The sequence below is a fragment of the Streptomyces longisporoflavus genome, assembly GCF_014649775.1.
GTDB classification, from domain to species: domain Bacteria; phylum Actinomycetota; class Actinomycetes; order Streptomycetales; family Streptomycetaceae; genus Streptomyces; species Streptomyces longisporoflavus.
Window position 1 is genome coordinate 1 of record NZ_BMTR01000038.1, and the last position, 48,828, is coordinate 48,828.

Sequence of the window (48,828 nt, forward strand, 5' to 3'; positions counted from 1 at the left end):
GAGGAGAGCACCGCCGGGCCGGCGGCTGCGGTTGACGGCAGTGAGCGTTGCGCTCCGATTCTTACTCTTTGCAGGCCCTGAGGCTGTTGATGGGGGTCCAGCCGTACTCGCCGCTGCTGGCGGGCGGGGAGGGGGCGGTGTGGGTGTAAGTGCCGTTGCCGTTGTCGCCGGCGTAGAAGGTGCCGTAGGCGCCGCCGGTCTGCTTGTTCAGCCAGAAGCCGCCGCCCTCCCAGTTGTAGATCTTGTAGATCACGTTGCAGGCGGAGAGCTGGTACACCTTCCAGTACTTGTCCGCGCCCTTGGTGGGGTCCTTCACGGAGAGGCAGAGCTGGCCCGACGAGCAGGGGGTCTGGGCGTACCGGCTGACCCATGTGATCCCGACGGGGACGTCGGCATCGACAGAGAGCGTGGGCTCGACGGCGTTGACGGATGCCTGCGTACCGGCGGCGGCCTGGGCGGGTAGGGCGGAGGTGAGCGCGGTGCCCGCGAGCACCACGGCGGCGGCCAGCAGGCCGGCGGTCTTCTTGCGCAGGTTCATGGTCGGTTTCCTTCCGGGTCAGAAGATCGTGACGAGGCAGTGCGGTTGTGCCGAGCCCGAGCAGACGGCCCGGTCGGCATCCGTGATCTTGGTCCAGACGCCCTTGCCCACCTCTACCCGCAGGTAGGAGAGGTCGGGCATCTGCAGGGACACCACGTAGGGCCGGTCCTCGAACGTGAAGCCGTCGACGTCGTAGCGTCCGACGACCTCCCGGCTCGCAGGCAGTGCCGTCTGTTTGCACGCGAGATTCTCGGAGTCGGCCCAGCGTGCGGTGAGGGTGTCGTTCCAGACCTGGCAGCGGTGCACCCGGCCGGTTCCGCTGAACGATGCGTACTCCATCTCGGTGCTGCTGCGGTTTTCCAGGTCGCCGCCCTCCGCCGCCGAGGCCGGCGTCGGTGTCAGCGTGATCGCGGTCGCCGCCAGGATCACCGGCAGCGTGATCCGCGCGATGGTCGCACGGCGCATGGCCGTGTTGCGGACAGGCATGTGTCTCTCCCCCGTCTTGGTGGTGATGGCCGCAGGGGCCTTCCCCTCGGCCCGGCGGTGACGACTGTGCCGCTCTGATCCGACCGATCGCCACAAGGCCGGCGTCCCGTCCCGGCGCGGGACGTGCACTACGCCGATGACCAGGAATGATCTGGACGGGGCGGGACGCCCCCGGGACCCTGGGGGCGCCAGGAAAGAGCCCGTGACGGGGGTGGGGTGCTTGACGGGGCTCGAGGGGGAACGGGATCTGGCCGCCGCGCTGCTCGGTCTCAAGGAGCGCAGCGGGCTCAGCTACCAGCAGCTGGGGTGCAGGGTCTTCATCAGCAGTTCGACGCTCCACCGGTACTGCAGCGGCAAGGGGGTGCCGGGCGACTTCGGCCTCGTCCTGCGGATCGCCAGGGAGTGCGGTGCCGATCCCGCGGAGCTGAACGAGCTGCTGCGGCGCTGGGAGGCCGTGACGGGGGAGGGGCGAGGGGAGCTCGGCTCGCTCACCGCACCCGCGCCCGCTGCCGGGTCTCCCGAGCCGGCCCCCGCCCGCGGCGTCCCGCATCCGGTGCGATCACGCCGTGCCTCGCGGTTCCGCCGCCTGGCCCGCACCCTTGGCATGGCCCTGCTGGTCCTCGGTACGGCCATCGCAAGCACACCGCACGGCACCGGCCGGGATCTGCTGCCGAAGCCGGCCGGGACCTCTCCCGTCCCGGCACCGGCCGCGGCAGCCAGCTGGGCACGGCCGCCCGCCCCGGTCGACCCGGAACTCTTCGGCGTGACGATGAACAGCTACAGCGGTGCCATGCCGTCCTTCCGGGTCGGCGCCCTTCGGCTGTGGGACAGCGAGACCCGCTGGTCCCAGCTGGAGCCCCGGCGCGGAGAGTTCGACTGGACCACCCTGGACCGGCTGCTCGACGGGGCCGGGCGCCAGGGGCTGCCCTCGCTGTTCGTCTTCGGCGGCACCCCTGCCTGGGCCGCCCCTGACGCGCGCAAGGCCGCCTACCCCGAGGGCGCGCGGGCGGCTCCTCCGGACGGCCTGGCCGACTGGGACGCCTTCGTGCGGGCGCTCGTAGGGCACGCGGGCGCCCGTATCGACGCCTACGAACTGTGGGTCATGGCCAACCACGAGCACCACTACAACGGCAGCGTGAAGACGCTCGTCGAGATGACCCGCAGAGCAAGCCGCATCATCGAGGAGCTGGACCCCGACGCGACGGTGGTCTGCCCCTCGGTCACAAAACTGTGGACGGCGCGGGCGCACAGGTTCCTGACGCAGTTCGCCGAGCTGGGCGGCTACCAGTACTGCGACGCGGCGGGCGTCAAGCTCTACCAGCGCCGGGTAACCGACCCGCCGGAGACCATCTTGGACGCGGTACGAAAGGTCGAGCAGACCTTCCACAAAGCCGGCTACCACCTCCCGCTGTGGAACACCGGCACCACCCAGACCCTGCCGCTGAACGATCCACTGGAGCCGGAACAGGCAGCCGACCACGCCGTCCGCTTCTACCTCGCGGGTCTGTACGCCCGCAACTGGGGCCTTGAACGCATGTACTTCTACGCCTGGGGCAACGGGAAGATTCCGATCGTGCTCCAGGCCGAGAGGCAACCGCCGACGAAGGCGGGCCTGTTCGTGGGGGTGCTGCAGCAGTGGCTCGCACACGCACGCGTCACCTCCTGCGGGCACGGCCCGCAAGTCTCGCTCCCGGACAACGTCTGGGAGTGCCGGTTCACCGCTGCGGACGCACGAGGCGCGCCGCGTACGACCCGCATCGTGTGGGCGTACTCCGGTACGGCGACCGTCCGCGCCGGCAACGGGGCAGCGATCGTCCGCCGGCTCGACGGCACCGCGTCGGCCCTGGACGCCGAGGACTCCGTGCAGATCACCGAACGCCCGGTACTCATCGAACACACCGACGCGCCGCCGGCATGACAAGCGTTACGGACAGCGGGGGCCGTGTCCGGCTCGGTCCGTGGCGGCCCTGGCCGCGCATCCTCTGCCGGGGCCCCGCGCGAGGCCTCACGTCCAGGGCCCGGGGCGTGCGGGGCCGGCGGCGCAGGGACGCGAACCAGCCGCCGGGGCGGGCTACAGCTTGGAGCGTCCGGCCCCCGGTGAGGCGTCGGCGCGGCGTCCGCGGGCGATACGGCCGGGCCTGCCGCGCCGTACGGGGCCTCCCACTCCCGCCGCCCGCCGCGCCCACTTCGCCACCGACTCCGCCGGCACCGGGATGAACTCCATCGACGCGCTGGCCACGCTCCTGCAGGCGGCGTTGGCGCAGTGCACGGGGGAGGCGTCCAAGCCGGAGCCGGAGTAGGTCATGGAGGCGGGCGGCAGGTACTGCGCTGCCCGCCCCAGGCATACGTAGACCCGGTGGCGGGGTTCGTCTCTGTCGCGCATTGCTTGGCGCGGCCGGCCTCCGGCCGACCCGTGGCCTCCGTTGCGCTCCAGCCACCAAAAGCGCACCAGCTGCCTGCGGGCCGGAAGTTCCACGCTCCGCACTGTCCACCCACGGGCCGAACGGCCCGGCCGTCCGGCGCAGGGTCCGTCGATCATCCGGCGGTGGTTGTGCCACCGACCGCAACGGCTGTCGCTGACCGGCAGGAAAGGCCGCGCACAGCCGCTCCCGGGCCGCCCGGGCGACCGCCGCGTGATTTCGGCGGTGGTGACGGCGCCGGGGCCCGGCCGGTGGGTGAGGGCCGCGGCGCTCTCGCAGCTGCCGGTGCCGCAGTCGAAGACGCTCATGCCGCCGGTCGGCTACGCATACGGCAACACCATCGAGCACGGCGACCGCTACTGGCAGCGCACCAGCCCGCCGCCGGTCGCGCAGTACACCGAGCGCCCGGCGGTGGCGCTCGAGGAGATCGGGGTGAGTCCCGCATGGCGGGGCACCGGTACCGCGCGGCGTATCCACGACGTCCTGCTCGTCGGCCGCAGCGAGCCGTACGTGACGCTCATGGTCAACAAAGCGGCCGGCGGCGGCAAGGTCCACGCGCTGTACCGGGCGTGGGGCTATGAGGACATCGGGCAGAGCCGGCCCTCGGCAGCCTCGCCCGTGCTCACAGTGAGACTGGATGGGATGTCAACGATTGTGCTGGTGCTGATGTCGTGGGGGAGAGTAATCGTGGATGGGGTGGGCTACCGTCTCGCGCTGCGGTCGCGTCAAGGGGGCCTCGTCACTCCATAGGCCATGGCAGCTTCAGGCGAAGTCCGCTGCGGTGATGCCGCCGGGATGTCCGCACGGCCACTGCACCAACTCGATCCGGTAGCCGTCGGGGTCCGTGAGCCACGACGTCTTCGGGCCGTCAGGGCTGCCCGGGTGCTGAAGGGGTCCGGGCCCCGGGCCGGCTCCGGTCGGCGTCTGCAGGGTCGTGGCGAGCTTTTCCACCTGGCTTGCGAGGTGGTCGAATCCGCTGCCCGCGTCGACCGGCCCGTCGCCGGGGCGGTGAACCAGTTCGAGCGAGGCGGCCGGTTCGCCGGCGAACCGAAGGAGTACGAGGCGAGCCCCGTCGCCCGCCTCGGCCCTGTCGGGTTCGGCGTAGCCCGAGGCGGTGTGGAAACCGGGCGAGCGGTCCAGGCCGGTGACGCGGCAGGAGACGAAGAGAGTCTTCACGCGGACTCCTCGGCTCGGCGTACCTGGTAGCGCAGGTGCGTGACGTCCCGGTCCTCGAGCCGTCGGACGAGGTCGAGTTCGATGTGGTCACCGCCCAGGTGGTCGAACAGCCGCCGGCCGTCTCCGAGGAGGACCGGAACGAGGTGGATCTCCATCTCGTCGATCTGCCCGGCTCGCAGGAGTGCCTGGGCCGCCCCCGCCCCGTGGACCATGACCGGACGGTCTCCCGCGGCTGAACGGGCCTGCCGGGCGCAGTCCTCGACATCGGTGACGAAACGCGCGTGGCCCGGGGGCACGTCCCCCTCGTCCGCTCGGTGGGTGAGGACGTAGATCGGCACGCCGTCGTGGTGGTCACCCTGCCAGCGCCCCGCGAGTTCGAAGGTCCGGCGGCCGGAAATCACCGCGCCGGTCGCCAGCGCTTCGCGGTAGACCTGGCCGCTCGGGCCGTCGGATTCCCGGTCGTCGAGCCAATTGAAGAGCCGTCCGCCGTCGCGTCCGAGCTCCTGCCCCGGCCGGTCGTCCGGGCCGGCGATAAAGCCGTCGAGCGACATCGACATGTACAGCCGGATCGTACTGTCCATCGTGGTCTCCCTCTCCCCTTCATGGCGCCGGGATCTGGCGTTTCCTGATCCGTCGGCGGGTGTGTCACGAGGAAGACGTCCGGAAACCGGCAAACTCATCGGCCTGACTCGATGGCCCTGCTGCCGGGCCTCCTGAGGGGGCCCGGCAGCACCAGCGACACCACCCGGACCCTCGTGGTCGACGTCCTCCCGCAGTGCCTCCCGTCCCGCCGTGTCGATATCTGCTGCTAAGGACGGCAAAAAGTACGTTCTTGTCCATCGCTGTCGCGCCTGCCCGGAGATCGCAGATCGGTGCTCTCTTCCACCGCCACCACGCCCCGGCCAACGAAACCGGCCAGCTCAGGCACCCTGGCGCCCCTGTCGCACCGGCCCGGCCGGCGTCCGGCCGCCTCCGCAGCGGGTTTGACGTCGCATCAGCGCAGCGTCGTCCACGCCTGGCTGCCGCCCCCTGCCCCCGGTGCAGGGACGTCGGGGGGCGTGGCCGTGTCAGCTCTCCGGGCCGCCGGGGCCCCGGTTCGCCGGCCCGGTGCCTGGCGGTGGCCGGCGGCTGGTTTTCCGGACAGCTTGGTTACGGTGGTGATGCAGGCGGCGCCGATGCGGAGGTCGTCGCATACTTCGCCGGGGTCGCGGACCTCGACGCGACAGATCCGGTCGACCACGAGTTGCAGGATGGAGTCCGTCTCGCTTACGGCGCGCGGCTGGAGCAGTTCGCGCGGGCGGGCTCGGGGGGACGCGTTCTGTTTCGTCGGCGAAGGCGGGGAGGAACGCCCAATGGTGTACGTCGGCCTCGATGGCGAAGCCGGTCCGCTGGCTGTGGGGCTGCCGGAGTTGGTCAGGTTGTGTCTGGTGGCACCGTGGTGGCGCGATGCCCCTGGGCGGACGGCCCGGTGCGGCGCGGCAGGCCCGGCCGCATCGCCCGCGGACGCCGCGCCCAAGCCTCGCCCGGCGGCGGACGCTCCAAGCTGCTGTAGGGCGTACACCGCCCGTTCACCGTTTGCGGCCTGGCCGGGGCCGGCGCCGACAGCGTCCTGCGCCTCGCGGCGGTGGCGGTGCCTGAGGCGGGTTCCGGCGTCGTCGGGGGCGGGGTGGATCGGCGTGCTCGCGGCTCGGATCTCGCCGGTGGGTTGCGCAGCCGTGCCGGAGCGGGGGCTGGGTCTCGGTGGACGAAGGGGCGGCGGTCCGCCGTCATCGTGTGTGCAGCCGGTCCAGTGCCGACTGGCTTTCGTCGTCGGCGGCGCGGTAGATCACCAACAGTTGGTCGGGGTCCTGGAGCGGTGTCAGTGTTTCGAAGTGGACTGTGATCTCACCGGCGTCGGGATGCCGCAGCGTCTTGCGTCCGCGGCCGCTGGCCTTGACGTCCCGCTCGGCCCACAAGCGTGCGAACTCCTGGTCGTGGGCGAGGCATTGGGCGATGAGGCCGGTCAGCGCCTGGTCTTGTGGGTGTGCGGCCCACGCAGTGCGCAGGTGGGCGATTCCCTCTCGCACGACACGTTCGCGGTCGACGTAGAAGTCCCGTGCCCGGGGATGCATCAGGCACAGCCACATCGCGTTGCGCTGCTGCGGGGGCAGGGTGTCGAGGTGCGGTAGCAGCTTCGCCATTTCGCTGTTCCGGGCCAGGATGTCGTAGCGGTGGTTCATCAGCATCGCCGGCAGCGGCGACAGATCGGCGACCAGTTGGGCCAGCAGCGGCTCTGCGGCGGTGGCCAGCTTGTCGGCACTGCGGGGCCGCTGGCGGGCCAGGGCGAAGAGGTGGGCGCGTTCGTCGGGGGTCAGGCGCAGTGCCCCGGCCAGCGCCTCCACCACCTGCGCTGAGGGCCGCAGCCCGCGGGCCTGTTCCAGCCGCACGATGTAGTCGGTGCTGATCCCGGCCAGTTCTGCGACTTCTTCGCGGCGCAGTCCCGGCGTCCGGCGGGCCTGCCGGCGCGCCGGCAGGCCGAAATCTTGTGGGTCCAGGCGTTCGCGCCGGGTCCGCAGGAAGCCGGCCAGTTCGGTTGTCACGTCCACGGTGGCGGGGATCATGGCTGGTCCAACCGTCGGGGTAGGACTGGTGTTCCCGGGAACTTGCTTCCCTTACCCCTGGCCCTGGGTGGTCGCAGGCTGTGCTGGACGACGTTGACGAGCACAGGAGGACATGATGCCGCTCTCCCTCGACACCTACCGGCTGCTGGGCCGCTCCGGGCTGCGGGTCTCACCGCTGGCCCTGGGCACGGCGACCTTCGGCACCGAGTGGGGCTGGGGCGCCGGGCAGGACGATGCACGCAAGCTGTTCGACCTTTACGTCGAGCGCGGCGGCAACTTCATCGATACCGCCGCCACCTACACCGACGGCAGCTCCGAACGCATGCTGGGCGAATTCACCCGCCACAACCGCGACAGCCTGGTGCTGGCAACGAAATACACGACGCAGCGCCGGCCCGGTGACCCCAACTCCGGGGGCGCGCACCGCAAGAGCCTGCTCGCGTCTGTGGAGGCCAGCCTGCGGCGGCTGCATACGGACTACATCGATCTGCTCTTCCTGCATGTGTGGGACTTCGCCACACCGGTCGAGGAGATCCTGCGGGGCATGGACGATCTGGTCCGGCAGGGCAAGGTCTTGTACGTGGCGATGTCCAACGCTCCGGCCTGGGAGATCTCCCGTATGCAGGCGATCGCCGACCTGCGCGGCTGGTCACCGCTTATCGCGCTGCAGATCGAATACAGCCTCATCAACCGGGGCGCAGAACGTGACCTGATCCCGATGGCACGGGCGATGGGGCTGGGGGTGACCCCGTACTCGCCGCTGGGCGGCGGGGTGCTTTCGGGCAAGTACAGCCGCGCCGATCTGACCGCGACGGGCGCCGGCGCCGGTGAAAGCAACCGCAAGAGCTTCAACGCCGGCTTGGGCATGGTCACCGAACGCACCCTGGCCATCGCCGATGTCGTGCGCCAGGTAGCCGCGGAGGTGGAACGCACACCCGCTCAGGTCGCCCTGGCCTGGACCCTGCACAACCCGGCCGTGACGGCACCCGTCATCGGCGCTCGCACCCCCGGGCAGCTGTCGGGAAATCTGGGTGCCCTGGAGGTCGGCTTCGCCGCCGATCAGCTGGCCCGTCTCGGCAAGGCCAGCGCGATCGACCTCGGCTACCCGCACGACCTGCTCGCCAGCGACCACATCCGCACCGTGACCGCGGGCGACCTGAAGATCGAAACCCGCCGCTGAAACCCGTCCCGGCGCCGAGGGCGGGCGCGGGGGCGAAACGGCCGGGATCGAACGCTGAGCGCTTGGGGTGCGGCCCGTCCGGAGCAGCCCCGCCGGGCCCCTGCACGAGCCCGAAGGCCCTGCACGAGAGGCAGACGACTGCCCGTATGTCCGGCCGGCGCACACCCGGCGGGAGGGTACAGCCGAGACCCGGCGACTACCCGTGCTTGATCCACGGCCACTTCACTGCCACGGCGATCAAGGGAGCAAAGAGCACGGCGAGCAGCCACAACCCGACGCTGGCCGGTGAATACACGTAGTACTGCCATGCGGAAGGCAGGGCAGAGGGTGCGAGGAACGACACAATCAGGGTGGTCCACGTCACCGCCACGACAAAGAACAAACGCGCGATCATCACACCGGTAGTCTGGCAGGGGCGCTGCGCCCGGGTGCGTGAGGGGACCCGGCAGCCCACCCCGGAGACATCGGCAACGCCCCGGACCGGGAAAGGTCCGGCCTGCGCATCGCGAGTCGTCACGACAAGACCACCGAGTCCTGCCAGGCAGCTGTCACCCTCGCCTCGCTCCTGATGCGGGAGTGACAATTGAAGACAACTCCTAGCGGGTGCCCGCTGCGGGGCGTTGGTTGTAGAAGGACTGCTCCAGGTAGGCGGTTTCGTGGGGTTGGTAGGGCTCTTGGAGGTAGGCGGCTTCGTCTGCGTCGAGTTCGACGTCTACCGCGGCGATGGCGTCGGCGAGCTGGGCGGGTTTGGTGATTCCGACGACGGGTGAGGTCACTGCCGGGTGGCGCATGACCCAGGCCAGGGCGATGCGGGCCGGAAACAGGCCCCGCTTGCCTGCGATCTCGTGGACGCGGTCGGCGACTGCCTGGTCCCCGTCGCGGTAGAGGATCTTGCCGCCCGGGTCGGTTGCGGCGCGCGCGGTGGCGGTGTCCCGGGCCCGTGTCAGTCTGCCCCGTGCCAGCGGGCTCCAGGGGATCACGCCGGTGCCCTGGTCGGTGCAGAGGGGGAGCATTTCCCGTTCTGTTTCGCGGTGGATGAGGTTGTAGTGGTCCTGCATCGACACGAACCGGGTCCAGCCGTTGAGGTCGGCGAGGTAGAGGGCCTTGGCGAACTGCCAGGCGTGCATGGAAGAGGCGCCGATGTAGCGGACCTTCCCGGTCTTGACCGTATCGTGCAGCGCCTCGAGGGTTTCCTCGATCGGGGTGTCGTAGTCCCAGCGGTGGATCTGGTAGAGGTCGATGTAGTCGGTTCCCAGCTGCTTCAGGGAGGCGTCGAGCTCGGCGAAGATCGCCTTGCGGGACAGTCCGGCGCCGTTGGGGCCGGGGGCGCATTCGCATCCAGACTTTGGTGGCCAGAACGCCCTCCTCGCGCCGGGTGAAGTCCTTGACGGCCCGGCCGACGATCTCCTCGCTGCTTCCGGCGCTGTACCCGTTGGCCGTGTCGAGGAAGTTGACGCCGCCTCCAGGGCCTGCTTGATGATGTCCCGGCTGGCGTCCGCGCCCAGCGACCAGGGCTCGCCGCCCCGGTGCGGTTCGCCGAAGCTCATGCAGCCCAGGGCGATGGCGGAGACGTCCAGCCCGCTCGTTCCGAGTTTGGTGTAACGCATGTCTCGGAACCTAGGAGTTGGAGTGCGCTCCAGCGTAAATGCGTCAGTGCGAGCAGGATTTGCGCCTGCACCGCCGCACCGGCAACGCCGGACATGCCCCTTGCGGGGCGCGCCGCATTCCTCGTCACCCCGGGGGCGCCCTGGGGTGCGGCTCTGTACGGGAGTCGGGGGAGCGTGATCTGGGCTGGTGAGTCGGCCGTCGACGGCTGTTGGCGGTCGGCTGCGGTCGTGGTGGGTGTCGTGCTTCGTTGCTGTGCAGCGGTCACGGGATCAGGGGAAGCCACCCGGCCTGGTGAAGCGCGTCGAACGCCAGCGCGTCGACGGCGGAGACTCGGTCGCGGTCGGCGTAGCGGAACCATGCCTTCTCGGCGATTTCCCTCGACGGGGTCAGCTCACCGCGGTGATGGGCGGTGTAACAGATCATCCGGAAAGGGCCGTGATCCGGATGGCCCTCACCGATCTCGAAAGTGCCGAAGTGCACCATGGAACCGGGGTCGATCGTCGTCTGCAGTTCCTCGTCGATCTCCCGCACCAGGGTCTCGCCGTCGGACTCGCCCGGCTCACGATGACCGCCCGGGAAGTAGAAGCGATCTCTGCCGTGAGTACGCGTTACCAACACCCGGTCGTCCCGGACCAGGATCCACGCCACCTTCTCCGGCACGCCGTTGCCGTTCGCCATGGCCAGGACCGTATCGGAGGGCATCGTCTGCGTCAGCACTCTCCAGCCTCGGCCGGGCTGCCGGCGGTGTCCGTATGAGACAGCCGTGCCGGGCAGGTCCCGCTTTGTGCGTACGTGTCTGCGGCTGCCCGGGCAGTGCGAGCCCGCGCCGGGGCGGGCTCGTGCCTGTGCCGGTGTGGTTCTGGATGGCTGGGGTGTGTGCGAGGCCGTCCGGGCGGTTCTGCAGTTGGTGAGTGAGCTGGCTGCCAACGCGGTGACCTGATGTGCAGTTCCGGGATCACGTTCGGGGTCGTCCTCACCGATGGCGGCGCGGCCGTCGGCGTCGGCGACCATGGCCCTCATCGCCGGCTTTGCGCGTAGCAGGCCGCGCCTGGTGCCGGGTCTGGTCGCGGCCTGCTGATCGTCGGATGCCCGGCCGGCAGGTGGGGGCAGGGCAGGGATGACGCCGGGGGCACGATCGGGCAGGCGGTCATCGCGCCCCGGCCGCTGCCCGCGCCGCCATACAGCCCGCTGGCACGCAGCCTGCCGGTGAGCCGGAGTCTTCAACGGGGGCCGCGGATCGCATGGTTGCCGAGGCGGTGGCCCGCCGGGTGCTGGCCGGGTGCGCCGGCTGCGGCCATTCCTCCCGCGCCGGGGGCCGGGGCCTGCCTGCCCCTGCCTGCCTGGCCCTGCCTGCCTCGACCGGCCGGCGTGCACGGGCCCTGCGCCCCGCCGCGCTGATCTTGCCGGGGACGGCCGTTGCACCCCCTGCGCCGCCCCGGCCGCTGCCCGTACCTCCGGCGGCCGTCGCCCTGCCTCCGCGTCACCGCCCTGCGGATCGAGGAACCCGTGACTGCCCGGCCCGCCCCTAACCGGATACCGCAAGCCGGGGGAGATGAACGTCGCGCAGCACTGCGCGCTGTGCGCTGCGCGGCGGTAGGTGTTGCGAGGGGGCCGGGTGGCGGCTGTCAGCCCTTGCCGAAGTGCACGGCGGGGAAGGCGCCTGCTGCTTTGAGGGCGGTGGAGAAAGCTCCGGCCAGTTCGGTGAGGCGTGCGGTGGCGGCCGGGCCGAGGTGGTCGTAGGGGGCGGCATCCAGGCGGTCGGTGAGTGTCTCGGTCTCGCCGCGCAGGGTCGTGCCTGCCGGTGTGAGGTTGCCTGCCTTGTCCAGCAGGCCGCGTTCGCGCAGTTGGTGGCGGGCGGTGTCCCACTGCTGGGGGGTCCATCCGCGGGTCCGCATGAACAGGGCCGAAGTCGGTGCGGTGCCGGTGGCGTTGTGCAGGACCAGCGCCTGGAGGCCGGACAGGCCGGCGATTGCCAGGGCGGCGAGGTGGCCATCCCCGCGGTGTTCGCGCAGCAGGGTCGCGGCGTGCCACAGGGCCAGGTGCGGTTGTTCGGGTACAGGGAGGTCGGCGTTGGCAGCGTACAGCGGCCGTGCCTCCCGGCGGCAGGCTTGGGTGGCGTGCAGTGCCAGTTCGGCCGCCTCGGTCATTTCCGTGGACGTGAGGGCTTCCTTGCCGAGCAGCCGCTGCAGGGTCCGGTCCGCGCCGCGCAGCCGTGCGGTGAGCACCTTCTGCGGTGGGGTGATGGTCCAGACGGCGGGGATGTAGCGCCGTATGTGCGCGTGGTCGAAGTTGTAGAACGTCGCGGTGACGGTGCCCGCGTCGACAGCTCCGAGCGGCGCGGCGCGGCTGGCGAGGTAGACCATGGGGCCGTGCTCAAGGCCCAGTGCCGTGAGTTCTTCCTCCGGCTCCGGCGCGAAGTATATAGCCGTGTGCAGGGGGCTGACGGCGTGGTGGCAGCGGCGGCCCGGGCTTGCTTCGAAGAGGGTCATGCGGTGGCTCCGGTTTGTGGTGGTCGGGTGGGGCGGGGTGGTCGGGCGGGCAGGGCGCGTCAGGCTTCGTCGGCGGGTTCGCGCTGGGGGTGCTCGGTCAGGCCGGTCGCGGTCTGGGTGAGGTGCTGGGTCAGGACCCGGGCTGCGGTGTCGGCGTCGCGGGCGAGGGCGGCTTCCTCCAGCCGGCGGTGTTCCAGGGCGCCGTCCCGGTGGGGGTTGCGGTGCGCCGACCAGCGGCGGGCCAGCTCGCTTGCGGTCCACATCCGGTCGAAGGTCTCCAGCAGGACCAGGTTGCCGCACCCCTCCAGCAGGGTGCGGTGGAAGAGGCGGTGGGCTTCGGCCCAGGCGCTGGTGTAGTGCTCGCCTTCCTGCGGTTGGTAGGCGGGGGTGCGGGCCAGGCGGTGGTGGGCGGCGCGTACGCGGGCTTCCCAGTCCACGTCGCCGCGTTCAATGGCCATGCGCAGCATGACCGGTTCGATCGTCCGGCGGGCTTCTGCGATCTCCTGCCAGCGCCGGTCGGAGTAGGCGGGGACGGCGAAGCCGCGGTTGGGCAGCCGGTCGGCGAGGCCCTCGCCGACCACCCGCACGAGCGCCTCGCGTACGACGGCCAGGCTCACGCCCTGCTCTTTGGCGAGGTCTTGGGGTTTGAGGGGATCACCGGGGGCGTGGTCCCCGCGCATGATCGCCTCCCGCAGGTGTGTGTAGACCTGCTCGGAGAGCATCTGTTTTCCCGTCGGGGGCGGGGTGTGGGTCGTCTGGTTCATGCCTCCACAATAGACGATCCGATCAATAATCGATTATCGGTGTTATGGTCGATCCAGATGGCGGGGGGCGGGAGCGTGACTACGCCGCCTCCCGGCGCCACTGCGGCGGGACCTCCGCCGAGGGCATCAGCACCACCTGTGCAGCACACGTGAGAGGCACGACACCATGAGCTCCAACGACCCCTTTGCCCGGCTGCCCGAGGCGGCCTCGTTCACCGTGGTCAGCACCACCGTCACCGACGGCGCCGCCTGGCCCATCGAGCAGTACTCCGGCCTTTCCGGCGTCCCCGGCGGGAAGGACGTCTCACCGCAGCTTTCCTGGAGCGGCGCCCCCGAAGGCACCAGGAGCTACGCGGTCACGGTCTACGACCCCGACGCCCCCACCGGGTCCGGGTTCTGGCACTGGGCGGTAGCCGACATCCCCGCCACCGTCACCGAGCTGCCCGAAGGCGCCGGCGATGACAGCGGCCAGGGCCTGCCCGGGGGCGCGTTCCAGCTGCCCAACGACGCCCGCGCTGCCCGTTTCATCGGCGCCGCCCCGCCGGCCGGACACGGCCCGCACCGCTACTTCACCGTGGTGCATGCCCTGGACGTCGACACCATCGGCGTCCCCGCCGACGCCACCCCTGCCGCCCTCGGCTTCACCATGGCCGGCCACATCCTGGGCCGCGCGGTCCTGGCGACCACCGCCGAGACTCCCGCCTGAGGAGGCCGGCTCCGGCGTGCCGTCCCGCCGCGGCGCCGGGACAGCCGGGCGGCGCGGCGGGGCGGGTCGGGTGTCCGGCGGGTCCGGCGAAGGGCCGGGCATCTGCGGCCGGCCGGGACCGGGGCGTCGGCGGTCGCCTGCCTGCCCGCGCCGGAGCGCACCGCGGCCGCGGCGGGCAACGGCCGCTGCCGGCCGCGCCAATGCCGCCGCGCCTGCCTGGAGTGCCGTTGGCAGAGGCCGTCCCGCAAGGCAATCAAGGGGAAGCCCGGCAGGCTGCCGAAGGCTCCACAGACGCTACGAACGCAAAGGCGAGCACTTCCTCGCCTTCGTCGGCATATCAGCAGCCCTCCTCGGCTACCGTCACCTCATGCAGTGTGATGACGCGTAATGCACCTATGGTCTCTGCATGTTCGAGACGATCCGGTGGCGTTGCCACGTCCGCGTCAGTGACCGTCGCGGGGCCGAGCGCGTAGTCGGCCAGCTTGTGGCTCGACTGGACAGGACCATGCAGATCGAGAGCTACGAGCGGTACTGGAAGTACCCCGAGCTTGCCGAACTGCGCCTGACTTCACCACTTGAGTCGGCCAGCCCAGATGCCGCGCTCCTCACCGTCCTTCAAAGGGCGTGGCGGATCGCGACGCCCTGGGGCCTTGGAGCCCCAGGGTCGGATAATGAGTTCGACGGAGTCGCCTCGGTGGACATCGGCTCACGCTTCGCCGTCCCGGGAGTCGAGTGGATGGAGTTCTACGTCACCGACCGACGGTGACCCATCACGCATCAGCTCTACTGAGCGCATCCGTCGAGCTCACCAACAGAAACGCACATTCGGCGCGGCCCAGTCCGTTCAGGAGGGGCGCAAGAGTCTCCCGTTCCCCGGGACGACGGGAAAGGTACGTTTCGACGGTCTTGCGGATGTTCGTGTGGCTGATCGGCACTTCGTTCTCACCTTCGGTGGGGTCCCGTGGTGCATGGGGGCTTGCGGCCGGCGCTGGTCTGCAGCGGCTACTGGCGCGAGGAGGGCGCGCTCCGGCGAGGAGGGGGCACTCAGTCATCGGCGGGACCGGGCGCACCGCCGGTGCGCTGCTCCAGTTCCCACAGGGTCCGAAAGAGCCCGGGGTCGCGGGTGAGCTGCGCGTACGTCCCCTCCTGGACCAGGCGGCCCTGGTCGAGAACGACGATCCGGTCAGCCACAGCGACGTTGGCGAGGCGGTGTGTGATCAGAAGGATGGCTCTGTCCTTGGCCAGATCCCGCAGGCCGGCGAAGACATGGTGCTCGGCTCGGGCGTCGAGGGCGGCCGTGGGCTCATCCATCACCAGCAGGCTGGCCTTCCGGTGAAAAGCCCTGGTCAGGATGACGCGTTGCCACTGCCCGCCGGACAGCTGGTGGCCGCCGAACCATTCGCTGGTCAAAAGGGTGTCGAGGCCGGAACGGAGGGCGGGCAGCATGTCTGCGGCTCCGGAGGCCTCGCAGGCCGCCATGAGCGCGGCGTCACTGGTGTCGCCCTGCCCGAGGGTGACGTTGTCGCGGAGGGTCAGCGGCAGGTAGGTGAAGCGCTGAGGTGCCACCGCTACGTGCTTCCACGCCTCCCACGGCTCCAGCCGCGCGGTTGTCTTGTGGTCCCAGGCCACTTCCCCGGAGGTCGGCAGCAGCAGCCCGCAGAGCAGCCGGGACAGTGTCGTCTTCCCCGACCCGTTCTCCCCGACCAGCGCCACGATCTCCCCGCGTCGTACCTTCAGCGACAGCCCGGCCAGGCTGTCTTTCTCCGCACCGTCGTACCGGTAGGTGACGTCGCGGACCTCGAACCGCTGCGGCGGCGCCGACAGCACCTCGGAGCCACGCGAGGTCACCATGGCCTGTCCGTGCGCGTTGTCGAGGAAATTCTGCCAGTCCTGCACGTACCAGCCGGTGCGCACGAGCCGGGCACCGCCGTTGATGATGCCCCGCAGCGAGCCGGTCGCCGTCTGCAAGGCGAAGACCGCGCCGCCGCCCGCGGCCAGGTCCATCCGGCCGGAGACCAGCAGCCACAGCAGGGTCGCCCAGACCGCCGCCGAGGCGACTCCGCCAGCCGCCGCCCCGGCCAGGCCCATCCAGGCCCCGGTGTTCGCGGCCTCGCGCTCGGAGACGTTGACGGAGGCGGCCAGGCGCCGGTAACGGCCAAGGAGGAACGGGCCGGCCAGGCAGGCCCGCATCTCCTCGCTGGACTCCATGTAGGACATGTGCCAGCGCAGCTTGTGCAGCATGCGGCGACGCCCTGACGTCTCCAGGCCCGCGAGGTACACGACACGGGCCGCGCGCACGTACGCGGCGGCCTGCGGCAGGCACGCCAGGAGAAGCAGAGGCAAGAGAATCGGGTGGATCACGGTGAGGACTGTGGCACCGGCGGCGAGGGTCGCCGTGGCGGCCAGAACGTCCTGAGCCCCCTCCACGAGGTCGGGAGTGACCTGGGCGCCGCGGTCGGCGATGTCGTACTGGTCGTTGTACCCCGGCTTGTTGTTCGCCGCGGCCTCGGCGCCGAGAGCCGCCTCGACCATGCTGACTTCCGCGGCCCGGGCGAGAACCGGCCGCAACCGCCCGGTCAGCCAGGTCACCGTGACCCCAAGAAGGGCGCGCAGCCCGGCGGCCACCGCGATGACAGCCAGCTGCGGAGCCGCCTCCCGCAGCCGCTCGGTGATGTCGCCCGAGGAGATCAGCGCGGTGAGGGTCCCGGTCACGGCGAACAAGCCCAGCGCGGCCAGCACGCCGGTGCCGACCTGACACGCGATCAGTCCGGCCGTCGCGCCCCGGTCCACCTGCCACGCCATCCGCAGCGATCGTCGCACCAGAACGGGCAGGCGCCGTGCCATGGTGGTCGTCGTCATCTGCGCGCCGGCTTGGAGCCGGGACTCGTCCCGGTACTGGAACTCTTCCTCCTGCGCCGCGCCCCCGCTGTCCGGTGGGGCCCCCTGCGCTTCGTCCGTGCTCGGTTGTGCGGCTGTGCTGCCCGAGGTCAAGTCGATCCCCCTGTCGGTCGTCACGGCTGGTTCGCGCGGCTCAACGACACAGCCCGGATGTCGAACACACGTTTTTCGGTCGGTCCTGAAGTGCCGGATAGAGCGTTCGAAGAACGATGGAGACTGCACCGACCCAGCTCCCGCAACGGCACTGCCACAAAGTGCAGTTGACCGAATCGCCGAGGTTCCCGAGCGCCGTACGCCAACGGGCGCGTTGGTGCCTACGGGGCCCGGCGGACTTGTGGGGCTGACTGTGCACGTGGCTTGGTGGCCGCCCTCGAACGGTCCTCTCGGCGGGACCTCTCCACGGGCCGAACACAGGGCGCGATAACTTGTGGCGATCACTGATTCCGGCATCGCAGGAGTGCTCACCGCCTACCTTGAGCGCTACCCGCAGGAGGCCGGACAACTGGCGGAGCCGCTGCGGCCCCTGGCCGAAGGCCGGGGGTTCGCCTCGCGGCGAACTTCCGATGCACGTCACCGCCGGCGCGCTGCTGGTCAGGGACGGGACCGAGGCCCTTCTGATCAAGCACCTCGTGTACCGGATCACTTTGCAGCCGGGTGGGCATCTTGAGCCGACTGATAGGACGCTGGTCGGCGCGGCGTTGCGGGAGCTGTCCAGGGAGACCGGCATCGACCCGGGCCAGGTGGTCCCGTCTCGGCGCACCCTGTCTATGTCGAGTTCGGACGGGCGCCGGCCAGGCCAGCGAAGAGCGAGTCGGACCACTGCCACCTGGATTTCGGCTATCTCTTCACGACGGCCGATGCCGAAGTCGGGCGTATCCAGGAGTCCGAGGTGGCCGGCGCCGCCTGGTGCCCGCTGGATCTGGCGGAGCGCCTCGTCGGGGGCGGATCGCGCGGGCGGTCACCGCCTCGGCCGGAATCAGGTAACCCTCCACCACCGAAAGCTCTCGTGGCGCGGGCAGGGAAAATGCTGTCCTAGGCGACACCGGGGCAAGGACGTTCGGCGTCATTCCTTCTTCGGGCGGCGATGATCACGAGCCAGCTCGTCACCGTGATGTCGTCTGGCTTGGTCTGGGCGGTGGCCTCGGCGAGGATCGCCATCTTCTGCTCGTAGGAGAGGGCGCGCTCGGGGTGGGTGAAGACGGGGATGGACAGCCAGGCTGGCCTCTCGCGGTGGAGGTGTGGGAAACGGCGACGAGGGGCCCTCGACGGTGGCAGCAGCTTTACATCGCCGTTGGGACGGCAGGTGTTTTCGCGGCGTCGTGGTGATCACAGTTGCCTGTAGTCGGCCCATGCCCGGGCGGCTGTTTCCATCGCGGCGAGCCATGTCTGGTCGGGGTGTCGTTCAGCTCGTTTCTGGTACGTCCTGAGGTTGGCCCAGGCGAACGCATCGATGGCCGCAGGGTCGGACTTCGACCACGCGGCGCATCCAGATACCCAGGATTCCGCGCTCTGCGGGCTGTGGCCGGCCGCGATGAGCTGCAGGACGAGCAGCGAGGGATCGATGAGCGCGCTTCCTCTGGTGGGCCAGGCCCAGTCGACGACCCACGAACCGGTGTCCCCGACCAGGAGGTTGCCGGGGTTGATGTCCCCGTGGATGAGGCTGTCTCCTTTGAAGAGTGCGGCCTGGCCCGGGTCGGCGGCGAAGCGATCCCATCGGGTCTCTGGCCAGCGGTCTGCTACTGCCGGCAGCGCAATCTGCCCGATCCTGTCCACGAGCTCAACGATGAGGGGAAGGTCTTCGGAGTCGGGTGCGAAGTTGCTCGGCCGCCCGTGGACCCGCTCGAATCCCAGAGCGATCCACTGATCGTTTTGTGTGTGCCAGCGCAGGCGGGGGGAGAGCGGGTGCACGGAGGGGTTGACCGCCTGCTCCCGGATCAGGGAGTCCCGTCGCCCCCCCGCCCGGTTCTCGATGCCCTTGACGAAGAAACGTCCCCGGTCGCCGTCGATCAGCAGCAGGACGTCGGAGGTGAACCCCCGCGCCGTGGGCTGCGCGTCGAAGACGTCTCCTGTATAGGGGCGGATGAGATCGAGGAAATTGGCAGGGGGGAGGCGACGGTGCATTCCGGCTTCCTTCTAGTTCCGGGGAGTGCACTCACTTCCCGGGAACCCGGGCGAGCACTCGTCTTCGTTGTCGTCATCGTCGTCTTCATCCCCGCCGTTACCGCCCCGGCGGATGACGGAGGAGCTGATGAGGGCTTTCGCGGCGGCCATGGCGTCGCCGATGAGGATGTCCTCCAGCGATCCCTCACGGATGCTTCCGGCCTTCAACCACGTCGAAAAGACGCACGGCGTCACCATGCCGTCGGGCCCCACTGACGCGCGGCCGTCGCCGCAACGGCCGCAGAGCCCCGCCGTGTCCGGTTCCCGCCCGCACGCAGCCCGGCCGAAGGGACGGGCAGTATCAGCCCTGATCCTTTCCACGCCCATGGCGGTCAGTTCGCGTCGTGCGTGCTTGACGCGCTGGCCTGTGCCGCAGTCGATGATCCCGACCCGGATCGGGACGTGGAGCGTGACGGCCCGGCTGATGTTGGCCCTGGTCCGGGCGTGGCTGTTCCGCCGCGTGATCGCGTTGTGCTCCGCGGGACTATCCGAGTAGTACGACGTGGCCAGACTTGCGCCTACGCGCCGCAGGACGTCCCACCAGAGATCCGGGACGTGGACGAGGTTGCTGTAGACCTCCACCGCCATCCCCCGGTGCAGGGCGTGTTCGGCGAGTTCAAGGGAGTGGGGATGCAGGAGCGGCTCCCCGCCGAACAGTTGTACCGCCCGCACGCCGCTCGATGCGCCCTGGTCGATGACCCGGAGCCAGTCCGCACGCGTCATTACGCCGTGCCGGCCTCCGGGGCCCGAATCGTTGAGGCAGTGCACACACCTCAGCTGACACTTGCGTGTCAGATCCAGCCACAGGAAGCCCGCTGCCTCTGGGCGCGCAGGTATCGGCTGCTGCTCATCTACTGGTGCTGTCACGACTACTCCTTGAATGGAGCCTCTCCCCGTTGGCCGACGGCCGGAGGAGACCGTTTGATTGCACTGCGCGCAAGGGGTGTTCTTTGGTGGCCGCCCCGGCCAGTCGTCGCGTCCGGGTGGCGCGGGTCCGTCCCTCCTCGGTCGCCCGCCGCGCCCAAACCCGGAGGATTGCGCCCGGACCGGTCAGTCGTCGTCAGCGGCGCAAGTGGAGAGGGGGAACCTGTCCCCTCTCCGCCAAGGACCCTCTGCCGTTACGCACCGTGGGTACGTCTGACGCGAAGGGGTTCCGGTGGGCATCAGGGTCGGGAGCCGCGCCGTCGGTGCCGGGCAGCGTGGGGCTCTCGGATCGGCGGTCCCCTCCCTTTCTCTGTCTTCGGATGTACGAAGGCAAGATGGGCGGTGCGCTGCGGGCCGTCGCACGAGAGCTGCGGGGCCGCGAAACCCCGTAGCGACTGAAGAGCCCCGCGGCCCGCCGCACACTGGGGCGGTTTCTCTGCTGCCGTCATGCCGATCACGCCTGCCGCCCGCCACTCCGGGCGTTGGCAGCCGCTACCCGCGCACCCAGCAGCTGACGTAGATCGATGTGGCGGACGTGTTGTGGCTTGGCGTCCCACTCGCGTCCTCCTGGAGGAGGACGAAGCTGATACAGCCCGCCTTCTTTGCCCATCATGACGCCCACGCGGTTCCTGCTCGAGTCCAGTTTCACGCAGGGCAGGCGTGTACGGGGCGTCCGTGTCTCTTCCTTCTGGTCTTGGCCCTTCCCTCTCCATGCACACGACGCTATGGGGCCTGTGCCGGGGAACCCAGGCACGGAGCGGCGCAGTTTGCTGGCAGGCCATCAGGAAATGCTATGCGCGGTGGTACTTAGCCCGCCACGCCCAGGTGGGCGGCCATACGGCGCATATCCTGGGTGAGCGTGCGTTTGCGGTGGGCGAGGATGTCCTGCATGACGTGACGAGCCATCGTCTGATGCTTCAACCATCCGGGGGCGGTGCGCAGGATGGTGTTCAGTTCCTCCATCGAGTCCTGGTGCGATCCCAGCCGCGCGTGAGCGTAGGCGACGTCCAGGCGGTGCCGGTCCCAGTTGTTCGCGCTAGGCCGCCCGAACCTTTTTACTGCCTTGCGCCCGACCGGCCCCTCATCAGCCCTGCGCAGCACCCCGCGGGCGTCACCGATGAGGGCGAGATCTTCAATGGCCTTCGCCTCGGCCGTTACAGGCCCGAAGGTGGACCAGTGCTCGCGGAAGTTGACGTGCTCTTCGCCCAGCGCGCTTGCGGCCGTGGCGGCCATCCGGCGAGCTTCCCTGGCCACATCCGGGCGGTTGTTGCGCATCGCGGCAGCAGCGACGCGTTGGAGAAGTTCTCCCCATACGGCCAACTGGCCGGGAGAGGCAATGGAGATGCGCGGTTCGACTTCGGCGGCTGTGGCGGCGGCTAATTGCTCCGCCTCGTCGAATCGGTCCTGCCGCAGGAGCAGCCACCCCATTCCCACCACCCCGGATGCCGCAACCTGTACGTGTCCCGTCTCGCGAGCGTCCCGAATCCCCTGCGAGAGCGCGTGGTAGGCCATGTCGTACCGCCGGACCTGGGTCAAGAATTTCCCGGCGAGAAGAAAAGCACTGGCCCTGGTAACGACGGCGCTTTGGCGCGCCTCGCCCTCCTCGCTGAGGACGACGGCTGTCTCGGCCGCTCGCAGGATTCCGGGTAGCTTCTTTGCCACCGAGTCGTATCGGTCAGCGTGGTAAAGGCTGTGGGAATCGTCGATGTCGCGACGAATCAAATGGAGTTCGGTCATCTGTGCCGGCTCAGTAAGCACCTCATCCAGTCCGATCGGCGGCATAAGAGCCCGCCTGAGCTCCATCAGCTTGGGACCATCCCCTGCGCTTGCGTGCACAGGGTCGGGAGATTGCGTCGCGAAGAGACTTGAAGTTGTCGTGCCGAGTGCCCGGGCAAGCGTATGAAGGGTCTCGACCCTCGCGTCTCCGCCCTGCTCCACCTTACGGACCGTGCCCACCGACAGGCCCGCGGCGTGGGCCAGTTCTTCCTGGCTCCAGCCCATTCGACGACGAAGAGTACGGACGTTCTCTTTCAGCGATGACATCGAATCACCTCCCATCCAGGCTACGCCCGTCCGGCAAGCGGAGGGATCCCTCCGCGGTCAGCCAGGCTGTTCTCATCATCGAAGTGCCGAAGACGATCGCGGAAAGGCCGTTGACGTACGCCGGAACACCCCACGCCTGCGGGGGTGGCCCCCACCGAACACGATCTCGTGTACTTCGTGAACTGCTCCCCGTGCCCGCGGGGATGAGCCTGGCTGGGATTCATGTCCGCGCTTTCCCGGCGGGCGCGGGCAGCCCGGTCGGCCGGCGAGGACTGCACGGCTCCCGTACCGTTCGACGACTGCATTCGGCGCGTATGGGGGTTTGCTGATCTCGTCGGCCTCGTCGGTGCCTCTACAGCGGCAGAAAAACGCGCCGTCGGGGAAGACACGGCCTGGGGTGATGCACCCGAGGTCCCTCACTTCTGCCATTCATCGCGGAGCCGACGAACGGCCGCGATGGCGCGCACCGCCTTGTCGGACAGCGCAGGGATCTGGTCGAGGACGTAGCCGAGGATCAGGAAGAAGCCACCAAGGGCAGCTACTACGGCGGTAGCCCAACCAACGGTCTCCAAGAACCCGATCACCTTTCACACGTGGTGATCGGACCGAAGACAGGCAGCCTCGGCCCGACCACATGACTAGTGGTCGATGCCGAGACCGCCTGCCGCGTATTCCCGCACTACGCCAGGTCTCGAACTGCGCCCAACCACGGACGCAGCGCGCGTATCCAGGCAAGGCCACAAGCCAGGGCAAAGCTCCCTGACCTCTGGTCCTGCCTGCGGCTCCGCAGATGGTTGGACGTCTTGGCAGCAGCAGCCATTGGTAATCGTGAAGCGGAGCGTCTTGCCAGCCTGACACTGACGAGCCGCGCGCCAGACAGAAGCGCTTGCGACGTTACCTGCTTGTGACCTGACGTGAGTGCTCCTGGCATGCCTGCAAACCGTGGTTGTCACTCGCCCGGGTCGACTGCACGGCGCGCGCCGCTCGACAAGCTAGGCGGCGCCTGCCTTGGCTCCGCCTAGCACACGACCGGGTACACATCTTGGGAACGGTCGTTGCAATCCCTGAGAGACCCACGGAACGAAAGAGTGGATGCAGTTTTCGTCAGTAGTTCTCAAGGTTCGCCTTGGCGGTCATTTCGAATTCGTGCAACCGCCCGTCGATAAGGTTGGCTTGAGCGGAGAGATCGCGCGGAAAATCGGTCAAGGGCTGCATGAATTGCCGGGGAATCCCGGTGATCGATATGGCCGTGTCGGTAACCTCTGGGTTCCAGTATTCCTGTGTGCGCCATGCCCAGTGGCGCAGCGCATCATGAGTTCGGGCGGCAGCGTCGACGACTGCCCGTGCACCTTCGAGGCGGAGCAGTGAGTATGCGTCCGACTCTGTGCTTCGGGCGGTCCGCATTTCAGCAGATGCTTCAAAGTGCTCGTACTCATCGGGCTCCGGCCCGGAGTCGGCCAAGCGGCCTACGATCACGGCGATGATTGCTTCGGCGAACTCGTTGGCGGCGCCGAGGTAGTTGGCGTAGGCGTCACGGCGCATCTCCCGGCGCCATTGCTGATGCTGCCCGCGCAGTTGCACCCTGCCGCCGGCCAGAGCGGCCAGGATCGCCCCGGCTGCCCCGATGATCGTCCCCAGTAACGCGGCTACCGCACCGAGGGCCGCGACTTGTCCCGTGTTCACGAGCAGAGTGCGAGCGGCCGCAGGTGAACGTGCCAGCCCTCCTGGGCGCGACGCAGTGCTTCGCTGTCCGGCCTGGTCCGGGGGCGCCTTCGAAAGTGCGGTGTGTGGCCAGATCACCTGAGCGGAAGAAGATTCCGGAGTGGTCGGCGATGGGCCACGACGGCGCCGGGCAGCGGGACCTCATCGTGGCCGCCGAACTTCCCCGCAACGCGGGCGGCACGGTGGTCGAGCCCGGGCTGCGCCCCGGGGAGGCGGCTCGCGGCCCTCACACGTTCTTGGCGCCGGCCGGGACATAGCGGACCCCTTGACGCCCCGCACCGCGGCAAGGCCGGCCCTGAAGGCGGACGCGCAGCGGGGGCCCAGCGCATTGGGCTCGATCTGCGTCAGCGCAGACAGACGGCGAGCACGGCGCCGCAACGCCCCGGCCTCTCGGGGATGCCGCTCATCCTGCGCTTCCCGGAGCGGGGCATCATGCTCGTGGTCTGCGGCTGAGCCGGTAAATGCCGTAGGTAACGCCAAGGATGATGTCCACGGCCGCCCAGAGGCCGATGATGAGGCCGACACCAATAGCGGTTCCTACGTCTCCTGCATCCTGGCAGAGCTTGAGCGCATCGCCGGCAAGGCCGTCACAGGACGGGTCGTCGCTGGCGTTGTTCACGCCGATGATGATCCATATCAGGAACAGGGCCTGCACTACGAGGAAGATCCACAGGAAGATCTTGCGTGGTTTCTTGCTCTTGCCGCCGTCGGGGGCGGGCTCTGGGGCGGCGCCGTCAGGGCGTGGGCCCCATTGCGGGGACGGTGTGTCAGTCATCAGCCCGACCTCCTCGATGAGGCGAGGCAGTTCTCACCGTCGGTACATGGTCAACACTACGCGCGATGGAGACATACAGCACATCACGGGCTGACGTTGCTGATGACGGCGCTTGTTGCGCGAGTGCCCAAGAGCGGCCGCGACACCGCCGCTCGGGCTGTTTCGGTCCGGCCGTGTTTCTTCAGGCGCAAGAGCCGGGTGGCCACAAGGGCGAGCTGTCCGGCGGCGTCGGCCACCGGGATCGCGGGGAGGTCGGCGGGCTCTCGCCCGTGGTCGAGCAGGCGGTCGACGAAGGCGGCGTACGGCGTTCACAAGGGGGCGCCAGAGGCCCGGCGCCGGGCCCGCGGGGGAGGCGGCCCGGCGCCGGCGCGTGGAGGCCGCTCGGTGAGCAGGCCGGCTGACATCCGGCTCACCGAGCGGCTGTCTCGGGGCCGCCCGGAGAGGCGGCCGGTGGGATGTCGTCCAGGTCGACGATGCGGAACGAGCGGAGGGTGCGTACGAGTTGGGAGGCCAGGAACCAGCGCAGGCGGGCGTCCCCGTAGGGCACGGGGACGTCGTCGGCGGCCAGGACTTTGACACCGTTGGCTCCGTACGCGTGCGGTGTTCCGATGACGCCGTACAGGGGTGCGCTCTGCGCCAGCAGCGCGAGATGCCCGTGGGCTGCGAGATAGGGGCATCGCTGCGCGGCCAGGCGGGCGTGGCGTCGGCAGAGCGGGGGCTGGGCGGTGCGGATGGTGGTGCTGGAGGTGGGGATGCCGTCCTTCTTGCTTTCCAGGAACAGGATTCCCTCGGGCGTGCGGGCGTCATTGACGCATACCTGGCAGCGGAGCGTGAGCATGCATTCGCGCTGCCGGGCCGGGTGGACCAGACGCCACTTCGGTACGCCGGCCGGCAGCCGGTCCGCTCCGATGGACTGCGAGACCCGCGCCCAGAGCACGCCGCGCACGTCGCGGTCCTCGCACATCTCGTCCCAGTAGGCCAGGCGCGAGTGGCCCGCGTTGTCGAAGGCGGCGCGCAGGGCCAGGAAGCTGTCGGCCTCTTCTCCCTCGCGCGCGGTGATGTAGGGGACCACACCGTGCTTCGTCGTGTTCACGGGGCGGCTCCCGCTGTGGCGAGGGGGCGGCAGGGGGCCACGATGCTGTTGTCGGGGAGGAGATCACCGGTGTCGTCGAAGCGGATGACGCCGTTGCAGAGTCTGGTCCAGCCGGTGACGTCGTCCCGTGCGAGTGGTATGGCCGCGTCGCGGTCCGGCTGATCAGCCGCGGGGCACGGTGGCCTGTGCTGGCACATGCGCGTCGCTCTTCCTGTCGATCGTGCGGTTGGGGAAGGTGGTGCCCTCGTCGGGGGCCCTACGGAGCCGCGGGGGAGCGGGGCGGGGAGGCCGGTGAGGGCGGCTGCGGGGTGCGCGGGGTGCTGGCGGCGCGATTCACGAGGCGGGCGATCGCCTGTTCGCTGTAGCCGTAGAAGCGCCCCAGGGTGATGTCGTCGGCGGGGCCCCGGTACGCCGGTGGTCTTGCTCCCCATTCGACGATGTGGCAGGTGTCCGGGTAGGGCGACCACCGCAGGCGCGGGTCGGGGAAGCCGGGCCGGGTATGAATGAGGTCCCGCACCAGGAGGCCGAGGTCGAGGTAGGGCACGGAGAAGTACCCGCCCTGCCGCGAGCCTCCGACGGGGACAAGGAGGAAGGGCATGCGCAGGGGTCGCACGGCGATGCTCTGCTCCAGCAGCCAGGGGCCCGCGAGTCGGGCCGCGAAGAGTTCGTAGTCGTACGCCTCTTGCGGCGGTGTCACCGTGAGGGGCGCCGTCGGGGAGCCCTGCGAGTCGCGCATCACTCGCCGTCCTTGATGCAGCCGGTTTCGATCAGCACCTCGGCCAGATCTGCGACCACGAAGGCCAGACGCCGGGTGAGACCGACGGTCTCCTGGTGGCCGGTCGGCAAAGTTTGGTCCCGCAGTAAGCGCGCTTGCTCGATGAGGCGGCCCTTCTTCTTGGCGGGCGGGTGGTTCGGATCAGCGACAGCGATGTCACCGAGCCTCTTCAGGTGGACGCGAAGCCGCTCCGCCAGTGCCGCAGTTGTGGCTGCGGGCGGGGGCCGGTCGCCGATCGCCGTGTCGAGGTCGTCAAAGATCATTGCGACGTCGAGGGGCGTCCAGGCGGTGATCTTGTCCAGTACGAACCGCAGCTCGTCGCTTCGCAGCGGCGGGGTCCACCGCGGAACGTCGTGGGAGCCCGTCGGGGCGGGCATGGCGGTATTCACCACTCACGCACCGCGCCCGTGCTGAGCTCGGCCCAGGTGACCTTGCCCCAGGGGTGCTTCACGTAGCCCCAGTGCGAGCTGAGCGCGTCCACGAGCACCAGGCCTCGGCCGCATTCGTCGCTGCTGCTGGCGGCTTTGATACACGGGGCGTTGTGTGAGGTGTCGGCTACTTCAATGCGTACCCGGCAGTGGCCGCCACGCTGGACGGTGACCGTGGTGAGGTCTGTCGAGGTGTGGTTGACCACGTTCGTCAGCAGTTCCGACACGATGAACTCGCCGATGTCGGCCAGATCTTCTGTCAGGCCCCAGTTGTCCAGGGCTTTGGAGACCAGCGCGCGGGCACGGTTGACGGATTCGGGCCGGCACGGCAACTGAGCGGCATAGCCGGGTGCGGCGGGTTGCGGGACGGTCATGGCGATACCCACCGGCCTCTCGCTGCGGTCGCTGCCGGCGGGCAAGCGGCCTGCATCATCCTGCCTGCACCGTCCTTGCACGCCGTGTACGCGGGCGTCGCGCCGGCATGCCGGACGTGCCACAGGCCGGGCCTGTGGCATTCGGGCTCGGGCGGCTGCCGCTTCAGGGCTCGGCCGCATCCCGCAACCGGCGGGGCGCCGTCCGCCGCGTCGATCAGATGCTCAACCGTGCCGATCAAGGCATGACGCGTTCGGGCCGGGAGGGGCCGGCCGCGGCGGAGCGATTGTTCGACGGCGTCGCCAGTGTTCATGTGGGGTGCTCCCGCTCGTGGTGGGGCTGGTTACACGAGCGAACCGCCAAAACTCCGCGGCCGACATGGGTGCGGAGGCTTCGGCCCGGTCAAAGCGATCAAAGATCGTTCAGTTGGTTCTCCGAAAAGGTGCTTCACGCCAGTTCCGCGGCAGGCAGAGGGAGTCGGGTACTACGTTGGTGGGGCTGGCGTCACCTGGCCGTGCGCCGGGCGACAGCCGGGTCAAACCGATCAAAGATCATTTCTGTTGGCGGGGGCGCACCATGGCGCGCGAGAAGAATCAGCGACTGGCTGCACTGCTCGAAGAAGCCTGCTGGTCACGGGCGCAGGCCGCGAGCGCCTACAACCGCGTGGCCGCCGAGACGCTCGGCGGCGAGGTGCGAGAGAACTCCAGGATCGGCCCTTCCCACGTGAGCATGTGGGTAGGAGGAACGAAAGCAACGGGTGTAGCACCCATACTCTTGTGCCAGGCGCTGTCCCGCCGCTTGAAGCGTGAAGTCGCGCCACAGGAGGCGGGTTTCACAGTTCCCGATTCGCCGGCGCAGGAGGCGCTGGACTGGAGCGTCGATCCGTTGATCGCGCTGAACGCCTTGGGGAGTGGTGTGGACGCGAAGCGGCGGCGGCTACTGGCAGGCGGGGTCTACTCCGCCATGTCTTTGATATTGCCTGACGAAGCGTGGTGGCGCGCCATGGCACAGCCGCCCGAAACCCCCCCGGGCGGCAAGAGAGTCGGCCGCGGAGACGTGGAGACGGTGCAGGAGCTGACGCTCGCGTTCTCCCGGATGGATCAAAAACGCGGAGGCGGCCACGGGCGCAGCGCGCTCGACGAGTACCTCCACCTGGAGATCCCCCGATTGCTGACCGGTCGCTTCCCTGACGATCCGACACGGCGCACGATGTTCTCAGCCTCGGCGGAGCTCGCGTACCTGTCCGGCTGGATGAGTTTCGACAACAGCGAGCACGCGGTGGCCCTGCAACGCTTCAACACCGCGCTGAAGCTCGCGGCCCGTGCCGGTGACGCCCCGCTCAGCGGACACATCATGCGCGCCATGGCCCACCAGGCACTCGACATGGGCCTCCGGCCCAAAGCACTGCAACTCGCCCGGGCGTCCGTGCACGGCGAACGGTACCTCTCCGCGACCCCGCGAGAGCGTGCGCTGCTCGGCGTGGTGCACGCGCGCACCCTCGCGGCGAGCAACCGCAAAACCGAGGCAGCCAAGGCGCTCCTGCGCGCCGAGGACGACCTGTCCAAGGCCCGTGAAGGGATCAAGGAGCCCAACCGCACCTTCTTCTTCGGGGAGGCCTCCCTCGCCCATGAGACGGCATGCACCCTGCGCGACCTCGGCGACCCCAAGCGAGCCGTCAGAGAGTTCCAGCACTCGGTCCGGACCCGGGGAGCGCAGTTCCGCCGCACCCACGCGGTCACCCTTGGCTATATGGGGGCCACACAACTCACGCAGGGCAGCGTCGAGGAGGCCTGCGCGACATGGAGCCACGTCCTGGACGCGATGGAGGACGGCATCTACTCGGGCCGGGCACGCGGAACAGTGGTCGACATGCGCCGGCTCCTCTCGCCCTATCGCGCACGCGGCATTCCCGCCGTCGGAAGTCTCAATGCCCGTGCCACCGCGTACCTGGCCAACGTAGATTGATCACTGAGGGTTGAGGCAGAGCGGAGGGCAGGGGCATGGCGTTGCACATCGAGCCGGTCGGGGAAGTCGTCGAGGGGCGGACCGAGGTCGCCGACGACTACTGGGGCGGCATCGAGTCTGTCATTCAACTCGACGAAGAACGGTTTCCCATCGACTCGGTTCAGGGCCTCGAAGAGTTCTCCCACCTGGTCGTGGTGTGGCACTTCACCCGGGCCTCGCCAGCAGACGTCGAGTACCACGCGCGAAGCCCGCGCGGGAACCCTCGGTGGCCGGCCACGGGCACCTTCGCCCACCGTAACCACCGACGCCCCAATCAACTGGCCCAGAGCTTCCCCCGCCTGCTTCGGGTAGAAGGACTGCGGCTGCACGTGACAGACCTCGACGCGATCGTAGGCACAACCGTCTACGACATCTCGCCGTACTTCCAGGAGATGGGCCCGCGCGGCACTGTCAACGAGCCGACGTGGCCTGGCGAAATGCTTGCCGACTACTGGGCTAACAAGATCTGACCTGCAGCCCGGCAGCTCGCCATGAGCCATGGACGCCTCGTTCTACATGCGTAGTACCTAGGTCGTGGATGCGTTGCTTCATCGTCAGACCCCTCTTCGCCGAGACCGAGGTCTTCACCGCCCTTTCCCACATGCAGTGGTAGAAGTTCGAGTGCTGCCACTACTTGCCCTGGCCTTCGCTATCCAGCCTTCAGGGATCCGGCCTGACACGAGCCGCCGGAGCATCGACATCTGCCAGAGCTACGGCGACGGGAGCGCAGGCGAGCTGTTCCTCCAGATCGTGTCGAACTGTTGCAAGGCGATGGAGTAAAGGAATCCGGATGCCCGGGCGTAGACGCAGGGAGAGTTCCTGCCGTGAGCGGAGCTCTTGTAGAAGGTGAGGTAGACGGCCCGGTCTGTTGCGATCACGCGGCAGGTGTTGGGCAGGTTGAAGCTGCGGAGCTGGACGTTGCGCTGGGTGCGGGTTACATGGGTGAGGTAGTCCATGTTCGTCTGGACCTGGTTCCTGAGCAGGTCGGGGGTGAAGCCGGGATCGAATAGGCGTATGTCGTCCGAGCGCCGCTCGAGCCAGGAGTCGCTTCGGTCACGGGGGTCTGGCAGCAGGACCTGGACGGATTCCGGAGACAGCGCACCTGACCACAGGGGAGAGAAGGCCTCTCGGGTCAGCACGTTGCCACGCCCTGCCATGACCTTGACCCAGCGAGCTCGGCCCAGGTCGCGTGCGATGTCCTGCTCTGCGGACGACTGATGACGGTACACACGGCCGAGCCCGGTGCCGGTGCACCAGGAGCAGGCGGCGACCAGCCACCACAGCGGGCGTGAGCCGCGTAGGAGGCCGAGGAGGAGCAGGATCGCGCTTGCTGCCAGAGAGCTGAGTATCCCAAACATAAATGCTGTCATGCGAGCCGTCTCCCTGTTTTTGGGTGGTCTCGACTATGTGGCTTCGTGTCAGGAGAGGTAGGGCAGGAGCCGTCGCAGGATGTGGGCGGCGTTTCGGGCCGCGAGTTCGTGGTAGCCGTGTCCCTTTTCATCGTCGGCGTTATCGGAGACGCCCCGGATGACGATCCAGCCGGGGTTTCTTTCGCCATGGATCGAGTTCTCCTGCCAGTGCTGGCTCAGCCCGCCGGCTTCCATGTCTACTGCCAGGACTTTCTCGTGATAGTCCGTGAGGTAGCTGCGGATTTCACTTTCGCGGTCGGCGATGACGGCCTCGCCGGATCCGATCACTCCCGGGTAGACCTCGAATTCCTCCGAGGCGTGCGCGGAGAGCTGACCGTGGATGCGCGCCGGGGTGCCGTGATCGGCGAAGAAGGCGTTCACTGCATGGACGACCGGTGCCGGTGCCTGCCGGTGTTCCCCGCGGCGGCGGACGTCACCACGCGGATTGATCTTGCGATTCTCGTAGTAGACGATGTCGGTGGAGACGATGACGTTGCCGATGCGGGCGTGCTTGTCGTGGATGCCGCCGGCCACGCCCACCAAAGCCCACAGCTGCGGCTCGTAGTGGCGTCGTAGGTTCTCCAGGGCAGCCATTGCCGATCGTTGTCCCTGGCTCTGACTCTGGGTGGCCACGATGCGAACGGTTCCTTCCGGAGTGGTGTGTTCGCCCCGGTAGAAGTACAGACCCCTGGGTTCCTTGTGGCGCTCCAGGCCCAACTCATCGACCACGGATCGCAGTTCCTCGCTCAGGATCGTTACCACTCCGATGTCCCACACAAGGGTTCGTCCCTCGGCCTTTCCGGCTTCGGCGGAGCGGCCGGTGTCCGGAGGGGCGCCGGCCGCGGTGACATGAGCGTGGTCTCCGACGGCGTTGTTGTTGAAGTTGTTGTTGTCGCCGTGGCTGACGATGCCTCGATTGGTGATCACTGATTTCCTCCACCGCTGGGGTTGTTGGGGCCCGGGGGCTGGTTTGCGGAGACGCCGACCTGAGCCGCGTTACCCACGGCGTTGTTGTTGAAGTTGTTGTTGTCGCCGAAGTTGAAGATGCCGCTGTTGATGATTTTGAGGGCACGGTCATTGAACTCTGACGTATCTACGCCCTTGGCGAGTAGGAAGTCGCCTGCGGCGTGCAGTAGCCGCTGCTCTATCGTCTTCATCCGGCCCAGGATGTCGCTCTTTTCAAGCTGAATCTTGGACCACGACTGCGCCGACCTTTCCCGTATGCTGACCCGGCTCCCGATCAAGACGTTGCGGATCGGTGTGGTGGTGAGGTCTCGGGGGAGCGCGATCGCCTTCCCCACGGTGTAGAGGTAGCGGACGAGTCGCCACGAGCGCTGGATCTCGGAAGGCAATGTGGTCAGCTCGCGGAGAGCCGCCCAGATGACGGCGGTGAAGCCGTGATGACCGAACTCCGCGGTGCGCTGGAAAGACCTTGGCGTGTGGGCGAGGACGCACGCTGCCGTGGAGATGCTTAGGGTGCGGCCCTGCAGGCTGACGTGCAACAGGACAGTGGCGACGAACTCCGATCCCTCCGCAGGAGTTGTCACCTCGAGGAAGTGGTGCTGCTTGGATCCGGGCGTGTTGATGATGACGCGCAGGTCGGCCTGACTGAACTGCTGGGGCAGAAGTGAACGGTCCACCGCTACATCCGTTTCGGCTACGTAGACCCGGTCGCGTACCTGTGCGGGAAGCCGCACGTCGGCGCTGTCGGTGTCCAGCAACTGAACCGCTGCGCGCAGGTACTCGACCAGTTCGTGTGCTTGGAAGGGCGGTACGGGGTGCTCGCGTTCATGGAGCGGTGCATCGTCATCGCCGGGGCGCAGCAGTTGGATGCTCATCGGGGGGTTCCACTGGTAGACGAGCTCGCCGGCCCCGATGAACGGTGACTCGTCCCCGAACAGCGTGAAGACGGTGAGGTCGTCCTCGTCCTCGTCTTCGCTGTGCCGGGGCCGGCGGTATACGGCGCAGAGATGCTGCTGCTGTTCGTCAGCGGCTCGTTGCCGACCGGACAATCGGGCGGGACGAAGGGCTGGCGCGTGGAGAATGCGGTTGAGCATGAACTGCCGCGCGGCTCCGGTACCGAGGCATGTCAGCGTGACTCCTGCCGCCACATGAGAGGCAGTTGCGGCGTGGTCGGGGTGGACAAGTGCGATGGTCACGCTCGTCAGGGTCAGGTACAGAGCAGCCAAGCCGATGCGCCTGAGTGCACGCGCCTTTTCCGAGTACCGCCTGGGGAACAGCATCCTGAAGAGGCGTCGATGGCCTCGTCCCGGCCCGAGGCCCCGGCGTTGTGATTTCCGCCGGGGCTTCGGGTCCCGGTCGGCGTCCCGTAGCAGCGTGGCGAGATGGAGTAGCCATAGAAGGGCGAAGCCGCAGGCGACGAGGATGGCGGCAGGCAGGGCGCCTGTGACGGCCGGGGCGACCACTGCTCCGGCCAGTGTCACGCGTAGGAGCGCACTCAGGGCGGCGGCCCGCCACGCGTGGTGCATGACGGGAACGATGTCGAACCCGTAGGACGGGGCGACCCTTCGGTGCGACGCGGTGCAGACCTCGTCGAGCACGAGGTCTCGAAATCGTTCGTCTACGTAAACGCCCGTGCATAAGTGGCGGGTGGCGGCGGTGAGTTCACAGGCCGCCGCCTTGGCCGATGGCGCATGGGAAGTGATCATGCTGTGCCCCTGCCTCGTAGGCTTAAGGTCTATGGGACCATAAGCGTCGGAGATGTTTAAGTCAATATGACCTTTAGGGGTTCTGGTGGATGACTGGCTGAGAGACTCCACTGAGGTGGAGGCGTCGTGGGTGACCGTGGACCTGACGATCTTCACGGTCAGAGGTGATCAGCTGATGGTGCTCTTGGTCGAGCGCGGGCTGGAGCCCTTCCTGGGTCGTCCCGCGCTGCCCGGGGGGTACGTACAGAAGGACGAGACCCTGCGCGAGGGGGCGCTGCGTGAGCTTGGGGAGGAGGCCGGGATCGACGGCGGTCGGCTGCACCTGGAGCAGCTCGGCGCCTACGGGGATCCTCGCCGTGACCCCAGGGGCAGGGTGGTCACGGTCGCCTATCTCGCGTTGGGGCCGGATCTGCCGGATCCCGTGGGCGGTACCGATGCCAGGCGGGCCTACTGGGCTTCTGCGTCACAACTGGCCAATGATGGAATGGACCTGGCGTTCGATCACCCGGCCATCCTCGCGGAGGCCTTGGAGGAGGTTCGCAGAAAATTGGAGTACACCGCTGTCGCCACGGCCTTCTGCCCCGAGCCATTCACTCTGAGTGAGCTGCGCGCAGTTTATGAAGTGATCTGGGGGCAGCAACTGGACCCGAGCAACTTCCGCCGCAAAGTGCTGAACACAGCAGGGTTTGTGCAGCCCACGGGGGAACAGCGGCTGCCGCCCACCGGGCGCCCAGCCGCTCTGTACCGCCGAGGGAACGCATGGCTGCTCAACCCGCCGCTCCTGCGCGGTACCGGGTACGTTACGTAGCCGGGTCCGGCGTCAATTGCTGCTCCCCGCGTGCGGGGATGGACCCGCGGCCGCCCCCATGCTCCAGGCTCGCGGCGACTGCTCCCCGCGGGCGCGGGGGGAGGGGTGCAGGGGTTTGACGCGTGGGCCTGCGGGATAGGTGGAAGCCGTCGGTTTCACTGCCCGGCATCACGCCGGACCGGACGGTGGCCGGGCCTCTGATCAGCGTCTCCGACGGCACCTGCCGGGCCCGGTGACACCACCCCCAGGTCATGCCTTCGGCAGGGGGCAACAGTCATGCCGGGCCCGGAGGCCAGCGGCCCCATTGCAGGACCGCGGAAAACATAACTGTGAGAGTTCTTCTGCGGCCTGGGATGGGGCGGCACGCAGGCCCTGGGGCCGGCGTCCGCGGTTGTATCAGAGCGGGTGACGGGCCATCTCAGGGAGTTCTACGACCAGATGGCTCCGCACAGGCAGGAGTCCGTAGCCCTGGCCTTCGAGGCGCGGCTACGGGTACTCCTGCCGGTCAGCGGAACGATTCATCCATGAGCAGGTACAGCAGACCGACGAGCGAACCGCTGCTGACGATCTCCTTGCGGTCGATCATCCCCCGGATCTGCGCGAGGGGAATCCACTCGATGCGGTCCGACTCGTTCTTCTCAGTCGGCGGCCCCGAATAGGCGGCACCGTCGATACGGAAGACATGATGCTGTGAGTCGGTGATCCCGTTGGCGGGTTCGGCGTAGACGAGCGGCTTGATGGGCCCGGCCCGGTAACCCGTCTCCTCCAACACCTCGCGCTCCGCCGCCTCTTCGGGGGTCTCTCCCGCTTCCACCAGCCCCATGGGCAGCTCCCAGGCCCACGAGCTCGTGATGAAGCGGTGCCGCCACATCATCAGGACCTCTTGGCGATCGTTCACCACGGCGGCCACGGCCAGGTGGCGAAGTCGGACAACGTGGTACTCCCACCTGCGCCCGTCAGGCTGCTGGACATCCACCAGACACAGATTCACCCACTTGTTGGTGTAGACCTGTCGCTCGCCGTGGGTCTTCCAGTCCATACCTTCGGCCCCTCTCGATCGGTCTACAGGATCGCAGACTTGGAGGGGGGGAGGCCTGAGCAGGAACGACCCTTTTCGCGTCAGTCTGACGAGAGTTCTCCGCCAAGGGCATCCGATCAACAGCGTAACTGGGGTTGCTGAGCGGGCAGCCACGGGCGAGCCCGGTGGGCCTTGTGGTTGAAGTTCAGGAGGTGAACCCGCCGCGGAGGCGTAAAGGAGATGCCACGCTGCGCGCCTTCTTCGCCCCCAACGGCACCTCATGGGCTACACGGACCGTAGGTCTGGCATGGGTACTCGAGGGCGGGCGTTGTGTGCGTACGCTGTATCCGATGCCTCGTGCGAGTCGGGTGGTGGAAATGTCTGAATCTCTGAAAGTTGCTCAGAATGGCTTCTTCTCGCGGTAAACGCGCAGGTCAGCGAGACTGCTCCCCGCGCACGCGGGGATGGACCCGTCTCGCAGGCGACCGTGCGGCGGGTGTCCGCCTGCTCCCCGCGCACGCGGGGATGGACCCTACCTCGCCGAGCGCGACGAGGAGACCCAGGACTGCTCCCCGCGCACGCGGGGATGGACCCCACCGTCACCTGCGGCGAATGCGGCGGCACCGCTGCTCCCCGCGCACGCGGGGATGGACCCTGGGCCTGCAGGAGCACCGCACGGCGAAGAAGCTGCTCCCCGCGCACGCGGGGATGGACCCGCGTCGGCCGCAGTAGTGCCTTCCTGGTATTCCTGCTCCCCGCGCACGCGGGGATGGACCCACGTGATGAGCAGCGAATACTTCTCCTTCGGCCTGCTCCCCGCGCACGCGGGGATGGACCCGAACGAGGCGACTCGCGTACGTGCTGCGGCCGCTGCTCCCCGCGCACGCGGGGATGGACCCGCGAACCAGGCCGAAGCCCTGATCGCAATGGGCTGCTCCCCGCGCACGCGGGGATGGACCCGGATCGGGGAAGTCACTGTCTCCCTGCGCGCGCTGCTCCCCGCGCACGCGGGGATGGACCCATCGAGGGCACCAACGGGGTCGGCAAAACCCGCTGCTCCCCGCGCACGCGGGGATGGACCCTCGGATCGGGCCTCCTCCCTTGCCTGACGCCGCTGCTCCCCGCGCACGCGGGGATGGACCCGGGCCTCCCTCATGAATTCACCGAGAGGGAGGCTGCTCCCCGCGCACGCGGGGATGGACCCATCGCGTCCGTGAGCGGGGCGGCGGTCGTCGACTGCTCCCCGCGCACGCGGGGATGGACCCGCGAAGTCCCCCGCCTCCCTGGGGGTCAGGAACTGCTCCCCGCGCACGCGGGGATGGACCCGGTTCGCTCGGCATCCGGCCCAGGCGCGCCTGCTGCTCCCCGCGCACGCGGGGATGGACCCGGACCCGGGAGTCGTCCGGCAGACCCTCGATGCTGCTCCCCGCGCACGCGGGGATGGACCCCGGTCCCGGACGACATCGCCGCCCTGTGGGGCCTGCTCCCCGCGCACGCGGGGATGGACCCTCGACTGCCGCCCGTGCTGCCGCCGCCGCGGACTGCTCCCCGCGCACGCGGGGATGGACCCTCGACCCATCACTTCCGGAAGCTCCTGGTGGCCTGCTCCCCGCGCACGCGGGGATGGACCCAAGCAGAGGCTCGAACGTCTTCTTTTGAATGGCTGCTCCCCGCGCACGCGGGGATGGACCCCCCTTGATCTCGCGCGCCAGACCATCGGGCCGCTGCTCCCCGCGCACGCGGGGATGGACCCCCCGCGAGGCCGCCCAAGCCATGTTCAAGGGCTCTGCTCCCCGCGCACGCGGGGATGGACCCACCTCGACGCCGTCTTCAACTACGGCCCGCGCCTGCTCCCCGCGCACGCGGGGATGGACCCATGCTCAGCCTTCGCGCGGCCTTGACCACGCGCTGCTCCCCGCGCACGCGGGGATGGACCCGCGAAGTGCAGCCGGACGAACGGCTCCTCCTCCTGCTCCCCGCGCACGCGGGGATGGACCCGCCGGGCCCTCAACCAGCTCTGCGGCGCCCTGCTGCTCCCCGCGCACGCGGGGATGGACCCGAGGAGTCCACAAGGGCAGTCTCATCCTCGTCTGCTCCCCGCGCACGCGGGGATGGACCCGCGCCGGAGCGCGCAAGGCTCTGGAGGACTTCCTGCTCCCCGCGCACGCGGGGATGGACCCGCATGGGGTTCAAGGAACCGGCGGTAAAGGCGCTGCTCCCCGCGCACGCGGGGATGGACCCCGGCAGTCACGACGCAGCCCAGCCAAAGGGGCCTGCTCCCCGCGCACGCGGGGATGGACCCCTCGGCGAGGGCCTGGCCGAGCCACTCCAGGCCTGCTCCCCGCGCACGCGGGGATGGACCCCACCAGTGGTCGCAATACGCCCTGGTGCAGCTCTGCTCCCCGCGCACGCGGGGATGGACCTCCCTACTGGGTGCCCCGCCCGCCCAAGGTCTGCTGCTCCCCGCGCACGCGGGGATGGACCCGGCATCGCGAGCTCAAGACGCTGCGGCACGATCTGCTCCCCGCGCACGCGGGGATGGACCCGACACCAACCGCAGTGCCTACGATTCACAGAGCTGCTCCCCGCGCACGCGGGGATGGACCCCGGCACACCAAGACCCTGCTCACGCTGGCGGGCTGCTCCCCGCGCACGCGGGGATGGACCCGCCACGCACTTCTCGGTGACCGGCATGAACGGCTGCTCCCCGGGCACGCGGGGATGGACCCGCGTCCCTCACCTTGCCCCGGCCGAAGCCGCGCTGCTCCCGGCGCACGCGGGGATGGACCCAGGCATGGGACGGAAGGCGAGGTCATGCGCGTTGCTCCCCGAGCACGCGGGGATGGACCTGCTATTACCGGAACCGAAGGAAGCGTGGTGATCACACACCGGTCAACTCGGCCGCGGCACGATAACTCCCTGTCAGGTAATGAGCCTGAAGGAAATCCACTATCCCCCTGCTGTTCTTCACTCGCGCCGCGCCGGTTACCCATAGCGAACTTCGCTAAGCGGGTGGGGAGTTCCTGCAACCAGCCGGACGTGGAGACTCCCAAGGTCGTCAGTGGAGCGCTTATCCGCCGCCTAACGGGGAGCTTGGCATGGCCGCTGTCAGATGCGGGGTGCCTCCGGAGTGCACGCAGCTCACCGATCTCTATGATCGGGCGCATTTGCTGCGGACGCATTGGTGGTTATGGCTACGCAAGGTGGCTCTGGAGTCACTGCGGCTCTCAACTGATTCGAGCGGGTACTTCGATCAGTTCGTTGCGCTTCGCCCAGTGCGAAGCCCGGCCTGCCGCTGTGTACGCGAAGCGCGGTACTGGCTGCCCTTTCGTTCGTCACCTGGACGCTGAGCACTGTCCGTTGCCGCAGTTTGTCCATGAGCCGGCTTGAGGTTGGAACCGGGAGCAGATCTGCCAATAGACGGTTGAGCCGAGTAGGGTCGCCCGTGTGGAGGCACTGCGTTTAACCGAGGGGATCATGATTTTCGTGCTGGCTGGGGCTGTTGTGTTAGGCACGCTGTTAGCGTGGTGTGGGAGGCACGTGCGTGTGGTTATTGTCTGTGAGGGTTGCGGGAAGGCGAAGGGGCTTCGGCTGGTGCTTTGCCCGAAACGCGTCGGCAAGAAATAGGGGTGGGGCGGCCGCGCCGCTCTGCTGTTGTCCCGGACGCGACCGCCGAACTGTGTATCCCCGCGTGCACGGGGAGCATTGAGAAGCCCTGGGAAATGATCGCCAACAGACGGGGGCCATCCCCACATGGATGGGGAACTGCGCTTTTCATCGGCACTTCTCTCCCTGCCGGGCAGCAGGTAGCGCCAGGCTAACGGGTAGAGCTGGACGAGCGCAGCAGGCGCCGCCGTCAGCGTCCGTAGCGGCGGCGTTTGGCAGTGTTGCTCCAGCCCTTGGAGGGCGGGCGGGTGGTGGTCTCGGCGGTGGGTCCGGTGGATGGTTCGGTGGGGCGGCGGATGAGGGTGATGCCTTCGTGGTCGACGGGTTTCCAGTGGTGGTCGTGGGTTTCGAAGGTGTAGCCCTGTTCGGTGTCGGTGCTGTACGTCATCACCGCGCGGCCCTCGCGGGCGTACTCGCGTACTTCTGTCCAGAGGGCTTGGCGGATACGGGCTGAGGGGCTGCCGACGAAGACGCCGGGGGAGACCTCGAGGAGCCAGCGGGTGAGGAAACCCCGGAGCCCGGTGGGGCAGTTGGAGAGGACGATCACCGTCACCAGATGAGTCCTTCGCCGAGGTTGTGGCCGGACTCGAGTTCCTCGCCGCGGTCGGACTGCAGCGTCACCCGGTCACGCAGAGGACCATCGTCCTCCTCCTGCCCGCTTGTCGCCGCTCCGGGGGCGAGCAGTGCTTTGACATCGCTGACGCAGCGCTCCAGGAGTCCTGCGGCGTGTACGCGGTCGCGCAGCGCGCGGCGTACGCGGGCGCCGACGTCCTCCTCGCTTTGCGCGGCGACTTCAAAGGCGACCGGGATGCCGATGTCCGTTTTGTAGAGGTCGGCGATGTCGAGGGCGAAGGACAGTTCGTGTCCGGAGTGGACGAAGCCGAGTCCGGGGATGCAGCCGAGTGCTGCGATCACGCTCTGGGCGATGCCGTACATGCACTGCCCGGCGGCGGTGAGGGCCTGGTTGGGGGCGTCTCCGGAGGCGAAGTCGCCCGGTGTGTAGTGGCGCCGGTGCCATCGGATGCCGGTGCGGGCCGCTTGGGTGCGGTAGCAGGCTTTGACCCGGTCGCCTTCCATGCCGAGGAGCATGCGGCGGGTGCATCCGGCCGGGTCTTCGTCGGGGAAGCGCAGGGCGTACATCGCGCGGGCGACATCCAGGCGGGTGCGCGGGTTTGCCCAGAGCCGGGCCTGGGCCTCGGCGAGGGCGGCGGAGCGGGAGAGGGAGCGGCCGCCGGCGTAGTAGCGCACGCCGTGCTCGCCGACCCAGACGATGCCGGTGCCGCTTTCTCCCAGCAGTCGGATCGCCTGCTGGGAGATTTTGGTTCCGGGCCCCAGCAGGAGGGTGCCGATGGTGGCGGAGGGTAGGTGGCGTACGCCGTCGCCGTCTGCGGCGGTGATGGCGTTGTCGGCGCAGTGGATGACGGCGCGTTCGAGGTAGACGAAGGAGAGGCGGTCGCCGATCCGGGTGAGTTCGCGGGGTGTGGAGGCGCCGCGCTTTCCGACGGTGGCCATCGCCTCAGCCCTGCGGGGCCAGGGTGAGCAGTCCGCAGCCGTATGCCTTGCTGCGGCCGATGCCGCGGGCGAGGGCGTTGCGCAGGGCATCGGGGTCGGTGACCTCGAGTTGTCCGCTGTAGACGGCGGTAACCAGGGTGACCGGGCCGGTGCGCCGTTGGCCTTCGTTCTTGGGGCCGGTTCCCGGTGCGGCGTTCTCGGGGCGTTTGCGGAAGGAGAGGTCGCGGCGGTCGTGGACGATGACGGAGTAGCGGTTCAGCGGGTCTTCGTCGTCGGGTACCAGGCCGGGCAGCAACTCGAAGCCGTGCTTTGTGGTCTGCTCCAGCAGCCAGCCGAGCTGGTGGCGGGGGGTGAGGTGTGCGGTGCGTTTGGTCGGCTCTTTGTCGTTGCGGCGGATGGAGTGCACCGGGTTGGCGGTGAGACGGAACGCCCAGCGATCGCCCTTGGCCAGGCGTTGCAGGAAGGGCCGGTAATGGCGGGTTTCCCAGCCGGGGGTGTCGGGTTGGGCCAGTGCGGGCCAGCCTGCCTGTTCCACCAGGTGGGTGAGGTCGGGCCGGTCGGGGCTGACGATGTAGGCGTGCACGTCCGTGCGGGCTATGTGGTCCAGGCGCCAGAGGATGCGTGGCCGGGCCGCGGGGTCGGTGGGCAGGCCGGGGAAGCCGGCGAGTACGGCGGCGTGCCAGCGCTGTGGGGAGGAGAGCAGGAAGCGGGCTCCGTGGCGTGCGGTGTTGATGCGGAAGCGGGTGAGGTACATCAGTGGTCGTCCTTCAGCGGCTGCATCGGTTCGTGTGCCGGGACTTGGGTCTGCGCTGTTGGCCGGGGTACGGTATCGCGCCGCACGGATCGGTGGGCGTAGCGGCGGTGGCGCGGGTCGAAGCTGAGCGGCAGGTCGGCGATCAGATCCCCGGGCGGGTCGCCGGGCGCGGAGTCGAGCAGGAGGGGAAGCTGCCGGGGGGCGGTGCGGTTGGCCCGCTGCCGGTACCAGGGCGAGGCGAGCCAGGGGTGCTCTCGCAGCGCCGTCTCCAGTGCCGTGTCGTGGCGTACTCCTGCGTCCAGGGGGCGTGCGGGCGGGCAGGCCCGGCGGCCGAGGAAGGGCAGGAAGTGCGGGGCCCGGACGGCGGTGTGCAGCGCCTCGATCAGTGACCGTTCGCCTTCGACGCCCGCGAGGAACACGGCGTCGGCGAGGTAGATGCGTTCGGTGACCGGCATCGGTTTGTCGCTCACCTGGTGGTGTGCGGTGTGGAAGTCCCGTAGGCGTGTGCCGGGCTGGTCGATGCGTACGCCCAGGCGCAGTGCGGCCAAGTCGGAGATGTCGGCGGTGCGGGGGCGGCCCTGGGCGGCGGCGAGCAGACCGACCACGCCGCTTTTGGTGGGTGCGGATTCTGTGGAGCGGCGGGGGTAGCGGGAGGCGGCGCCCCAGGACTGGAGGGGCCCGGCGAGCTGGAGCAGCAGCACGCTCACCGAGTTCCGCCCAACCGCTCGGTGACCGCCGCGCCGACGCCTTGCACCAGCTCGTCCAGGGTGACCGGGGTGCCGACCGTCGCGAGCTTGGCGGTGTTGCGCCCGGCGCGTACCACCCAGGTCGCCACGGCCTGCTCGCCGAATGCCTCCTCCACATCCGCGATCTGTTCCGCCAGGCGTTCGCTGGCCTGTCGCACGTGGCCGCTGCCCGACTCGGCCATCGTGGGCTCCTCGAACGCCCCTGCGAAGCTGACCGGGCGGCTCTGGCGCAGCTTGACCACGATGGCGTCCGGCGGGGTGTGGTGGGCGAAGGTGTTGATCTTCCCGGTGGGCAGGGAGGAGACGAAGCCGCGGACGAACGCCTCCACCGCGCGGCGTACCGGGGTGGCCGGGTCAGCGTTGTCGTCCAGGCCCTGGCCGAGGTTGTCGGCGAGCCGGTCCACGTCCAGGGCGGCGTAGCGGTACAGGGTCGCGGAGTTGAACTCCACGGTGCCGATCATCCCGGCGCCGGTCTCCTCTTCGGTGTTCTCGTCGTCCACCGCGGTGTAGTAGTCCGATTCGTTTTCCACCGCGTGGACGCTGAGGGCGTGTGCGACCTGGGCTGCGGCGTCCACGTTGATGTCGGCGCCGTCGGCGACCATCCGGCCGAAGAGGGCGATGTCCACCGAGTGGCGGGTGTCGGCGATCTGCCGGGCGCGTTCCTTGTTCTCTTTGGTCCTGAGGAAGCCGGTGATGTCCGAACGGCCTTCGACGGCGAGCTCCGCCAGTCCGTGGCGCTGCTGGGCGCTGAGGAACATCAGGTACTTGGACTCGGGCGCCTGCGGCTGCGCCTCCTCGGCTTGTCCGTCGCTGTCCTTGTCTTTCTTCGTCTTGCGTTCGGGGACGACGAGCTTGGAACCCGTTCCGGCCTCCACCACGGCCTTGGCCAGCTCCCAGGATTCCTCGTCTGTCATTTCGGGGGACAGCTGCCGGATCGTGTCGCCGACGAGCTGGGCGACCTTCTTGGTCCGCACACCCAGCTCGTCGGGGTCCAGCAGGTCTTTGAATGCGGTGCGGGTGGCCCGCTTCCATGCCTGGCTGGAGACCCGCGAGCGGCGCACCCCGCCGTAGACGGCGGTCTTGGGTGTGCCGGTGTCGTCCCGGTTGAGGTTGCTCGGCGGGACTGTCTGCAGGACGTGGATGTCAACGATGGTGCGGCTCACGGGGTTTCCTCACTCTGTGTTCTGGTCGGCGGCAGGCGAACCGCCCTCGTCGGAGGGCTGCGTGCTTCCGGGCTCCTTGCGCGGCGGGCCGGAGTGGAACTCCCGGCCCCATTCCTGGCGGACCGCAAGGCGCCGGCCGGGGTCGAGGGCCCGCTCGATCTGGTCGGCGAGGCGGGCGTAGTCCAGCGGCTCGGCCTCACGGCGCAGCAGCAGCACCAACTGCCGCAGCCGGTAGGCCAGCACGTTGGCGGAGGTGGCGCCGGCGACCGTGACGAAGCGGCGGCGCAGCGCCTCGTCGATCTCGCCCGGCGGCATCAGCGCGCGGACCGCGCGGCCCAGCCGGCGGCCGGGGACGTGCATCCGGGCCGTGCGGTGGGACTGCTGGTGCAGTGCGTACAGAGTGACGGCCAGGTGGACGGCGTCGGGGCCGTGCTCGCTGGACTTCAACCGGCCGCTGTCCGCGTAAAGTCTCTCCGTGCCGGTCAGGCCGAACAGTTCCGGGATCTCTTCGGGTGCCTTGCCCGCGCCGCGCCGCAGCTGGGCGAGGCGCGTGACGGCCCGCGCCTCGTCGTTGGGGTGCATATAGCCGCGTTGGATCGGCTCCAGGAACGCGTGCACCGTACGGCCGACGGGCCCGGGCTGGTAGGCGTCCTGCCACGGGGAGGCGGCCGCCGCACTGCTGGTGGTCATGGGGAGGGCTCCTCGAATCGCTCCGGTGCCGGGTCCTTGCCGGCCTGGCCGGGTGGTTGTCCGTCCTCCGGCGCCAGGACGCGTCTGCGCAGCTCGTTGCGGAAGCCGAGCTCGACGCTCGCGGAGTTCAGCCAGTACGTGCCGCCCTTCGCCGTCGGCAATACCCGTCCCTCCCAGGCCGCCTCGCTGGAGGAGGCGACCAGTTCCAGGCCGAGCGCGAGCACCAACTCGTGCGTGGCGCGACGCCAGTTCTCCAGCCGCTCAGCGGCGTCGACGCCGGAGGCCAGCGTGGCCAGCCACTGGCGGAACGGGCCGTCCAGTTCGCCGAAGCCCCGCTCGCGGGCCTCCGCCCGGGGTGTCACCTGGTCGGCGCCGGCCGCCTCGGCAAGTCCTGCAGCGAGGTTGCCCAGCAGCCACACGGCGCTCTCCGCGAGCTGCACGGCACGCACTGCGGCCTCCCGCAGCGCGGTCTCGTGGTGCGAGAGCAGGACCACGGACAGGCTCAGGCTGTCGTCCACGACATCGGCGATCACCGACTGCTGCGTTCCATAGGAGCAGCCCAGCAGCCGCGCCCGGATCACATGGTCCCGGCCCAGCACCTCGCTCTCCTCGGCCATCCGGCCCAGCCACTCCAGGATGCGCGGTGCGATGCCCGGCGCCGCTTCCTTGCCGGCCCTGTGCACCGCTTCGGGCGGATACCCCGTCAACAGCGAGGCCAGGCCCCTCCAAGCAGTGCGGGAGGGATCGTGGGTACGCGGCAGGTAGACCGGGCTCCTGCGCAGCTTCTTCTCCTGCATCTCACTGCGCCGCCACCCGGTCATCGGCTCGCTGCCGTGCATGTCGCGGTAGGGGAGCGGATCGCCGTAGGCCAGCACCACGCCCTGCGCCTGCTCGCCGTCGTGGTGCAGCCGCAGCCGCCTCGCCGGCCAGGTGTACAGACCGCGCGGCCCGCACGGCACGGCATCCCTCTGCGCTGCCGGCGCAGCGCCCGGGGGCTGCGGGCGGCGCCAGACGGGCAGGTCCTCCTCGTCGTGGCGCAGCAGGTCGTCGTCCTCGCGGGGGATCAGGTTGAGCAGCAGGGTTTCGCGCAGGGTGTCTCCCTCGGCCAGGACACCGCCGAGCATCCCGGCCGAACCGACACCCTGCGGGTAGACCTTGCCTGCCTTGACCCGGGGATCGCCCACGGCGCCGGATTTGATGCCCGAGACGTCGAAGGCGTGCGCGTGCACGACCCAGCGGGCGGCCTCGGCGAAGGACAGTTTCTGCGCGCCGTGGGCCCGCATGGTCAAAAAGCGGTCGTTGTTGGGGACGTCCGCGACGATCCGGTCCAGCGCGAAGATTTCGTCCTTGGCCGTGTGCAGGCCCGCGGTCTGGAAGAACGGCCGCTCGGGGTGGAGCAGGTCGAAGCGTTGCCTGTGCCGGGACAGGTAGGCCGCGACCTGCCTGGCCGGGAAGCCCTCCGGCCCTGCCTGCCACAACTCTTCCCAGTCCTCCCGGGTGGCAGGTCCGCCCTCCAGCGCGTCATACAGCACCGCCAGCAACAGCCGCACCAGGGCGAATTCCTGGGTGGGCAGGTCACCCGGCAGCCGCCGGATGTCCTCGGCCTGCTCGAACACTTCGGTCAGCGACAACTCCTTGGCTATGCCCCCGTGCAGCAGCACCGGCAGCCACGGCTGCCCGGTCAGATCGAAGGAGGGCACCGCTTCGCCTTCTGTTGCCGCTTCGCGGGTATTACGGGGCACGGGTCACCTCAAGTCCGTCGTCGGGCGAATACCGCAGTGCGAAGCCTGCCAGAGAGCACTGACACTCCTCGTCCAGCGCGAGGATCAACTGCCCTGCCAGCCAGTGGCATTGACGGCCCTGCCACTCGCGGATGTACAACTCCTCCAGCTCCGCCACCGCACGATCGGCGGTCGCATAGGAGAAGTGATGAGGCAGCCGCAACGCGCTGGCCGCGACCGTCCTGGCACGGTGCGCGTCGGGCTCGGTGTCGGTGGGCAGCTCCAACCCGCCCCGAGGCCGGCCGCGTTCATCCGGCGGCAGATGCGGAAGGGTGCGCAGGGCCCCGTCGGCTGTGCGCTGGATGACCAGGACCTCCACGCTGTCCTGGCTGTCGCGCACCTGCTGACGTCCGGCCCGGGTATCGTCGGCGTCTCCGACCCCGGCATCGATCCAGCCCAGCAGGGAACGCCCGGCAGGCCGGGGAGCGGGCAGACGGTACGTCCTGGCCTTCGTCTTCTGCACGGTACGCCGCGCCTCATCCAACTTCTCCGCCGCCGCCAGGGCGTCCTGCCAGCCCGCAGGGCCTTGCGGCATCGCACCGTAGGCGTCCTGCACCAGCGAACTGATGTCCTGCGGGAGGCACACGGGCGGACCGCCTTCGCGCAGATGCGGCCGGAGCACCGCGGCGGCCCGCAGCAACGGCCATGCCCCGTACACCGCCCGCGAGCCGCTGACAGCGACCGGCGGCGGCCCCTCAATGTCGGTCCATTCCCCGCCGTCGCCGTCCGGCTCGACACCGGTGATCAGACAGCGTGCCTGCCGCAGCCGCGCCGGGCGTCCCCGTTGGTGGCGGTGAAGGCGGCCCATCCGCTGCAGGATGAGGTCGACCGGGGCCAGGTCGGTGACCAGCACGTCGAAGTCCACGTCCAGCGACTGCTCGGCGACCTGGCTGGCCACCACGATGTGTGCCGTCTCGGGCCGCCGCCCAGCACAAGTCTCCGGCGGCCCGAAGCGCTCGCGCAGGTCGCTGTCCTTGGCCGCGCGGTCCAGGTCGATGAAACGCGCGTGCGCAACCGTCACCGCCTGCTGCCCGAAGCGCTCGCGCAGGACGGCCGCAGCCTCCCGCACCCGGTCCACCGTGTTGCGCACCACCAGCGCGCACCCGCCATCCGCCAGCTCGGCGGCAAGACGCTCGGCAAGCGCCTCCGGTGCGTCCGCCACAGTCTCCAGGACCACCCTGGTGGACCTGCCGGAGGCGGCAGGGCCACGCTCAACGGCCATGTCGCCCGGTGCGACCGCGGTGAGCAGGGGATAGGCGTGCGCGGCGCCCTCCGGCCGCAGCGTCTCCGGATAGGCCTGCGCTCCCGCATAGGCCTGCGCTCCCGCATAGGCGCGGACCAACTCCCCTCTGCGGGTGGCGGGCAGCGTCGCCGAGAGCACGACGACCGGCACCCGGTAGGCACCCAGCCAGGCCAGCGCCCCGTCCAGATAGGTGTCCATATACGCGTCGTACGCGTGCGCCTCATCAATCACGACCACCTTGCCCGCCAGCGCGAGGTGGCGCAGCGCGAGGTGACGGGTCTTCAGCGCCCCGAACAGCAGCTGGTCGATCGTGCCCACGACGAAGGAGGAGAGCATGCCCTTCTTGCGGCCGCGCAGCCACTGGTGTGCGACCAGCTCTGCGGCAAAGGCGACGTGCCCGCCCTCGCGGTATGCACCGCGCGTGCCGGGGGCGTCGCTTTCCACGGCCATCGGACGGGAAGGGGAACCCATCAGCGCGGTGTAATGCCGGTTGAGCGCAGATTTCGCATGGGCCAGGAAGACTGAGTGCGCCCCCCGCTCCCTGTCCCGGTCCGGCAGCCGCTCCAGCCAGTGCGTGAGCCGGGGGAACATCGCATCGCCGGTCGCCCGGGTCGGCAGCGCGAACAAGCAGCCGCCCGCGCCCGACCGCGCGGCGAACACCTCCGCCACGGCCAGCGCCGCCTCCGTCTTCCCCTCACCCATCGGCGCCTCGACGATCAGTAGCCCCGGTTCGGACAGCTCGCGGGCCAGTTCCACCGCCGCTGCCTGCACCGGCCGTACCCGGGCTCCCGGCGGCAGGGAGAACCGGGCGCCGTAGTGCGCCTCGCTATCCTGCGGCGGGTCCACCGCCTGCCAGGGAGCAGGGAGTTCAAGACCGAGCCAGGCTGCTTCGACCCGCTCGGCAGAGGTCTGGCCCTGTGCATCGGGGTAGTAGGGGAAGAGATCTGGATTGCTCGCGATCCAGTCAGCCACGATCACCGTCGCCGACAGCAGCACCTGTACGGGCTGGGGGAGTCGTACCGCGTTCCACGCCGGCATCCGATCCGTCACCCCGCACGCAGCAGCGGCGGCATCCAGCAGTTCGCTCTGGACGGCCCTCCAGATGCCTTCGCTTTCCCCGCGCGTACGCAGCAGCTCGCTCCTGCCGCGCAGCTGCCTGACCTGACCGGCGTCCGGCGGTACACCGTGGTGCCCTCCGACGATCACGGTGAACTGCCCTCGTGTCTGCTTGGGCATCCCGCATCGCTCGTGAAGCCACTCGTCCAGCAGGACTTGCCCGGCCAGACCGTGCGGAGCCGCGCTGCGCTCGGTGAGGAGCCGGCGAGTGGACATGACCAGTCCGTGGTCCTGCATGACCCCCGCCAGGTCCTCCGCCTGACAGGCGAAGGCCGGCGTTGCCTTGCCGATGTCGTGCACCGTCGCCAGCCACACCGCCAGCAGCCGTGCGTCCCTCTCCCCGCCGGGCAGGGCTTCGGCGATCAACTGCCGTACGTGCAGAGGCAGCCAGTGGTCCCAGAGCCGACCGGCGACCGCACCGCTGTCAGCCATGTGCCGCCACAACGGCAACCATGCGCCGCTCCCGCCACCTGCATGCTGATCGGACTTCGCCCACACCTTCCGGGCAGGCAGAGACAACCCCACGCCCAGCCGCGCCGGATCGGGCCGCCTATCGGTCATATGGAGGATTAGATCCCGTGATGGGGTGAAGTTATGGCCCGGTTGCGATGATGTGGCTAATAAGAGCCGTTACCCGTCAGTGCTCTGAGGTCGCTACGCCTCGTGACTGGCTGATTCCCACGGTCGGCGTTCGGGAGGCGCACTCCTGGCAGGGGTCCTCGGGGGCGGGCTCGGTGTGCGTACGCTGCATCTGACGTCTCATTCAAGCTGTCGGTGGAAATGTCCGAATCTTGAAAGTTGCTCAGAACGGCTCGTTCTCCGAATAACCGCCCAGGTAAGCGAGACTGCTCCCCGCGCACGCGGGGATGGACCCGCCATCGGGGTGATGCGGTTGTCGGTGATCCACTGCTCCCCGCCCACGCGGGGATGGACCCGGCTGGCTGTGGCACAACGGCGGCGGTGACTGCTCCCCGCGCACGCGGGGATGGACCCACGGCGGCACCGCCGCTCGCCTGTTGATGAGTCTGCTCCTCGCGCGCGGGATGGCCTCAGCGCCCCGGTATCTAGTCGATGCGTGGGCCCGACTGCTCC

At 69.2% G+C, this 48,828-nt stretch carries 45 protein-coding genes, 1 pseudogene and 1 CRISPR repeat array; of the genes and pseudogenes, 10 read left to right on the top strand and 36 right to left on the bottom strand.

Annotated elements, in window-relative coordinates; translation table 11 throughout:
- Window positions 1–61 precede the first annotated feature (61 nt).
- Both IE226_RS39085 and IE226_RS39090 read right to left on the bottom strand, forming a co-directional pair.
- Complete coding sequence (locus tag IE226_RS39085; protein WP_190086283.1) at window positions 62–538, bottom strand: hypothetical protein; 477 nt, start codon at window positions 536–538, stop codon at window positions 62–64.
- A gap of 18 nt (window positions 539–556) precedes the next feature.
- Window positions 557–1,024, bottom strand: coding sequence for a hypothetical protein (locus IE226_RS39090; protein ID WP_190086284.1), 468 nt, complete (start codon window positions 1,022–1,024; stop codon window positions 557–559).
- A 220-nt stretch (window positions 1,025–1,244) separates the two neighbouring features.
- On the opposite strand from IE226_RS39090, the gene IE226_RS39095 reads away from it, so the two are divergent.
- Window positions 1,245–2,942, top strand: coding sequence for a helix-turn-helix domain-containing protein (locus tag IE226_RS39095; RefSeq protein WP_229871844.1), 1,698 nt, complete (start codon window positions 1,245–1,247; stop codon window positions 2,940–2,942).
- A gap of 153 nt (window positions 2,943–3,095) precedes the next feature.
- Here IE226_RS39095 and IE226_RS39100 read toward each other — a convergent pair whose 3' ends face one another.
- Window positions 3,096–3,500: a hypothetical protein gene (locus IE226_RS39100; RefSeq protein WP_190086286.1), complete on the bottom strand. Its 405-nt coding sequence runs from the start codon at window positions 3,498–3,500 to the stop codon at window positions 3,096–3,098.
- A 199-nt stretch (window positions 3,501–3,699) separates the two neighbouring features.
- On the opposite strand from IE226_RS39100, the gene IE226_RS39105 reads away from it, so the two are divergent.
- On the top strand, window positions 3,700–4,194 hold the full coding sequence (locus IE226_RS39105) for an N-acetyltransferase (RefSeq protein ID WP_229871850.1): 495 nt from the start codon (window positions 3,700–3,702) through the stop codon (window positions 4,192–4,194).
- Window positions 4,195–4,206: 12 nt separating this feature from the next.
- On the opposite strand, the gene IE226_RS39110 is transcribed toward IE226_RS39105, so the two are convergent.
- The 3 genes from IE226_RS39110 to IE226_RS39120 all read right to left on the bottom strand — a co-directional run bounded on the left by IE226_RS39110 (window position 4,207) and on the right by IE226_RS39120 (window position 7,220).
- Window positions 4,207–4,620, bottom strand: a complete 414-nt coding sequence (locus IE226_RS39110; RefSeq protein ID WP_190086287.1) for a VOC family protein — start codon at window positions 4,618–4,620, stop codon at window positions 4,207–4,209.
- Complete coding sequence (locus IE226_RS39115; protein ID WP_190086288.1) at window positions 4,617–5,201, bottom strand: dihydrofolate reductase family protein; 585 nt, start codon at window positions 5,199–5,201, stop codon at window positions 4,617–4,619. Before IE226_RS39115 ends, IE226_RS39110 begins: the two co-directional genes overlap by 4 nt.
- 1,185 nt (window positions 5,202–6,386) lie before the next feature.
- On the bottom strand, window positions 6,387–7,220 hold the full coding sequence (locus IE226_RS39120) for a helix-turn-helix transcriptional regulator (RefSeq protein WP_190086289.1): 834 nt from the start codon (window positions 7,218–7,220) through the stop codon (window positions 6,387–6,389).
- A 115-nt stretch (window positions 7,221–7,335) separates the two neighbouring features.
- On the opposite strand from IE226_RS39120, the gene IE226_RS39125 reads away from it, so the two are divergent.
- Complete coding sequence (locus IE226_RS39125; protein WP_190086318.1) at window positions 7,336–8,400, top strand: aldo/keto reductase; 1,065 nt, start codon at window positions 7,336–7,338, stop codon at window positions 8,398–8,400.
- A 196-nt stretch (window positions 8,401–8,596) separates the two neighbouring features.
- On the opposite strand, the gene IE226_RS39130 is transcribed toward IE226_RS39125, so the two are convergent.
- From IE226_RS39130 to IE226_RS39150, 5 genes and pseudogenes are all read right to left on the bottom strand, one after another.
- Window positions 8,597–8,794 carry a hypothetical protein gene (locus IE226_RS39130; protein WP_190086319.1) on the bottom strand — a complete coding sequence of 66 codons (198 nt, stop codon included), beginning with the start codon at window positions 8,792–8,794 and terminating at the stop codon, window positions 8,597–8,599.
- Window positions 8,795–8,996: 202 nt separating this feature from the next.
- Window positions 8,997–10,007: pseudogene (locus tag IE226_RS39135) on the bottom strand (aldo/keto reductase).
- A gap of 262 nt (window positions 10,008–10,269) precedes the next feature.
- Window positions 10,270–10,686: an NUDIX hydrolase gene (locus IE226_RS39140; protein ID WP_190086320.1), complete on the bottom strand. Its 417-nt coding sequence runs from the start codon at window positions 10,684–10,686 to the stop codon at window positions 10,270–10,272.
- Window positions 10,687–11,633: 947 nt separating this feature from the next.
- Window positions 11,634–12,497, bottom strand: a complete 864-nt coding sequence (locus IE226_RS39145) for an SCO6745 family protein (RefSeq protein WP_190086290.1) — start codon at window positions 12,495–12,497, stop codon at window positions 11,634–11,636.
- Between the two features lie 59 nt (window positions 12,498–12,556).
- Entirely contained in the window at window positions 12,557–13,261 is a 705-nt protein-coding gene (locus IE226_RS39150; RefSeq protein WP_190086291.1) for a GntR family transcriptional regulator, read from the bottom strand.
- A gap of 166 nt (window positions 13,262–13,427) precedes the next feature.
- On the opposite strand from IE226_RS39150, the gene IE226_RS39155 reads away from it, so the two are divergent.
- Both IE226_RS39155 and IE226_RS44470 read left to right on the top strand, forming a co-directional pair.
- Window positions 13,428–13,967, top strand: coding sequence for a YbhB/YbcL family Raf kinase inhibitor-like protein (locus tag IE226_RS39155; RefSeq protein ID WP_190086292.1), 540 nt, complete (start codon window positions 13,428–13,430; stop codon window positions 13,965–13,967).
- 406 nt (window positions 13,968–14,373) lie between these two features.
- Window positions 14,374–14,733 carry a hypothetical protein gene (locus tag IE226_RS44470; protein WP_229871845.1) on the top strand — a complete coding sequence of 120 codons (360 nt, stop codon included), beginning with the start codon at window positions 14,374–14,376 and terminating at the stop codon, window positions 14,731–14,733.
- Between the two features lie 278 nt (window positions 14,734–15,011).
- On the opposite strand, the gene IE226_RS39165 is transcribed toward IE226_RS44470, so the two are convergent.
- A complete protein-coding gene (locus IE226_RS39165) occupies window positions 15,012–16,958 on the bottom strand; it encodes an ATP-binding cassette domain-containing protein (protein WP_373307104.1) in 1,947 nt (648 codons plus the stop codon).
- Window positions 16,959–17,428: 470 nt separating this feature from the next.
- On the opposite strand from IE226_RS39165, the gene IE226_RS39170 reads away from it, so the two are divergent.
- Window positions 17,429–17,953 (top strand): NUDIX domain-containing protein, encoded by a 525-nt coding sequence (locus IE226_RS39170; RefSeq protein ID WP_229871847.1) that lies wholly within the window; start codon window positions 17,429–17,431, stop codon window positions 17,951–17,953.
- Here IE226_RS39170 and IE226_RS44965 read toward each other — a convergent pair.
- From IE226_RS44965 to IE226_RS39195, 6 genes are all read right to left on the bottom strand, one after another.
- The gene (locus tag IE226_RS44965) at window positions 17,898–18,023 is read right to left on the bottom strand and encodes a hypothetical protein (protein ID WP_268251315.1); all 126 of its coding nucleotides are present in this window, start codon (window positions 18,021–18,023) and stop codon (window positions 17,898–17,900) included. The genes IE226_RS39170 and IE226_RS44965 overlap by 56 nt on opposite strands.
- A gap of 168 nt (window positions 18,024–18,191) precedes the next feature.
- On the bottom strand, window positions 18,192–18,986 hold the full coding sequence (locus tag IE226_RS39175; RefSeq protein WP_190086293.1) for a phosphotransferase: 795 nt from the start codon (window positions 18,984–18,986) through the stop codon (window positions 18,192–18,194).
- 12 nt (window positions 18,987–18,998) lie between these two features.
- Window positions 18,999–19,892, bottom strand: a complete 894-nt coding sequence (locus tag IE226_RS39180) for a radical SAM/SPASM domain-containing protein (RefSeq protein ID WP_229871848.1) — start codon at window positions 19,890–19,892, stop codon at window positions 18,999–19,001.
- 864 nt (window positions 19,893–20,756) lie between these two features.
- The gene (locus IE226_RS39185; RefSeq protein ID WP_190086294.1) at window positions 20,757–21,992 is read right to left on the bottom strand and encodes a helix-turn-helix domain-containing protein; all 1,236 of its coding nucleotides are present in this window, start codon (window positions 21,990–21,992) and stop codon (window positions 20,757–20,759) included.
- A gap of 416 nt (window positions 21,993–22,408) precedes the next feature.
- Window positions 22,409–22,564: a hypothetical protein gene (locus IE226_RS39190; RefSeq protein WP_190086295.1), complete on the bottom strand. Its 156-nt coding sequence runs from the start codon at window positions 22,562–22,564 to the stop codon at window positions 22,409–22,411.
- Between the two features lie 532 nt (window positions 22,565–23,096).
- Window positions 23,097–23,675, bottom strand: coding sequence for a hypothetical protein (locus IE226_RS39195; RefSeq protein ID WP_190086296.1), 579 nt, complete (start codon window positions 23,673–23,675; stop codon window positions 23,097–23,099).
- A 104-nt stretch (window positions 23,676–23,779) separates the two neighbouring features.
- Between IE226_RS39195 and IE226_RS39200 the strand changes: the two genes are divergently transcribed.
- Complete coding sequence (locus IE226_RS39200) at window positions 23,780–23,971, top strand: hypothetical protein (RefSeq protein WP_190086297.1); 192 nt, start codon at window positions 23,780–23,782, stop codon at window positions 23,969–23,971.
- A gap of 173 nt (window positions 23,972–24,144) precedes the next feature.
- Here IE226_RS39200 and IE226_RS39205 read toward each other — a convergent pair whose 3' ends face one another.
- From IE226_RS39205 to IE226_RS39230, 6 genes are all read right to left on the bottom strand, one after another.
- Window positions 24,145–24,489, bottom strand: a complete 345-nt coding sequence (locus IE226_RS39205) for a hypothetical protein (protein WP_190086298.1) — start codon at window positions 24,487–24,489, stop codon at window positions 24,145–24,147.
- 409 nt (window positions 24,490–24,898) lie between these two features.
- A complete protein-coding gene (locus IE226_RS39210) occupies window positions 24,899–25,582 on the bottom strand; it encodes a hypothetical protein (protein WP_229871849.1) in 684 nt (227 codons plus the stop codon).
- Entirely contained in the window at window positions 25,579–25,779 is a 201-nt protein-coding gene (locus tag IE226_RS39215) for a DUF5999 family protein (RefSeq protein ID WP_190086299.1), read from the bottom strand. Before IE226_RS39215 ends, IE226_RS39210 begins: the two co-directional genes overlap by 4 nt.
- Before the next feature lie 59 nt (window positions 25,780–25,838).
- A complete protein-coding gene (locus IE226_RS39220) occupies window positions 25,839–26,318 on the bottom strand; it encodes a DUF6302 family protein (protein WP_190086300.1) in 480 nt (159 codons plus the stop codon).
- Window positions 26,318–26,734, bottom strand: coding sequence for a DUF6415 family natural product biosynthesis protein (locus IE226_RS39225; protein ID WP_190086301.1), 417 nt, complete (start codon window positions 26,732–26,734; stop codon window positions 26,318–26,320). The genes IE226_RS39220 and IE226_RS39225 overlap by 1 nt, the downstream gene beginning before the upstream one ends.
- Window positions 26,735–26,742: 8 nt before the next feature.
- A complete protein-coding gene (locus IE226_RS39230) occupies window positions 26,743–27,159 on the bottom strand; it encodes an ATP-binding protein (RefSeq protein WP_190086302.1) in 417 nt (138 codons plus the stop codon).
- A gap of 574 nt (window positions 27,160–27,733) precedes the next feature.
- Here IE226_RS39230 and IE226_RS39235 point away from each other — a divergent pair.
- Together IE226_RS39235 and IE226_RS39240 are read left to right on the top strand one after the other, a co-directional pair.
- Entirely contained in the window at window positions 27,734–29,122 is a 1,389-nt protein-coding gene (locus IE226_RS39235) for an NsdA family TPR-like regulatory protein (protein ID WP_190086303.1), read from the top strand.
- Between the two features lie 35 nt (window positions 29,123–29,157).
- Window positions 29,158–29,631, top strand: a complete 474-nt coding sequence (locus IE226_RS39240; RefSeq protein WP_190086304.1) for a TrmO family methyltransferase domain-containing protein — start codon at window positions 29,158–29,160, stop codon at window positions 29,629–29,631.
- A 240-nt stretch (window positions 29,632–29,871) separates the two neighbouring features.
- Here the strand turns inward: IE226_RS39240 and IE226_RS39245 are convergent, their stop codons facing one another.
- From IE226_RS39245 to IE226_RS39255, 3 genes are read right to left on the bottom strand one after another with little or no spacing between them, the layout of a single operon-like run.
- Entirely contained in the window at window positions 29,872–30,531 is a 660-nt protein-coding gene (locus IE226_RS39245) for a hypothetical protein (protein WP_190086305.1), read from the bottom strand.
- A 48-nt stretch (window positions 30,532–30,579) separates the two neighbouring features.
- Complete coding sequence (locus tag IE226_RS39250) at window positions 30,580–31,497, bottom strand: 5'-methylthioadenosine/S-adenosylhomocysteine nucleosidase family protein (protein ID WP_190086306.1); 918 nt, start codon at window positions 31,495–31,497, stop codon at window positions 30,580–30,582.
- Window positions 31,494–33,239, bottom strand: coding sequence for an AbeC-like domain-containing protein (locus tag IE226_RS39255; RefSeq protein ID WP_190086307.1), 1,746 nt, complete (start codon window positions 33,237–33,239; stop codon window positions 31,494–31,496). The genes IE226_RS39250 and IE226_RS39255 overlap by 4 nt, the downstream gene beginning before the upstream one ends.
- A gap of 85 nt (window positions 33,240–33,324) precedes the next feature.
- On the opposite strand from IE226_RS39255, the gene IE226_RS39260 reads away from it, so the two are divergent.
- Window positions 33,325–34,047, top strand: coding sequence for an NUDIX hydrolase (locus IE226_RS39260; protein ID WP_190086308.1), 723 nt, complete (start codon window positions 33,325–33,327; stop codon window positions 34,045–34,047).
- Window positions 34,048–34,552: 505 nt separating this feature from the next.
- Here IE226_RS39260 and IE226_RS39265 read toward each other — a convergent pair.
- The 9 genes from IE226_RS39265 to cas3 form a co-directional block, all read right to left on the bottom strand.
- Window positions 34,553–35,086: an NUDIX hydrolase gene (locus IE226_RS39265; RefSeq protein ID WP_190086309.1), complete on the bottom strand. Its 534-nt coding sequence runs from the start codon at window positions 35,084–35,086 to the stop codon at window positions 34,553–34,555.
- Between the two features lie 422 nt (window positions 35,087–35,508).
- Window positions 35,509–37,915: a CRISPR direct-repeat array (repeat unit 29 nt; unit sequence CTGCTCCCCGCGCACGCGGGGATGGACCC).
- Window positions 37,916–38,921: 1,006 nt separating this feature from the next.
- A complete protein-coding gene (cas2e, locus tag IE226_RS39270; protein ID WP_190086310.1) occupies window positions 38,922–39,284 on the bottom strand; it encodes a type I-E CRISPR-associated endoribonuclease Cas2e in 363 nt (120 codons plus the stop codon).
- Window positions 39,281–40,243, bottom strand: coding sequence for a type I-E CRISPR-associated endonuclease Cas1e (gene cas1e, locus IE226_RS39275; protein ID WP_190086311.1), 963 nt, complete (start codon window positions 40,241–40,243; stop codon window positions 39,281–39,283). The genes cas2e and cas1e overlap by 4 nt, the downstream gene beginning before the upstream one ends.
- 4 nt (window positions 40,244–40,247) lie before the next feature.
- On the bottom strand, window positions 40,248–40,997 hold the full coding sequence (cas6e, locus tag IE226_RS39280; RefSeq protein ID WP_190086312.1) for a type I-E CRISPR-associated protein Cas6/Cse3/CasE: 750 nt from the start codon (window positions 40,995–40,997) through the stop codon (window positions 40,248–40,250).
- The gene (gene cas5e, locus IE226_RS39285; protein WP_190086313.1) at window positions 40,997–41,704 is read right to left on the bottom strand and encodes a type I-E CRISPR-associated protein Cas5/CasD; all 708 of its coding nucleotides are present in this window, start codon (window positions 41,702–41,704) and stop codon (window positions 40,997–40,999) included. The genes cas6e and cas5e overlap by 1 nt, the downstream gene beginning before the upstream one ends.
- On the bottom strand, window positions 41,701–42,906 hold the full coding sequence (gene cas7e, locus IE226_RS39290) for a type I-E CRISPR-associated protein Cas7/Cse4/CasC (protein WP_190086314.1): 1,206 nt from the start codon (window positions 42,904–42,906) through the stop codon (window positions 41,701–41,703). Before cas7e ends, cas5e begins: the two co-directional genes overlap by 4 nt.
- Window positions 42,907–42,915: 9 nt before the next feature.
- Complete coding sequence (gene casB / locus IE226_RS39295) at window positions 42,916–43,596, bottom strand: type I-E CRISPR-associated protein Cse2/CasB (RefSeq protein WP_190086315.1); 681 nt, start codon at window positions 43,594–43,596, stop codon at window positions 42,916–42,918.
- The gene (gene casA / locus IE226_RS39300; RefSeq protein WP_190086316.1) at window positions 43,593–45,338 is read right to left on the bottom strand and encodes a type I-E CRISPR-associated protein Cse1/CasA; all 1,746 of its coding nucleotides are present in this window, start codon (window positions 45,336–45,338) and stop codon (window positions 43,593–43,595) included. Before casA ends, casB begins: the two co-directional genes overlap by 4 nt.
- Complete coding sequence (cas3, locus tag IE226_RS39305; RefSeq protein WP_190086317.1) at window positions 45,328–48,297, bottom strand: CRISPR-associated helicase Cas3'; 2,970 nt, start codon at window positions 48,295–48,297, stop codon at window positions 45,328–45,330. The genes casA and cas3 overlap by 11 nt, the downstream gene beginning before the upstream one ends.
- Between the last annotated feature and the right edge of the window lie 531 nt (window positions 48,298–48,828).

What these genes read in the sequence shown, in the direction of transcription:
- IE226_RS39085 (WP_190086283.1), bottom strand. Translation starts at nt 538, where the DNA reads ATGAACCTGCGCAAGAAGACCGCCGGCCTGCTGGCCGCCGCCGTGGTG.
- IE226_RS39090 (WP_190086284.1), bottom strand. Translation starts at nt 1,024, where the DNA reads ATGCCTGTCCGCAACACGGCCATGCGCCGTGCGACCATCGCGCGGATC.
- IE226_RS39115 (WP_190086288.1), bottom strand. Translation starts at nt 5,201, where the DNA reads ATGGACAGTACGATCCGGCTGTACATGTCGATGTCGCTCGACGGCTTT.
- IE226_RS39120 (WP_190086289.1), bottom strand. Translation starts at nt 7,220, where the DNA reads ATGATCCCCGCCACCGTGGACGTGACAACCGAACTGGCCGGCTTCCTG.
- IE226_RS39125 (WP_190086318.1), top strand. Translation starts at nt 7,336, where the DNA reads ATGCCGCTCTCCCTCGACACCTACCGGCTGCTGGGCCGCTCCGGGCTG.
- IE226_RS39130 (WP_190086319.1), bottom strand. Translation starts at nt 8,794, where the DNA reads ATGATCGCGCGTTTGTTCTTTGTCGTGGCGGTGACGTGGACCACCCTG.
- IE226_RS39140 (WP_190086320.1), bottom strand. Translation starts at nt 10,686, where the DNA reads ATGGCGAACGGCAACGGCGTGCCGGAGAAGGTGGCGTGGATCCTGGTC.
- IE226_RS39145 (WP_190086290.1), bottom strand. Translation starts at nt 12,497, where the DNA reads ATGACCCTCTTCGAAGCAAGCCCGGGCCGCCGCTGCCACCACGCCGTC.
- IE226_RS39150 (WP_190086291.1), bottom strand. Translation starts at nt 13,261, where the DNA reads ATGAACCAGACGACCCACACCCCGCCCCCGACGGGAAAACAGATGCTC.
- IE226_RS39155 (WP_190086292.1), top strand. Translation starts at nt 13,428, where the DNA reads ATGAGCTCCAACGACCCCTTTGCCCGGCTGCCCGAGGCGGCCTCGTTC.
- IE226_RS44470 (WP_229871845.1), top strand. Translation starts at nt 14,374, where the DNA reads ATGTTCGAGACGATCCGGTGGCGTTGCCACGTCCGCGTCAGTGACCGT.
- IE226_RS39170 (WP_229871847.1), top strand. Translation starts at nt 17,429, where the DNA reads ATGCACGTCACCGCCGGCGCGCTGCTGGTCAGGGACGGGACCGAGGCC.
- IE226_RS44965 (WP_268251315.1), bottom strand. Translation starts at nt 18,023, where the DNA reads ATGGCGATCCTCGCCGAGGCCACCGCCCAGACCAAGCCAGACGACATC.
- IE226_RS39175 (WP_190086293.1), bottom strand. Translation starts at nt 18,986, where the DNA reads ATGCACCGTCGCCTCCCCCCTGCCAATTTCCTCGATCTCATCCGCCCC.
- IE226_RS39185 (WP_190086294.1), bottom strand. Translation starts at nt 21,992, where the DNA reads ATGTCATCGCTGAAAGAGAACGTCCGTACTCTTCGTCGTCGAATGGGC.
- IE226_RS39205 (WP_190086298.1), bottom strand. Translation starts at nt 24,489, where the DNA reads ATGACTGACACACCGTCCCCGCAATGGGGCCCACGCCCTGACGGCGCC.
- IE226_RS39215 (WP_190086299.1), bottom strand. Translation starts at nt 25,779, where the DNA reads ATGTGCCAGCACAGGCCACCGTGCCCCGCGGCTGATCAGCCGGACCGC.
- IE226_RS39220 (WP_190086300.1), bottom strand. Translation starts at nt 26,318, where the DNA reads ATGCGCGACTCGCAGGGCTCCCCGACGGCGCCCCTCACGGTGACACCG.
- IE226_RS39225 (WP_190086301.1), bottom strand. Translation starts at nt 26,734, where the DNA reads ATGCCCGCCCCGACGGGCTCCCACGACGTTCCGCGGTGGACCCCGCCG.
- IE226_RS39230 (WP_190086302.1), bottom strand. Translation starts at nt 27,159, where the DNA reads ATGACCGTCCCGCAACCCGCCGCACCCGGCTATGCCGCTCAGTTGCCG.
- IE226_RS39235 (WP_190086303.1), top strand. Translation starts at nt 27,734, where the DNA reads ATGGCGCGCGAGAAGAATCAGCGACTGGCTGCACTGCTCGAAGAAGCC.
- IE226_RS39240 (WP_190086304.1), top strand. Translation starts at nt 29,158, where the DNA reads ATGGCGTTGCACATCGAGCCGGTCGGGGAAGTCGTCGAGGGGCGGACC.
- IE226_RS39245 (WP_190086305.1), bottom strand. Translation starts at nt 30,531, where the DNA reads ATGACAGCATTTATGTTTGGGATACTCAGCTCTCTGGCAGCAAGCGCG.
- IE226_RS39255 (WP_190086307.1), bottom strand. Translation starts at nt 33,239, where the DNA reads ATGATCACTTCCCATGCGCCATCGGCCAAGGCGGCGGCCTGTGAACTC.
- IE226_RS39265 (WP_190086309.1), bottom strand. Translation starts at nt 35,086, where the DNA reads ATGGACTGGAAGACCCACGGCGAGCGACAGGTCTACACCAACAAGTGG.
- cas1e (WP_190086311.1), bottom strand. Translation starts at nt 40,243, where the DNA reads ATGGCCACCGTCGGAAAGCGCGGCGCCTCCACACCCCGCGAACTCACC.
- cas6e (WP_190086312.1), bottom strand. Translation starts at nt 40,997, where the DNA reads ATGTACCTCACCCGCTTCCGCATCAACACCGCACGCCACGGAGCCCGC.
- casB (WP_190086315.1), bottom strand. Translation starts at nt 43,596, where the DNA reads ATGACCACCAGCAGTGCGGCGGCCGCCTCCCCGTGGCAGGACGCCTAC.
- cas3 (WP_190086317.1), bottom strand. Translation starts at nt 48,297, where the DNA reads ATGACCGATAGGCGGCCCGATCCGGCGCGGCTGGGCGTGGGGTTGTCT.